Here is a 56,591-nt window from a genome sequence, read left to right on the forward strand (position 1 = left end):
CTGGTCACGGTGCGCGCGGGAACTCCGGATGCTGCCGGGTAGGCGACGCTCGTGACGCGGCCTCGATCATCGAGGGTGACGCAGATCCAGGCGCTATCAGAGGTGCGCTCTTCTCAGTCTTCACGAAACCGCCCTGGCTCGATCCGACAGGCACTCCGCAGGCCGACGCGCTGAGCGTGTCGCCGATCGCGAAGTACGTGATCGATAGTCCGTTCGTGGTCGGCGAGAGGTTGGAGGCGGTCGCCGCGGGGAGCGTCTTCCCGGTGCGGCGCCAGCCCTGGTCCGCGCCGGCGTACTGCGTCGCGGTCGTGAGGCTGAGCCCCGTGGGGTCGATCGAGGTAGCTGCGACGATGCCGAGCCACTGCTGGTCGGATCGAGCCGTCACATTGTCTTAATCTCTCACAATCGCTTTAATCCGCTGCAGACGCTCGTCCCGATCAGCATCGTTGAGGACTTCCTCCCCGCGTCGACGGATCACTTGTCCTGAATTTCCATCGACTTCCGGAAAATTCAAGAACCCTGAACTGCTTGTTGTATATCCCGCCGAAAGCTCTGCAGTCATCACGGCCTCAGACTTCCGATAGAGAGAATAGTGCCGAAAATAGGCGTAGGGTGCATACAAGAGCACGACGAAACCCAACAACCTCCAAGGCGATGCGAGAAAATTTATAAGTAATGCCGCGGCAAGTACGGAGGCGATCATTGCACGGAGATAATAGCGCAGACGACGCAAGTACGATTCTAGCGTGGGACCTTGCACCATATTTACTTGCTCAAAAAGCTCAAAGTTGCCCGGCCGGTCCCCAGCAGTGTCTCGTATCATCACCAACCGAACACCTCCTCGCCTGTCCGCTAATCACCGATGGCGCCAGCGCCAACACCGACTGCATTATAGCTGCGGTACATCTGCGTGGCCTGCTTTACGATAGTTATTTCTCCCGCTCTGACTGCTCCTCGCACCGCCGCAGCTCCTACACCGGGAGCTGCAGCACTGACTAACCCAAGACCGCAATTGATCCAACCGCCACGTCCAGATATCGCTTGGCCACAGTCGATGGCCGCTGCGGCAATACTTGTTGCCGCAGCGACTACGAGCAGCGCCTGGCCGACTATTGGCACCCATGATAACGCGACGCTGACGATACTGATCACACTTAGCACGGTGCTAACTTGACCCCAATCGACCGTCGCTGGCGCTGGCGAAGCAGAACTGACGTCAACGACGGTGGCCCCTAGTACGACAGCAAGCGACGCTGCCAAGACCGACACAACAGAACGAATACGGCGACGAGACACGCCACTCCCCCAAGGCTGAAACGACCTCCGCGAAGTGGGAGACAGCTCAGAGAACCCGACGAGGAAGCACAGAATCAAAGCGACACGCCGAGTTTACGCTTGACTCACCCCAATAGGGCACACGCGATGATTGCTCGTTTCATCAGCACACAGCTTGTCCCCGGCAGGCGCGGAGTCGGTTTGCAGCGCGGGTGGGTTCAGCATGCGGCGCGTCCGCAGCCTCGTCCACGTCGACACACTAGCGCGGCCAGGGCCGGGCGACCCTTGGCGGCAACGCCTCTGGGCGCAGGGCACATCGAGCTGCTCGACCACAATCGACGCGTCGGAGGACACCACGGCAACGTCCGCGATCCTCGGCGCTGCCATCCCCGCGCTGGTCGGCGCCGCGGCCCTGCCCTTTCGCGCGACTCGTCCGCCGATGTCAAGCTGCGGTGCTCACCGCGCGCCGGAAGACAAGACCATGCCGGACACAGCTGGCTCCGCCAGCATCCCGTGCGGGCCGGCATGAACAGCCCGCCCTAAGCGCGGTCCGCGAGGCCGCCCAAGGGGGAGCAACACAAAAAGGCGCCGGAGAAAAACTCCGACGCCTCCACCAAGACCAGCCTCAGCCAACATCCCGATGTCATTTGTTCGAGTACACATGTCTTGGTAGGCCCTACTGGTAACTACTCCAATAATTCGGCCAACCTGCCACCGGCGCGCTCGGAGCTCCTCAAGCTGGCCGCGCTCAAACCGACGCGGACTTCCACTCCTCTGCCAGCCGGAGACGCGGTCCGCTCCCTGAACCGTCGACTCGGACAGGCGGTGACTCAAGAGCTGGCCAAACGGTACCGGTCTGGCGAACACACCACTGACCTCGCCAAGGAGTACGGCCTCTCGGCAAACGGGGTCATCTCCGTCCTCGCAGCTCAGGGAGTCAGTCTTCGGCGTCGACCCCTGACGATCGAGCAACAGGCAGACGCCGAACGCCTCTACCTCGCCGGCACATCGGTCCAAAATATCGCGGACCGTATGACCGTCAGCTACAACTGCGTACGCCAGCACCTCGTCCGAGCCGACATCCCGCGACGACCACGCGGGGCGCGACACTGATTCGGCAACTACGCGGTATAGTCTGCGCCGCAGCTCTGCTCCCGGTCCACCTGCAGTGCAAGTTGCGATGGAACCATTGTGAGCCGTTTGTAGCCGATGACAGGACGATCATCCTCGCTGGCAACCCGCAGATCTTCGCGCCCACTTGTCTCTCTGACGAGCGCTCGTCTCTCCAACCCGCGGCTGAAACAGTACTTCCCCCAGAACCACGATCGAATCGGCCGCTCGGAGGCATGCGAGACTCAACCCATGAAGAAGTCCCACATCATGAGCACACAGGTATCGGGTCTGGTGGTCGCCGCGCTCCTCTTCTCTGGTTGCGCAACCAGCGACCTCCCAGGCGATCAGCAGTCAGTCGACCTAAGTGAGATAAGCAAGGAAATCGACACACTTTCGGGCATCAGCGTTTCAAGCATCTCTACCGTCCCGACGTCGGCACTTGAGAGAGGGACTCGCATTCGAGTGGCCGCGACCGTCGATTCACCGCTATCTATTGATGCGATCACGGCGCTAACAGACTATGGCGAGACGGTTGCGGCGGGCAACGATACGATCCTCCAGATCACCGTGTCAGACGGCACCTCTCTAATCGACCTGTCTACTGACGAGCAGTCGAACATCACGAGATTTCAGCTGGTAAGCGAATTAGAAGGCATCCACTCAGGCCCGATCTGGATCCGCTCCCCCTGGCAGGTCAGTCCTTTCGCCTCCGACTCAGACAACCAGGCACTTAATATATTGACGCAGCTGTCATTGAAGGACTTCAGTTCCGACCTTCCTGCGATATTGCTCGGCAAGGTGCAGAAACGGGACTTCCTAAACGCATCCCTCACTCTGACTGACGGGGAGCTTTCGACCTACTCAGACACTGATCATCCGCGCGATGCACACCAAGCTCTACTTGCGATCTCCTCTCCCATTGAAATGACCGATTTAAGCTGCCTGGGGACGCTGAGCGCAACGTCGAGCGTCTCTGGGTTCTTCCTCACAATACCACCAACTGCAAAAACTTCTGACGACGGAAGGTTCATTAGCAGCGATCCGGAGACTGCGAGCAACTTTGCAACGAGTGCTGAATGTGCACCCCTACTGACGAACGTGCCCCTTATTCCCGTGAGGAAGTAAGGGGCACGTTCGCTGGGTTAGATTTTTGAAACGAGTACGTCCACCCAGGCATAGGCAAGGGCAGTAAGCTGCAGCACTGAGAACTCGCTCACCGACGTAGCCGCGCCGTTCGACTCGGGATGCTGGAGAAGATACGTCCTGGAGCCGTTGAACAGCGTCGTGTCGACATTCGTGGCTCCCTGCGAGAACACCTGGTTTGCACACGTTCGAGCGTTTGCCTGCGAACCAAACCGAAGGCGAAGGAACGTTGCGTAACGATTCTCACCGGACACCAGGGTATCAGTGACTGCCCTGACCGTTAAGTCAGCAATCGATCCCATGCCGCCCTGGCCATGCCAGCGAGTGGCGACGTTGTAGCCATCGACATCCTGAATAAAGTCCAGAAGTCCATAGCTCAACTTGTTCGCTCCGGTTCCGCCGATAACTCTCCGACCAAAAGTATCAATCGACTCGCCGAGCGGCTGACCACTTTTCTTGTAATCACCGAGAGTGGTGATGAGGTCTCCAGCCCACCCGCCGATGTCGACAAACTCGGGACCAGTCTGTCGCGTGGTACGGGGTCGGTGCAGATAACCGTTCATCGTTGCGAAGAAGTGGTCAACTGCGACAGCAGATAGCCCCGGCAGGTTGTAGGTCGTTACGATCGGGCGCCGCGCCGCCGTCGCTCGCCGTTCGACGAAGCTAACCCAATCCCCATATCGAGGTCCAGCGAGAAGAGTCCAGTCTAGGCCCACGTAAACATCGTCCCGGAGGTACTGCGCAATGAGTTCGGGCACATTCGGCCCATCGTTATGCGAAGTAAACCAGTCCTCTGCCTGCGCTTCGAGCCAATACAGGAACTCAAAGAAAGCCGAGTTACTTACTCCGGAAGACGGAACGGGCGTCGGGTTGGTGGGGAACGGAGTTGCAGTCGCGGCGCCTGCAACGAGAAGCGCCGCCAGCCCGGCATAGGTTCGCGGGCCGGGATCGCCATCAATAGGGCCATTGTAACCCCCTCGCGCGGCGAGAGCCTGAAGGCTCCGGTACGTGTTCGTACCGGGGACTCCGTCGATCGGTCCTGTATAGCCAACTCCGCTCAGGAGGGACTGGATACCCTTCCAGGTGTTGGGGCCAGGAACACCGTCACTAGGTCCGGTGTAGCCGCCGATCTTGGCGAGTGCCTGAAGCGCGACGTAGGTGTCCGTGCCCGGTGCTCCGTCGATCGGCCCGGTATATCCGAAGCCACGAAGAACCGTCTGAACTCCCTTCCAGGAGTTCACACCCATCACGCCATCGACAGTGCCCGTGTAGCCACCCTTCGCGGCGAGACGCTGGAGCGCCTTCCAAGAGTTCGAACCCATTTCACCATCGACCGGCCCTACGTACCCGTACCCAGCGAGAACTTGCTGCATTCCTTTCCAGGTGTTTGTGCCCGGTGCTCCGTCTAGCGCTCCCGTGTAGCCACCAGCCTGGGCGATTCGCTGAATTGTCTGCCCGTCGCTGCCTGTCGCCGCACTGCCGCCAGCGCTATCGAGGTAGGCGCTGACCCCCGCATACGTGTTCGGACCCGGGTCCCCGTCGATCGGGCCGGTGTAACCGTAGGCTCGCGCGAGAAGCTGAACGCCCTTGTAGGTGTTGACTCCCGGTGATCCGTCAATCGGGCCGTCGTAGAAGCCGAGCGTTCGCAGCTGCTGCTGGACACCCTTCCAGGTGTTCGCACCCGGAGCACCGTCAAGCGGCCCCGTGTAGCCGCCCCGCTGCGCGAGACGCTGCAGGATCACCCCCTGCGACTGCGTCGAGGTGACGGGAGTTCCCGAACCACCGGAAACGATGCCGCCGGTCGGCGGAGCAGTTTCACCGTACGGAACGGGCGAAAGGCCGTCAAATGCACTCGCTCGCGCGATGTTCACGTCAACCGGAATGCCATTGATGCTCGCCGACGACGAGTACTGGTGGATCGCCCACGAGGGGAACGCGCTTCCGATGTTGGGCGAGGCGGGCGTCGTGTAGTGGGCGATCCAGAGCTTAGATCCGACTGCCTTCGTCTGAGTCCACGTGTTCGCGATGAGCATCGCGGAGTAGGTGTAGAGGAAAGGGGCTCGTCCGAGTCGGTTCTTGACGACCTGCATGAACGATGCGGTCTTCGCGTCGTCCCAGAAGATGCCGTCGTCGATTTTCTCGTTGTCCAGCGCAAGAATGTCGCCGTCTCGGTAGTCGTACAGATGGTCGACGAAGAAGTTGGCGTCACCGACTGGATCCGTTGACCCTGCCATCCAGTAGTGGCCAACGTTCAGGCCCGCACTGCGCGCGCGGGTAACCTGGTCGTGATAGTGAGGTGCCACATAGATGGGTGCAACATTCGTCCCGCCGGCCTTGACGATCGCGAACTGATATCCAGCGGCACGGACGGCATTGAAATCCAGATCCCGCTGCGTCGTTCCGGTGTCGATACCGTAAACGCCACGTGGACCAGTCGGAACTGACGGGGAAGTGGTGCCGTTGCCTGCGAGCCAGTTATTCAAACCGGTGTACGTATTGGTCCCAGGGACCCCGTCGATCGGACCGGTGTACCCACCTTCCTGGGCGAGCCTCTGCAGAGCCATCCAGGTGTTCACTCCTGGGGCGCCATCGATGGGCCCCGTGTACCCATAACCGCGCATGAAGGTCTGGATGCCAATCCACGTGTTGGTTCCGGGCACCCCGTCGAGAGGACCGGTGTAGCCGCCCTTCTGTGCCACCTTCTGCAAAGTCACGCCATCGACGTTGCTGATTCCGCCGCTCGGAGTTCCCGTCCCAGCAGCAGGAGTACCAACGTCAGCAAGCTTTTGCCCGACGAAGTCGAGCGACCAGCCTGCATAAGCAGCACCACCGTAGCCTGCCCAGGAGATCGTCCCGATTGCGGTGCCGTAGTTGCTAACTTTCGAACTCGCCATCAGCAGGCGGGTTCCGCCGCCATCCAGGTCGAGCGCTACGTGGCCTTCTGAGCCCATGCGCCACCAGTGGAAAGCACCGGCAGGGGCGGCCGAGGGGTTCGTCGAAATGATGCCGCTGTTGTACGAGCCCTCAGCAGCGGTGTCGCACGAACGGTCAAAGTTCCCTGCCCAGAACATAAGTGCTGCGCACCAGCCGGACCAGGAAGGTCCCCCCGCTCCAACATTCTTTGTTGGGTGCGCAATTGCCCAAGCATTCGCCTGGGAAACCGTGTTGAATGCCATGATCTTCTCCATGTGTTTAGTGCGCTTGCCGCGCAGAAGACAGACAAGCGGCAACCGATGGGGCGCGAACTCGACCATGTGGGACAAAGTTCCTACATACTGCGGGCCAGGTTCGGGTGGCGGGCGGCCGCGGTTCCGACGGATTTCGCGTGCCTGGCCTGGTAGTTTCCGTGCATGAGCATCCAAAAAATCACCGCCGTCGGTACTTGCGTCCTTATTGCTGGGTTGCTGCTGAGCGGATGCTCAGGTAGGACAGGCGCGCCCAATGGCGTGACCACGACGCCTGCTTCCTCCCCCGTGAACACCGTAGCCACCACCTCTACTCCCACACCGACGCCGTCAACCACCGCTTCAGCTTCGGTTTGTCAGGACGAGATAACGGTCCAGCTCGAGGAGACCCCGGAGGAGGTAGCGGGCTCCGGATACCTCGTCTTCAGCAACGGGGGCGAGCGCGTTTGTGACATCTCTGGGTTCCCCCTCGTCTCCTTCATCGATGACGCCGGTACTCCGTTCGGCACCCAGGACGAGGCTGACGCGAATGCCGTAGGTGGCCAGGTTGTGCACCTCGAGGCGGGAACGCAGGCCTACGCCTGGAAGCGGTGGATCCCTGCCGAATCAACGAACGGCGACTGCGGCAATCAGGTGCATGCTGCCGGGCTCCGCGTTCAAATCCCAGGCGCAACGCGTGCGACCTCGCTCCCCATTAATGTGACCCTCTGCTCCGCGACGTCGTACGCGCAGGAACTGTCCGTCGGGCCGATCGACGCCGAGCGGCGCACGGCGAGCAAGGGCTACTGAGCCGGAGCAGATGGCGAAGCGGTGAATCCGCTAGCGCTCCCCCACGCCTGACCGAGGATTGTTAGCCCAGGTCAGGAGCAGTTTTCCATGGAAAGGTGGGCCGAAGCGCCCATTGAAAGTGGCCTGATCGCCGGATCCTGAGGGATCCTCCTGCGCTCTACTCTGTCGAACGTATCTTCGAGTGTCGGTGGCATCGTTTACCGTCCCGACTGGGGAGATCACACACCAGCAGAGCGCGACCCGGGGGTACCCACCATGTCCATCCACGACCCACACCAGCCGAGCGACGGCGCAGGCCCTCGCGCGCCAGAAGCGGCGAGGGGCCTCAACCGGCGGCTCTTTGCACGGGCACTGGTGCAATTCGTACCGACCGTAAACGCGGTTCTCTTAGTGGTTCAAGCAGTCCTGGTGCAGCCTCCCTACGACACGCTTCTGCCAGCGTGGATCTATCTCGTCGTGAATGCCGCGGTCGTCTTGTGCGCCGCGCTTGTGCGCATCGTCGTCATCGTGACGAGCAACCCGGTGGTTCGTGCGTGGATCGGACTTGCAAACTCGACCGAGAACGAGCTCGGCTGATGATCGCAGCAATTTCTTTGGAGGAGACAGTTCACAATATTGAGGACAAAATGACCGCGGCAGTTGTTCTACGGCAGCGTCTATTCGCCGGCGCGCTCGCGTCATCCCTCCTGACAGGAACCGGACTAAACGTTGTCGGTGTCGGTTGTGACGGCAACGACGCCATCTTTCTAAGCCGGGTACATCGCCCACGAGTACTCGTGTTGGACGCGAACCTGAGTGGTCCGCCGAGGGCGCTGGTCATGGACTCAATCGCGCTTTACGCACCCGCAACCCGCATCTTGGAAATTAGCAGCGACCCCGCGCCCGCTAGCCGTAGTTCCCTATCGAAGCAGGTGTGGGACGTGCGAGGCTACCAAGAAGAACTCGATGAGCTTGTTCTGGCCGTTGAGTCTGTGGCCAAATCGTCCAAACGTAGCTCTATTCATGTGAGCACCGGCCCGCAACCGCTACACGTTCGTTCATCCGTACTGACGGGACGAGAGACGGAAGTGCTGACACAACTTGCAGAAGGATTGACGAATATTGAGATCGGAGTCGCACTGCACATTAGCGCAGGCACCGTCAAGCGTCATTTGGCGAATATCTACTCGAAGCTTGGGGTCAATTCTCGGGTCGAAGCACTTCGGCAGGCGTCCGCCCTCGGCGTAGTAAGGCTCTAACGTCCCAGCGAGCACCTCCAGCGACGTGACCGCCTGCACCGCCAGTAGAGATTTCATCCGCGCGGGGCCCGGGATCCAACACTGCGCCCTCGCCGATTGCCCCAATAATCCGGGACTGAAGCGCCCTGGTTTTGTTGGAGGCTGCTGACCTTGGAAACGAGGATGGAGTCGTGGTGTCGGATCAGGGATCTGGGAAACCAACAGCACGTTGGTATTCGCCAGAGGAGAAGGCTGCAGCGGTCCGGATGGTGCGCATGCTGCGGGCGGAGCTGGGGACCGAGCACGGGACGGTCGATCGGGTCGCGTCGCAACTCGGTTGCGGGGTCGAGTCGGTGCGAATGTGGGTCATGCAAGCCGATGTCGACGACGGCCACGTCGCGGGCGTGAGCATCGCGGAGGCGCGCCGGGTTCGGGAGCTTGAGCAGGAAGTGCGTGAGTTGCGTCGGGCGAACGAAATTTTGACGAGGGCCGCGTCTTTCTTCGGGGCGGAGCTCGACCGCCAACACCGGAAGTAGTCGCGGTCATCGACGCGAACAAGAACGACGTCGTCGAAGGTCGACCGCTCGGAGTCGAGCCCATCTGCAGCCTGTTGCAGGTGGCTCCGAGCACGTATTACGCCGCGAAGGACCGTGCCCCGTCAGCGCGGGCGCTCAGCGACGCGGTCCTCACCCCGGAGTTAGTGACGCTCTGGAAGACGAACTACTGCGTCTACGGGGTTCGCACACTCTGGAAGAGCGCCCGCCGCGCCGGGATCGACATCGGCCGGGACCAGACAGGCCGACTCATGCGCGCCGCGGGAATCGAAGGCGCGACCCGCTCAAGCGGGTCAAGACCACCCGGCCCGATCCGACCGCCGCACGGCACCCTGACCTGGTGAAGCGGGAGTTCACCGCGACGGGCCCGAACCGGCTCTGGGTGACCGATCTGACGTTCGTGCCGACGTGGGCCGGCGTCGCGTACGTCTGTTTCATCATCGACGTCTTCAGCAGGATGATCGTCGGCTGGCGGTGCGCGTCTCATATGCGCACCGAAATGGTCCTCGACGCAATCGAGATGGCCCGCTGGTCACGCGGTCGCCACCATGAGAATCTGCGCTGTCACAGCGACGCGGGATCTCAATTCACATCTATTCGCTACGGCGAACGACTGGCCGAGATCGGCGCCACCCCGTCGATCGGAACCGTCGGCGACAGCTATGACAATGCTCTCGCCGAGACCGTCAACGGCTATTACACGACCGAACTCGTCCGCGGACCCGCCCGCCCCGGCCCGGGGAAGACGGTCGAGGACCCCGAGCTCACGACCCTCGGGTGGGTGCACTGGCACAACACCAAGCGTCTCCACGGCTACCTCAGGGACATCCCACCCATGGAGTTCGAGCACGCGTTCTATGCTGTCCAAACCGACCGCGATCCGCTGGCGGGAATCAAAGAGCGCGAATCTCCAACGGACCCAGGGCGCTTCAACTACCGTTTCAGTTCCACGGCCAGCGTTCATTCGCCATGCTTCCACGCCAGGCGCACTCCCATAAGCCGGAGGAAGTGCACGTCCTCATCGAGCGCTGTAGCCCCGGCCCACGGCATCGAGCTCGCGATGGACGGCTCCGTCGACGTGCCTGCGCTGAAGGTCAAGCTCGAGCAGACCACGCTACAAAAAGATGCGCTCGCCGAGAAACTCAGCGAGGGAGATGAACGACTCGAGTACGGAGCGGAGAAGGCCGCAGCCTATGTAGAACTCCTAGCGGATCCGGGCGCACTGTACCGAGGAACCACCGATCCGGTCCGCCGCGACCTGCTTCTGGCGTTCTTCACCCGCATGATCGTCGAGATCGATGACGACCGCGCCCTCGAACTCAGCAGTGACCGCAACACGGCGAACGCCGCCGTCCACCGACTGGCCGGGCATATCACCGAACACCCATCCGAGACAGCGGAACAGACACAAAAAAGCCCCGGCACTCCTGCCGGGGCTCCCGAAATGTACGAACTTTGGTCTACTCGTTCTCTTGGTTCGAGTAAGACGCATCTGGCTGGGGTACCTGGACTCGAACCAAGAACAACTGAACCAGAATCAGCCGTGTTGCCAATTACACCATACCCCAATGGCCATCCGAAGGTGCCTTCGTGGCCCTGCGGCGAGCGGAACGAGTCCCGAGCGCCGAGGTACGACAGTACCCTATGGCCGCACGCTGCCCAAATCCGGCCCGTGGATCGCGAAGATCTCCGACTCAGGGGCCGCCTCGCCCAGGCGCGCGCGCACGAGATCGCGGTTGACAGCGGAGGCGACCTGGGCTCCCGACCCCGCCGCGACGATCAGCTGCTGCGGCCCGGGCGCGGTGACCTCGCCCGCTCCGTAGAGTCCGGGCACCGAGGTGCGTCCGCCGGCGTCGACGCGAAGGAACCCTTCGGCGTCGCGGGCGGGACCGGCCGCATCGAGGAAGTCGAGCACGGGCACCCACACGGGCCGCACGAAGGCTCCGGTGCGCGGGACGACATCGCCGTCGCTCAGCGCGACCCCGGTCATCTCGGCGAGCTCGCCGACGAGATCGGCGACCGGGCGGCGCTCGACGCGCACGCCGATCGAGCCGAGCAGGGACTCGTCGGCATCGCTGACGACTCCCGTGCCGTTCGTGAACACCACGAGGTCGGTCGACCACTGCGAGAGGAGCATCGCTCGCTCGGCGAGGTCGTCCGTCTCGCCGATGAGGGCGAGCGCCTCGCCCGCCTTCTCGTAACCGTCGCACTCCATGCAGCTGTGCACAGCAGTGCCGTAGTAGGCGCGGAGGCTCGGCAGGGCCGGGAGTCGCTCGGAAAGCCCGGCGGCGACCACCACGGCCGTCGCGACGACGGAGCGGTCGGCGGAACCGCGTACGCCGCGCGCGGAGACGACGAACTCGCCTCCCGAGCGCTCGACGCCGGTGACGAGGGCCATGCCGACCTCGGCGGCCTCGTAGCGCTCGAACTCCTCGCGACCGAGGCGCCGCAGTTCGAGGGGCGAGATGCCGTCGCGGGTGAGGAAGCCGTGCGAGTGCAGGGTCGCTGCGTTGCGCGGGCGGCTGCTGTCGAGGAGGAGGACGCTGCGGCGCGCGCGCACCAGGTTGAGGGCCGCCGAGAGCCCCGCGGGACCCGCGCCGATCACGACGACGTCGTAGCGGCCTCCGATCGCCTCCCCCACGCTCAGGCCTGTCGCGAGGCGGTGAGGTGGGCCGAGAGCTGGTCGAGGCGCGCGAGCGACTCGCGCTTGCCGAGGATCTCCATCGACTCGAACAGCGGAGGCGAGACGCGGCGCCCCGAGATCGCGGTGCGCAGCGGGCCGTAGGCGATGCGCGACTTCAGGCCCAGCCCTTCGATGAGCGCGGAGGCGAGCGCCTCCTGGACCGAGGCGGTCAGCCACTCCGACTCGGGCACGAGCTCGAGCGCGCCGACGGACGCGGCGAGAACCTCGCCGGCGTTCGCGGGCAGGCCCTTCAGCGCGTCCTCGTCGTAGCTGAGCGCATCGGCCGTGGTGAACAGGAACCCGAGCATGCCGGGAGCCTCGCCGAGCAGACCGATCCGCTCCTGCACGAGCGGCGCCGCGGCGTCGAGCACGGCGCGCTGCTCGGCGCCCGGCGCCCCCTCGAGCACCCCCGCTGCCACGAGGTAGGGGATGGTCCGCTCGGTGAAATCGTCGACCGCGAGGAGGCGGATGTGGTCGCCGTTGATCGACTCGGCCTTCTTGAGGTCGAAGCGCGCCGGGTTGGGGTTGACGTCGACGACGTCGAACGCCGCGACCATCTCGTCGATCGAGAAGACGTCGCGATCGTGGGTGAGCGACCAGCCCAGCAGGGCCAGGTAGTTGACCAGGCCCTCGGGGATGAAGCCCCGGTCACGGTGATGGAAGAGGTTCGAGGAGGGGTCGCGCTTGGAGAGCTTCTTGTTTCCGTCGCCCATCACGTAGGGCAGGTGGCCGAAGCGCGGCACGAAGGTGGTGACCCCGATGTCGATGAGCGCGTGGTAGAGCGCGATCTGGCGCGCGGTCGAGGGCAGGATGTCCTCGCCGCGGAGCACGTGCGTGATCTGCATGAGCGCGTCGTCGACCGGGTTCACGAGCGTGTAGAGCGGCTGCCCGTTGGGGCGGACGACGACGAAGTCGCTGAAGGAGCCGGCCGGGAAGGTGATCGGGCCGCGGACCAGGTCGTCGAACGAGAGATCGGCGTCGGGGACACGCAGGCGCAGAGCCGGCTGACGGCCCTCGGCGCGGAAGGCGGCGCGCTGCTCCTCGGTGAGCCCGCGGTCGTGGTTGTCGTAGCCGTGCTGCTTCGCGCGACCGGCAGCCTCATTGCGCGCGTCGATCTCCTCCGCCGTGGAGTAGCTCTCGTAGAGGTGCCCGGAGGCGAGCAGGCGCGCGATCACGTCGAGGTAGACGTCGGTGCGCTCGGACTGACGGTACGGGCCGTGCGGGCCGCCGACCCCGACGCCCTCGTCCCAGTCGAGTCGCAGCCAGCGCAGGGCGTCGAGGATCTGCTCGACACTCTCCTCGCTGTCGCGCGCGGCGTCGGTGTCCTCGATCCGGAACACGAAGGTGCCCCCCGTGTGCCGCGCATACGCCCAGTTGAACAGGGCGGTGCGGATGAGTCCGACGTGGGGGGTGCCGGTCGGCGACGGGCAGAAGCGGACGCGGACGTCGCTCCCGGTCGCGGTGGTGAACGGGTGCGCGTCCGGCGCGCGATCCAGGGGCGGAGTGAGCTCAGACATACGAGGGGAATCCTACCGGCGACGCCGAGCACGCGCCCCGGCGGGTGCCTCGCCGCATACCCCGGCGCACTGCTCCGAGTCAACCGACTCGACCACGAGAAGGAGCAGTGGTGCGCTGGGCCCGGGCCCGTCGAGTCGTCCGAGTCGCGCAGCACGCCGCACCGGAGACTCCCTTCGGCGTGCCCGGAAGGAGCACGCATCAGCATGATCGACCTCGACACCGCAACGGACCGACCCCTCGGGCTCAGCGAGAGCGCCCGGGAGGAGAAGGACGCGCGCACCCTCTCCCTGTTCCACGAAGCGGCCGGCGCAAGCGGTGCAGAGGGCGATCGGATCCGCGAGCGGATCGTGCTCGACCACCTCGGTCTGGCCGAGGCGATGGCCCGACGCGTGTCGCGAGGAGGAGGCGACTGGGCGGAGCTGCGCCAGGTCGCCTACGTGGGCTTGGTCAAGGCGGCATCACGATTCACTCCCGAGCGCGGTGCAAGCTTCGCGGCCTTCGCGGTGCCGACGATCACCGGCGAGCTCAAGCGGCACCTCCGCGATCTGGGCTGGACGATCCGTCCGCCGCGAGGAGTGCAGGACCTGCACCGGCGCTCGGTCGTGGTCGCGGACGAACTCGCGCAGGAGCTCGGGCGACAGCCCGGCGACCACGAGATCGCGCGACGCCTCGGAGTGAGCGCCGCGGAGGTCGCCGACGCGCGCAGCGCCGGGCACCCGCTCTCGCTCGATGAGACCGTGGGCGCGGGTGAGAGCGGTGTGCGGCTCGGCGACACGCTCGGCGGGGAGGACGAGCGCCTCCTCGAGATCGACCGGCGGCACGGGCTCGCCGAGGCCCTCGCCGAGCTCGACGACGGGCAGCGCGAGCTGCTGAGCATGCGTTTCGTCGAGGAACGGACGCAGCAGCAGATCGCGGACGCCCTCGGGATCACCCAGATGCAGGTGTCGCGTCTCCAGCGCCGGATCCTCGCGCAGCTGGCCGAACGTCTCGGAGCGCCTTCGCGCCGGCATCAGCCCCGCGCACCGCGGGCGCGCGTCGCGACGGTCACGCCGGTGCAACCGGCCGCTCAGCTGCGCTCGGCCTGACCCTGGGTACCCCTCCCGCGCGCGAGCGAGCCCCCTCCCGCGCGGGCAGGGAGGCGAGGGCCGCGAGCACGTCGTCGACCTGCACGGCCAGCAGTGCCGGATCGGGTTCCGCCGAGAAGACATCGCCGCGGCGCAGCGACGCGTCGGTGAGCACGACGTGCGGCCCGGAGGCGGGCGGTCCCCACGCCTCGGGCGAGGCCGGACCGAAGATCACGACCGAGGGGACGGCGTAGGCCGACGCGAGATGAGCGGCGCCGGTATCGACGGTAACGACGAGTTCGGCCGCAGCGACGACGGCCGCGAACTCGACGAGGTCGACGGCTCCCGCGAGCACCTCCCCCGTGCCGGCCAGCTCGGCGACGCGGGAGGCGCGAGCGGCCTCGTTAGCGCCTCCCGTGTAGACGACGCGGCGGCCCTCGGCGGCGAGCGCGCGGGAGACCTCGGCGAAACGCTCCTCCGGCCACTCCCGCGAACCGTAGAAGGCGCCGATGTGCACGACGGCTGCTCCCGCGACAGGCGCTGGCGCCTCCGGGATCCTGATCGCGACGTCGTCCGGGTCGGCGTCGAGGCCGATCGAGCCGACCAGGCGGGCCCAGCGTGCGCGTTCGAGTTCGCCGTCGATCCAAAGCGGACGCGGATCGCCGGGCCCAGCACCGGGGTCGAGGGCCGGCACACGGAACTCGAGCGTGCGCTGCGGGGCGATCTCGCGCAGCCGCCGCCGCGACTCCGGCCCGTTTCCGTGCAGGTTGACGGCGAGCTCGGTCCGCCCCTGGTCGATCGGGAGCGGGTCGTCGAGGCCGTGCAGAGTGGGCACGAGGGCGTCGACCCCCTCGACGAGGTCGACGATCGGCTCGAGCCAGGGCGTCGTGGCCAGGACCAGCCGATGCTCGGGAAAGCCGCGCCGCAGCGCCTTCAGAGCCGGGACGGCGACAAGCAGGTCGCCGAGCTTGAGGGCACGGAGGGCGAGAATCTCCGGGGTGCCGTCCGGAGCGGCGAGAGCGAGCAAGGCGCCTCCTTCCTGTCACGGTCCCGGTACCCCGCGGAGCGAGGCTCAGACGCGCCAGGAGGATCCGGCCGACGCCCTGCGCATCGACGCGCCCGAGCCGACGACTTCTCCTCCTCCGCGGTTTACAACCCCGCGCAGGGGGTACGAGAAGGAGGTGAGCCAGCCGATCCCCCGCACCGCGCCAAGCGACAACGACACGCGCCGGGCGAGCCCTCAGCTCCGGGGGATCCTCTTCGACCGCGACGCGACCCTCATCGTCGATGTGCCCTACAACGGCGACCCGGAGCGGGTCGAGCCGATGCCGACGGCCCTCGACGCGGTCGAGCGCGCTCGGGAAGCACAGCTCGCGGTGGGAGTCGTCACGAACCAGTCCGGCATCGCCCGCGGCATCATCGACCGCGCACAGGCCGAGGCGGTGAACCGTCGCGTCGACGAGCTCTTCGGCGGCTTCGACGTGTGGATGCTGTGCCCGCACGCTCCCGGAGACGGCTGCGCCTGCCGCAAGCCCGCGCCCGGGATGGTCCTCGGCGCCGCAGAGGCGCTCGGGCTGCCCGCCGACACCCTCGCCGTGATCGGCGACATCGGCGCCGACGTGGGCGCCGCGACGGCCGCCGGCGCCCGCGGCGTGCTGGTGCCGACTCCGATCACCCGCGCCGAGGAGGTCGCGGCGGCCGAGGTGTGCGCGCCCACCCTCCTCGAAGCGGTCGAGCTGCTGCTCGCCGCACAGCCGGAGGACACGGAGTGACCCGCCGGGTGCTCGTGGCGCGGCTCGACAGCGCCGGCGACGTGCTGCTGTGCGGGCCGGCGGTGCGCGCGATTGCCGACGACGCCGAGGTGCTGCTGCTCTGCGGCCCCCAGGGCGCGGCCGCCGCGGCGCTGCTCCCCGGCCCCTCCGTGGTGCGCACCTGGTGGTGCCCGTGGATCGGCGACGCCTCACGGCCGGCGGACGCGGGCCTCGTCGAGGAGCTGCGCGCCATCGTGGAGGAGTTCGCACCCGACGAGGCCGTGATCCTCACCTCCTTCCACCAGTCGCCGCTGCCGCTCGCACTTCTGCTGCGCGTGTTCGGAGTCGGCCGCGTCTCGGGCGCCTCCGTGGACTTCGCCGGCGCCCTGCTCGACGTGCGCCTCGTGCCGGGCGAGACCCTCGCGGACGATCAGCCGGAACCCGAGCGCGCGCTCCAGATCGCGGCCGCGGCCGGGTTCACGCTGCCGGACGGCGACGACGGACGCCTGCGGGTGCGGCGCGAGGGTCACCTCCCCGCCGCCCTCGACGGCATCGGGCCCTACGTCGTCCTGCATCCGGGAGCCGCCGTGCCCGCACGCACATGGCCCGCCGCGAGCGCCGCGCAGGCCGTCGAGCTGCTCGCCGACTCGGGCGTCGCGGTGGTCGTCACCGGCGGCCCAGGCGAGCGGGCGCTGACGGCCCAGGTCGCAGGGACGCGGGGCCTGGACCTGGGCGGCGCGACCGACTTCGCGGGGACCGCCGAGGTACTCGCGGGCGCCTCGGTGGCGATCTGCGGCAACACCGGCCCGGCCCACCTCGCCGCAGCGGTCGGCACACCCGTGGTCAGCCTCTTCGCCCCGGTCGTGCCGGCCGTGCGCTGGGCGCCCTACGGCGTGCCTGTCGCTCTGCTGGGCGATCAGCACGCGCCGTGCGCGGGCTCCCGGGCGCGCGTGTGCCCCGTGCCCGGGCATCCGTGCCTCGCGGGCGTGAGCGCCGAGGAGGCGGTGGCCGCGGCCCTGCGCCTCCGCCGCGCCGCCCGAGCGACCCCGGATCGAGAGGCGATCGCATGAGGATCCTGCTCTGGCATGTGCACGGAGGGTGGGCCGACGCGTTCGTCCGCGGCGCGCACGAGTACTTGCTGCCCACGACCGCCGCTCGCGACGGCTGGGGCCTGGGCGCGGGAGGGCGCGACTGGCCGAACGCCGTCGAGATCGCTCCCGACCGGGTGCGGGACACCGAGGTCGATGCGGTGCTCCTCCAGCGCCCGGAGGAGCTCGCTGAGGCGGAGCGCCTGCTCGGCCGGCGCCTGGGCCGCGAGATCCCGGCCGTGTACGTCGAGCACAACACCCCTCGCGGCGACGCTCCCACGACACGGCACCCCTTCGCCGACCGAGACGAGCTGCTGATCGTGCACGTCACGCACTTCAACGCTCTGATGTGGGACACGGGCTCCACGCCGACCACGGTGATCGAGCACGGCATCCGCGATCCCGGCCCCCTCTACACCGGCGAGCTCTCGCACTTCGGAGTCGTCGTGAACGAGCCCGTGCGCCGCGGCCGCGTCGCGGGCACCGACCTCCTCCCCCGCTTTGCCGCCGTCGCGCCGCTCGATGTCTTCGGGATGAAGGCCGAGCAGCTGACCGCACTGCCCGGTCTCGAGACGGCGACCGTGCTCGGCGACGTCCGCACGGAGGCGATGCACGCCGCGCTCGCCCGCCGCCGCGTGTACCTGCACCCGTTCCGCTGGACCTCCCTCGGCCTCGCCCTGCTCGAGGCGATGCACCTGGGCATGCCCGTCGTCGCGCTCGAGGTGACGGAGGCGGGCCGTGCCGTGCCTCCCGAGGCCGGCGCGATCTCGAACGACCTCGACACGCTGCTCGCCTCCGCTCGCCGGCTGGTCGAGGACCCGGAACGGGCCGCACGGGCCGGAGCGGTGGCCCGGGAAGCCGCACTCGAGCGCTACGGCCTCGCTCGGTTCCACCGCGACTGGGACGAGGTGCTCGGCGGCCTGCGCCCTCGAGTCCCCGCCACCATCCTCGAAGGGAGCACCCGATGAAGCAGCATCCCACCGCCCGTGCGCTGACGATCGCGCTGGTCTCGGAGCACGCGAGCCCTCTCGCGACGCTCGGCGGCGTCGACGCCGGGGGCCAGAACGTGCATGTCGCGGCGCTCGCCGACGCGCTCGCCCGCCGCGGTCACCGCGTGACGGTCTACACGCGTCGCGACGACCCCTCCCTCCCCCGCCGCGTGGCCTTCACGTCGGGAGTCGAGGTCGTGCACGTCGACGCCGGGCCCGCCGCTCCCGTCCCGAAGGACGAGCTGTTGCCCTTCATGGGCGACTTCGCCGTCGACCTCGCGCAGGACTGGCAGCGAGAGCGGCCCGACCTCGTGCACAGCCACTTCTGGATGTCCGGCGTCGCGGCGCTCGACGCGTCCGACAGGGTCGAGCGCGCGACCGGTGACCGCGTGCCGGTGTTCCACACCTTCCACGCCCTCGGCGTCGTCAAGCGCCGCCAGCAGGGCGCACTCGACACGAGTCCCGAGGAACGCGCCTGGCTGGAGCCGGGCGTCGGCCAGCGCGTCGACGGCGTGATCGCAACCTGCTCCGACGAGGCGTTCGAGCTCAAGGGCCTCGGCGTTCCGACGGCACGCATCTCGGTCGTGCCGTGCGGAGTCGACATCGACCGGTTCACGGTCGACGGCCCGGTCGCGCCGCGCGGGGAGCGCCGACGGCTGATGACCATCGGCCGGCTCGTGCCGCGCAAAGGTATGGGGATCTCCATCGAGGCGCTGTCCGGAGTGGTCGCAGCCGGCGTCGACGCCGAGCTGGTGATCGTCGGCGGCTCCGGCTCGGGAGATGCCCTCACCGCCGACCCCGAGTACCAGCGCCTGCACGCGGTCGCTGAGAGCCTCGGAGTCGCCGACCGAGTCGACTTCGTGGGGCAGCTCTCGCAGAACGAGATGCCGGCGATGCTGCGCTCGGCCGAGGTCGTGGTGTGCGCGCCCTGGTACGAGCCGTTCGGCATCACTCCGCTGGAGGCGATGGCCTGCGGAGTGCCGGTTGTCGCGACCTCCGTCGGCGGGCTGATCGACACGGTGGTCGAGGACGTCACCGGCGTGCACGTTCCGCCGCGCGACCCCGCGGCCCTCGCCGCGGCCCTCACCGCACTCCTCACCGACCCCGAACGGGCTCGCGCATACGGAGCCGCGGGCCGCGACCGGGTCGAGTCCCGCTACTCCTGGGAGCGCGTGGCCGCCGATACCGAACGCGCATACACCGCGACCCTCGCGGCGCTCGGCGAGGACCGGCCCCTGCTCACCGGCACCCCCTCATCCCCCAGCTCCCGGAAGGCGGCACCGCGACGATGACCCTCGACACCGTTCTCGACACTCCCACCGACGCCGCGCGACGACTGGTCGATGACCACGTCGCGCATGCGCTCGACGTCGTCGCACAACTCGGACGTCACTCCGACCGGATCGCCGCGTGGGGCGCGGAACTGGCCGACCGCCTGCATGCGGGCGCGCGTCTGCTCGCCGCCGGGAACGGCGGCTCGGCGGCGGAGGCCCAGCACCTGACGGCCGAGCTCGTCGGCCGCTTCGACGGCGACCGCATCCCTTTCTCGGCCCTCTCTCTGCACGCCGAGACCTCGAGCGTGACCGCGATCGGCAACGACTACGGCTTCGACCACGTCTTCGCACGGCAGGTCACCGCGCACGCGAGGTCCGGCGACATCGTCGTGCTGCTGTCCACGAGCGGGCGCAGCGCGAACCTCCTCCACGCTGCCGACGCCGCTCGCGCCGCGGGAGCCCGCTCGTGGGCGCTGACGGGCGCCGGTCCGAACCCCCTGACCGAGATCTGCGACGAGTCGATCGCCCTCGAGGGGCACGGGGCGAACGTGCAAGAGGCGCAGCTCGTGCTCGTGCACGCGCTCTGCCGCGCCTTCGAGCACCGCATCCGCGCCCGGACGGGGGCGACGGCGTGAGCCGGATCGCCGTCGTCGGCGACGTGATGCTCGACATCGACCTCGCCGGGCCGGCCGAACGACTGAGCCCCGACGCTCCAGTGCCCGTGGTCGATGTGACGGCCCGCAGCGTGCGGGCGGGAGGCGCCGGGCTCGTCGCGAGGATGCTCGCGCGCGACGGACACGAGGTGACGCTGGTGACGGCGCTCGCGGCCGACGACGATCCCGACGTCGCCGAGCTGCGCGCCGAGCTCGACGGGATCCGCGTCATCGCAGGACCCTCGGGGGCGCCCACGCCCGTGAAGACGCGCGTCGCCGCCTCCGGACAGGCCGTCGTGCGGATCGATCGCGGCTGCGAGACTCCGCCGATCCCCGGCATCACCGCCGAGATGCTCGCCGCGCTCGGCGAGGTCGACGCGGTGGTCGTCGCCGACTACGGCCGAAGGCTCACCGAGCACGCCGAGCTGCGCGCCGCGCTCGAGAGGCTCACCGTTCCTCTGGTCTGGGACCCGCATCCGCGCGGCTCGCGGCCGGTCGCCACGACCGCCCTCGCGACTCCGAACCTCGCCGAGGCGAGCGCATTCTCGGGAGCGACCGGGCGCGGAGTGGCGCGGGCCGAGTCGGCGGCGAGCACCCTTCTCGAGCGGTGGGGCTGCGCGGCCGTCGCCGTCACCATGGGCTCCTCCGGTGCGCTGCTGCGCGCGCGGGGCGCGAGCGTGCCCGTGGTGGTGCCCGCCGCCTCCGTGCCCGCGGGGGACCCGTGCGGGGCGGGCGACCGGTTCGCCGCCTCCGCAGCGGTCGCGCTCGCCCGCGGGGCCACGGCTGCCGAGGCCGTGGCCACGGCGGTCGCCGCCGCCGGCGCCTACCTGCTGGCGGGCGGAGTCGCCTCCCTCGCCATGCCCGCCGACCCGGCTCCTCTGCGCGGAGACGTCGACGCCCTGCGCGTCGCCGAGGCGGTGCGCAGCGCAGGAGGCACCGTGGTGGCCACGGGAGGCTGCTTCGACCTGCTGCACGCCGGCCATGCCCGCACGCTGTCGGCGGCCCGGTCGCTCGGCGACTGCCTCATCGTGTGCCTCAACTCGGACGACTCTGTGCGCCGCCTCAAGGGGGCGTCGCGGCCGATCATCCCCGAGGACGACCGCGTCGACCTGCTGCTCGCGCTCGAGTGCGTCGACGCCGTGGTCGTCTTCGGCGAGGACACGCCGGACGAGGCGCTGCGTCGCGTCCGGCCGGACGTCTGGGTGAAGGGCGGCGACTACTCCGCCGAGTCCCTGCCCGAGACGGCCACCGTCGCCGAGTGGGGCGGGCGCGTGCTGACCGTGCCCTACCACCCGGGCCGCTCGACCACCCATCTCGCCGCCGCACTCGCGCGCGTCGGCTGATCGATCCACCCCTCCGGAAGGACACCATGAGCACCACTCCCACTCCCCTCGGCCGCATCCTGATCACGGGAGGCGCCTCCGGCCTGGGTGCCGCCGTCGCTGCCGCGGTCACCGCCGCGGGAGGCACTCCGATCGTGCTCGACCGCGATGTGTCGACCGTGCACGACGGCGTCGCCGCCTACCGGGTCGACGTCGCCCAGACCCGAGAGGCCGAGAAGGCTGTCGCCGAGATCGCGCGTGAGCACGGCGGACTCGACGCGGTCGTGACCGCGGCGGGCATCGACCGCTGCGGTCGCCTGGTCGACGTCGAGCCGGAGGAGTGGGAACGTGTCATCGCGGTCAACCTCCTCGGCACTGCGGCCGTCGTCCGCGCGGCCCTGCCGTTCCTCACCGAGACCCACGGCCGCGTCGTGACGGTCGCGTCGTCGCTCGCGATCAAGGCCGTCTCGGACGCGACAGCGTATTGTGCGTCCAAGTTCGGGGTGCTCGGCTTCACCCGCGCCCTGGCGGCCGAGACCAAGGGGGAGATCGGTGTCACCACGCTGATCCCCTCCGGGATGAAGACGCGCTTCTTCGACGACCGCGACGAGCAGTACAAGCCCGGGCCGGACGCGCTGCTGAACGATCCGGAGAACGTTGCGAATGCCGTGCTGTTCGTCCTCGGCCAGCCCCGCGGGTGCGAGGTGCGCGAGCTCGTCATCACCCATGAGGAGGAGCCGTCCTGGCCGTGACCCGTTGACCCCCTCCGCCTCCTCCTCCTCCCCCGCGAGATGCCACTTATGAGCCCCCGCCTCGGCGTGTCGTGCGCATAAGTGGCATCTCGCGGCTCACCGGGTCAGCAGCTCGCGGACGTCGGCGAGAACGGAGGCGGGGAGCACGTCGTCGACGAAGCTCGGCTCGTGCTCGCAGCGAGGAGCCGTCCAGCCGACCTGGGTCGCGTCGCGACCGCAGACGGGGCAGTGCGTCGTCCAGCTGAGCTGCACCCGGTGGCGCCCCCGGCCCAACGGAGCCGCGTTGATCGCGTTGCCGACCCAGAAGACTCCCACCGTCGGCGTGCCGACCGCAGCAGCCAGGTGCCGAGGGCCGCTGTCGTTGCCCAGCACCACGTCGGCGAGCGAGAGCAGTGCCGGCAGATCGCCCAGTTCGACCACGTCGACCCAGGACACGGCTCCAGGCGCCTGCGCGACGATCTCGTCCGCGGCGACGGCATCGGAGGCGTCGCCGACCACGAGCACGCGCGCCCCGTCGGCGAGCAGTGCCCGGGCCACGTCGGCGAAGGAGGCGGCGGGCCAGCGCCGCCGCGGATCCGTCGCCCCGGGATGGACCATCACGAGCGGGCCGGCGCCGGGCAGCGCCGGGGCGAGCCGATCGCGCCGCCGCGGCTCCACCGGCACCTCGGGCTCGAGCCGCACCGCAGCGGCTCCCGCGAGACCGACGATCTCGAGCGCGCGCAGCATCTCGTGCTGGTAGTAGAGGTACGGGACGGTGCGCTCGAGCTCGGCCGCATCGGGGGTGCGGCTGCCGATCGTGTGCCGAGCGCCGAGCCGCGCGAGGAACGGGTTGGAGTAGCGGCCGCCTCCATGCAGCTGCACCGCGAGATCGAAGCGGCGGCCCCGCATCCGAGCGGTGAAGTCCTCGACGACCCGCTCGTCCTCCCCCTCGCCGTCCCGGACGCCCTGGGCCACCGGCAGTATCTCGACGTCGCCGATCGCGGAGCCGACTCCGCCGAGCAGCACCCGGTGAGCCGGCGTGCCGAGCAGCGTGATCTCAGCGCCCGGGTACGCCTGGGCGAGCGCGTCCACAGCGGGCAGCGCGAACAGCAGGTCGCCGAGTCCGCCGCCGCGCAGCACGGCGATTCTCTCGACTCCCTCGAAGCGGTCGTGGAGCGGGGCGATGGCGACCACGGCGGGTTCCTCTCGGTGGGGCGGAGCACGCGGCTCCGGGATGGTGCTCCCCTCCACTTCCCACCGGGGCCGATCCGAAACCGGATCGCTCGCATGTCTGAGCGGGCGAGCCGCGGGTACCGGAGGGGTGCACGCGCGTCCGCGACCTGAGCTGACGCCTCCGACCCGAGAGGTGACCGTGACCATCGACACCGCGACCCCCGCCGCCACCAGCAGCACCGCCGTCCACCGCGCGCGCGCCGCGTTCCCCTCCTGGGCCGCGACTCCCCCCGCCGAGCGAGGAGCCCTCCTCCGCGCCGCGGCTCACCGGGTGGCCGAGCACGAGCAAGAACTCGCCGCCCTCAACGCCGACGAGACCGGCAAGCCAGCGGGCGATGCCCTCGGCGGGGTCCGCGCGGGAGTCGACACCCTGCTCCAGTACGCCGAGCTCGGCCCCGTGCACCGAGGCCGCTCGCTCCGAGGAGGCGCCCTCCACGTCGACCTCGCCCTCCCGCATCCGCGCGGCGTCGTCCTCGCGCTGACCCCGTGGAACGACCCCGTCGCCGTCGCCGCAGGCCTGCTCGGCGCCGCGATCGTCTCGGGAGACGTCGTCGTGCATAAGCCGAGCGAGCGCAGCCCGCGCACGGGCGCGCTCTTCACGAGCATCCTCGCCGATGCTCTGCCCGAGGGCGTGCTGACGCTGGTCGAGGGAGGCGGCGCGGTCGGCGACGAGCTGGCCCGCACCGAGGGGGTCGATGTCCTCGCGCACGTCGGATCCACCGCCACCGGCCGCGCGCTCGCGCGGGTCGCTGCGGTCACCGGCGCCCACGTGATCCTCGAGAACGGCGGCAATGACGCCCTCGTGGTCGACCGGGACGTCGACCCGGTCTGGGCCGCCGAGCAGGCCGCGCTCGGCGCCTTCGCGAACGCGGGCCAGATCTGCACCTCCGTCGAGCGGGTTTACGTGCACCGCGAGATCGCCGAGGCCTTCACGGCCGCGCTGGTCGCCGAGGCCGAGCGCTGGAGCGCCGGTCCCCTCCCGCGCCTGGTCGACGGGCGGATGCGCGATGCCGTGCACGAGCACGTCGCCGAGGCTCTCGCCTCGGGCGCCAGGGCGCTGACCGGCGGCACCCCCGGCGACGGCACCTTCTACCCGGCCACCGTCCTCGCCGACTGCACCGACGAGATGCTGGTGATGACCGAGGAGACGTTCGGCCCGGTCGCTCCGATCCTCGTCGTCGACTCCTTCGACGAAGGCCTCGCCCGAGCCGCCGCCAGCCCCTACGGCCTCGCCGCGAGCGTCCTCACCGCCGACATGGAGCATGCGCACCGTGCCGCCGCGACCCTCCCCGTCGGCACCGTGAAGGTCAATGGCGTCTTCGGAGGCGCGCCGGGCGGCAGCGCGCAGCCTCGCGGCACCTCGGGCTCGGGCTTCGGCTACGGCCCGGAACTGCTCGACGAGATGACCACGACCACGGTCGTCCACTTCGGGCTTCCCGTCCTTCTCGGCGGCGCACGATGAGCCTCGAGGGCTCGGCCCTGCACCGGGCGAGCGCGCTGATGGCGCAGGTCCACCAGCGACCGCCGGTCGTCGCCGTCATCGGCGACCTCATCCTCGACTCCTGGTGGCTCGGCGAAACAGAGCGGGTCGCTCGGGAGGCGCCCGCGCCGGTCTTGCGCCTCGAGGACGTGGTCGACGTGGCCGGTGGCGCGGCGAACACCGCCGCGAACCTGCGCGCCCTCGGCGCCGTGGTCCGCGCGGTCGGAGTCGCCGGGCGCGACTCGGAGGGTGACCGCCTCGTGGGCGCGCTCGAGCGCGCCGGCCTGAGCGCCGACGCGATCGTGCGCACCACCGCCTCGACCACGGTCAAGACCCGCGTCGTCGGCGGGGACAGTGTCATGCTGCGGGTCGACTCCGGCCCGCACCGCCCGACGCCCGAGGAGCTCGAGCTGCTCACGGAGGCCGCCATGAACGCTGCCGCCGATGCCGATGCCGTGCTCATCTGCGACTACGGCTCGGGGATCCTCCGCTCGGCCGTCGAGCGGCTGCTCGCCGTCACGCGCCCCGGGCTGCTCGTCGTCGACGCGCACGATCTCGCCGGCTGGGCCTTCGCGCGGCCCGATCTGGTGACGCCCAACGCGAAGGAGGCGGAGCGGCTGCTCGGAGTCTCCCTCGGACGCGGCTCCGAGAGGGCTGTCGCGGTGCGCGATGCCGCCGAGCAGTTGCGCTCCCGCTCCGGCGCTCGCCACGTCGTCGTCACCCTCGACCGCGACGGCTCGGCCGCGCTCGACGAAGACGGCACGCTCAGCCGGACCTTCGCCCAGCCCGCCGAAGAGAAGCAGGCCTCGGGAGCCGGCGACACGTTCGCCGCGACCGCCACGCTCGCCCTCGCCGCCGGCCGCTCGCTCGCCACCGCCGTCGACCTCGCGCAGGCGGCCGCCGATGTCGTCGTGCAGCGGCCGGGCACCTCCGTCTGCTCAGCGGATGACCTGCTCGCCTCCCTCGCTGCCCCCGGCGCGGTCGTGCTCGGCGAGGAGGCGCTCGTCGAGGTCCTCGCGGAGCAGTCGCGGCGAGGCCGCCGGGTGGTCTTCACCAACGGCTGCTTCGACGTGCTGCACCGCGGCCACACCGCCTACCTGCGTCAGGCCCGCGAGCTGGGCGACGTGCTCGTCGTCGCGGTCAATGACGACGCCTCCGTGCGTCGGCTCAAAGGCGAGGGGCGCCCGATCAACCCCGAGGGCGATCGCGCCGGAGTCATCGCCGAGCTCGGCTGCGTCGACTACGTCACCCTCTTCGGCGGCGACACGCCGATCCCCCTGCTGGAGCGTGTGCGGCCCGACGTCTACGTGAAGGGCGGCGACTACAACCCCGACATGCTCGCGGAGGCGGCGGTGGTCCGCTCGTACGGCGGCACCGTCACCACGGTCGGCTACGTCTCCGAGCATTCGACGAGCGAGATGGTGCAGCGCATCCGATCGGTGGCGCCGTGACCAGCCGCCGTTGGTCGGGACGTTGGGGCACGCCCGCCGCTCCCGAGCCGCCCGTGGTCGACGTGCTCGTCCCCACCGCCGGCCGGCGCGCCGAGCTCGCTGCGACGCTGGCCGGTCTCGCAGCGCAGGACGATCCTCCGTTCCGCGTCATCATCAGCGATCAGTCCGACGAGGCCGTCACCGAGAGTGATCCGACCGTCCGGGCCCTGCTGCGGGTGCTGGAGGCGCAGGGGCGCGCGCCCCTCGTGCGCCGCCACCTCCCCCGCCGTGGCCTGGCGGAGCAGCGCCACTCTCTGCTCTCGTGGGCGAGCGCGCCCGCGGTGTTGTTCCTTGACGACGATGTGTGGCTGGAGCCGGGGACGCTCGCGCGACTGCATGAGGCGCTGGAGCGACTCGGCTGCGGCTTCGTCGGGTCGGCCGTGCAGGGGTTGTCGTACCTCGACGACATCCGACCGCACGAGACGGAGGCGTTCGAGACGTGGGAGGAGCGCGTGCGGCCTGAGCGGGTGCGCCGGGGGACTCCGGAGTTCGAGCGCTGGCCCCTGCACAATGCGGCCAACCTCACGCATGTCGCGGCGCGCCTGGATGTGCCGGAGGGCGGCTGGCGCGCCTACCGTGTCGCCTGGCTCGGCGCGTGCGTGCTCTACCGCCGAGATGCCCTTCTGGCCGTCGGCGGCTTCGACTTCTGGGAGCGGCTGCCCCCGGAGCACAGCGGCGAGGACGTCGCCGCGCAGTGGCGCGTCATGGAGCGCTTCGGCGGCGCGGGTCTCGTGCCCAGCGGCGCCGTGCACCTCGAGACGCCCACGACGGTCACCGACCGGCGCGTCGACGCCGTCGACCGGCTCTTCGCCGAAGAGCACAGTCAGTGAGACCACTGAAGGACAGCACGATGGATGCACCCAACCCGATCCAGATCCAGAAGTACCTCGCGGGCATCGACTACCCGGCGTCGAAGGACACGATCGTCGAGACGGCCGAGAAGGAGGGAGCCGACACGAACGTCCTCGACGCACTCCGCGCGATCCCTGAGGGCGACTACGCCAAGCCCACCGACGTGAGCTCCGCCGTGTCGAAGGCCTGACCCCTCCCCCACCGCGAGATGCCACTTATGAGCCCCGACACGCCGTGCGGGCCCCTCATAAGTGGCATCTCGCGCAAGGCACCGTCCGCTGAGGCATGCGTCACGTCGACGGAGGCATTCCCACGCGGCCCGCGTCAGGCGCGCACGACCACCGGATTGAAGAGCGTGCCGATCCCCTCGATGTCGATCGCGACCGTGTCCCCGTTGGCGATCGGCCCGACACCGGCGGGGGTCCCGGTGAGGATCACGTCGCCCGGGAGCAGCGTGAACACCCGCGAGACGTAGGCGACGATCTCGGGCACGCCGTGGATCATGTCGCCCGTGCTACCGGACTGCTGCACGCGCCCGTTGACGCGCGTCTCGAGCGCGCTCTCGTTCCAGATGAACTCGGTCTCGATCACCGGCCCGAGCGGGCAGAAGGTGTCGTAGCCCTTGGCGCGCGCCCACTGCCCGTCCGAGCGTTGCAGATCGCGTGCCGTCACGTCGTTGGCGATGGTGTAACCGAACACCACGTCCTCGTAATCCTCCGCGCGCACGTGGCGGGCGACCGCCCCGATCACGATCGCCAGTTCGCCCTCGAACTCGACCTGCTGGCTGTCCTCGGGGAGCACGATCGCCTCGTCCGGCCCGATCACGGCGGTGTTGGGCTTGAGGAACACCAGCGGCTCGGCGGGAGCCTCGCCACCCATCTCGGCCGCGTGGTCGGAGTAGTTCTTGCCGATGCCGATCACCTTCGAGCGCGGGATCACCGGTGCGAGGAGCTTCGCCTCCGCGAGCGGGATGCGCTCGCCCGTCGTCTCGAACCCGGCGAACATCGGGTCGCCGGCGAGCACGACGAGGTCGTCCTCGTCGAGGATCCCGAAATGGATCGCGCCGCCGTTGTCGCCTGCGCGCTGTGTGGAGAACCGTGCGATCTTCATGCGTCCAACCTCGTCATCCAGCCGTGCTTGTCCTCGCGACGTCCGTATTGGATGTCGGTGAGCTCCTCGCGCAGCGACATCGTGAGAGCGCCGGCCGGCGCACCCTCGTGGCCGATCGAGAAGCCCTCGCCCTTCAGCTCGGCGATGGGAGTGATCACGGCAGCGGTCCCGCACGCGAATACCTCGACCACGTCGCCCGAGGCCACTCCGTCACGCCACTCGTCGATCGAGACCTGTCGGCGCTCGATCCGATGTCCGCGGTCCTCTGCGAGCTGGAGCACGCTGTCCCGCGTGATCCCCTCGAGGATCGAGTCCGAGTCGGGCGTCACGAGCGTGCCGTCCTTCTTCACGAGCACCACGTTCATGCCCCCGAGCTCCTCGATCCAGCGCGACTCGGCCGAGTCGAGGAACAGCACCTGCGCGCAGCCGTGGCTGTACGCCTCCTGCTGCGGCAGGAGCGAGGAGGCGTAGTTACCGCCGGTCTTCGCCGCTCCCGTCCCGCCCTTCCCCGCGCGAGCATACGAGGTCGAGAGCCAGATCGACACCGGCGCGACGCCTCCCGAGAAGTAGGCCCCGGCCGGGCTCGCGATGACGTAGTAGCCCACCTTCTCGGCCGCGCGCACGCCGAGGAAAGCCTCCTTCGCGAACATGAAGGGGCGCAGGTAGAGGCTCGTCCCGGGCTCCGAGGGAACCCACGCGCCGTCGAGGGCGATCAGCTGGCGCAGCGACTCCACGAACAGGTCGCTCGGCAGCTCGGGCAGCGCGAGGCGCGCGGCAGAGCGCTGGAGGCGTCGCGCGTTCGCGTCGGGGCGGAACGTCCAGATCGACCCGTCCGCGTGGCGGTAGGCCTTCATCCCCTCGAAGATCTCTTGCGCGTAGTGCAGCACCGAGGCCGCGGGGTCGAGCGCGATCGGCCCGTACGGCTGGACGCGGGGACGATGCCAGCCTCCGGCGCGCGACCAGCAGATGTCGACCATGTGGTCGGTGAAGTGGAGGCCGAAGCCGGGATTCGCGAGGATCGTCGCGCGCTCCTCGACGGAGCGCGGCGAGCCGTTCGGGATGACCTCGAAGGCGAGGTCGGTGGAGGACTGCTTCGGGGTGAGGTCGAGGGTCATCGTCGTTCTTCTTTCGGGAGGGGTCAGCGGAGGCGGGCGACGATCGAGTCGCCGATCGCGGCGGTGGCGCGCCGGGTGCCGTCGCGCGCCTCGATGTCGGCGGTGACCGCAGCGGTGACGCGGGCGGCCTCGTCGCCGCGGCCGAGGTGGTCGAGCAGCATCGCCACCGAGAGGATCGCGGCGGTCGGGTCGGCGAGCTGCTTCCCGGCGATGTCCGGCGCGGATCCGTGGACCGGCTCGAACATGCTGGGGAACGCGCCCTCGGGGTTGATGTTGCCCGAGGCGGCGAGTCCGATGCCGCCGCTGATCGCGCCGGCCAGATCGGTCAGGATGTCGCCGAAGAGGTTGTCGGTGACGATGACGTCGAACCTAGCAGGATCGGTGACCAGGAAGATCGTCGCCGCATCGACGTGGAGGTAGTCGACGGCCACGTCCTCGTAGGTGGCCCCTACCTCGTCGACGACGCGCTTCCACAGCGAGCCGGCGAAGACGAGCACGTTGGTCTTGTGCACGAGGGTGAGGCGTGAGCGGCGCTTGCGGGCGAGCTCGAAGGCGTGCCGCACGACACGCTCGACGCCGTACGCCGTGTTCACCGAGACCTCGTTCGCGATCTCGTGTTCCGTGCCCTGGCGGATCGAGCCTCCGGTGCCGACGTAGGGCCCTTCCGTGCCCTCGCGGACGACGACGAAGTCGACCTCTCCTGGGTCTGCGAGGGGCGACGGCACCCCGGTGTAGAGACGAGTCGGGCGCAGGTTCACGTAGTGGTCGAGCGCGAACCGCAGTCGCAGGAGAAGGCCGCGCTCGATGGAGGCGTCCTTCAGTCGCGGGTCGCCGGGTGCGCCGCCGACCGCCCCGAGGAGGATCGCATCGTGACCGGCGATCGCCGCGAGATCCTCGTCGGTGAGCACGTCGCCCGTCTCGAGGTAGCGCGCGGCGCCGAGCGAGAATGTCGTCTTCTCGATCGCCAGCCCGGAGTCGGCGGTGACCGCGTCGAGGACCTTCACGGCCTCGGCGACCACCTCGGGACCGATCCCGTCTCCGGGAATGACGGCGAGCTTCACGGTGCGGGGCATGGGGATCCTCAGGCATGCGGGGGCAGGGTCCCGTCAAGCGTACTCTCGGGCGCGTCAGCCCTCCCGTCGAACGGGCGGCGCGCTGTCGTCGGCGACTGATCCTTCTCGTCAGGGGCGCCGCGGGCTCCGACCCGCTCGGCCGCGCACCGATCAGCTGCGCCGCAGTCGCACCGCCGCCACCACGCCCGCCGCGAGCACGAGCGCGACGCCGATCCACGCCGCTCCCGTCACTCCGGCGTCGAAGGCGGCGCCGGCCGAGGCGAGCAGGCTCGCGGCGGAGTCGGCGGGCAGCTCGTGCGCGACCGCGACCGCACCGCCGAGGGTCTCGCTTGCGCGCTGCGCTTGCGAGGCGTCGAGACCCGCGGGAACCACGACTCCCGCGCGGTACACCGCCGTCAGCACCGTGCCGAGCGTGGCCGTGCCGAGCACCGCGCCAAGCTCGTAGGCGGTCTCGGAGACGGCGGAGGCGGCTCCCGCCTTGTCGGCGGGCGCGTTCGCGAGGATCAGCTCGTTCGAGACCGTCTCGGCGGCGCCGATGCCCAGGCCGAGGAAGGCGAAGGCGACCGCGACGGTGAGCGCCGAGGCGCCTCCTGGAGCACCGCTCGCGACGGCCAGCACCAGGTAACCGACCGCCGAGACGGCGAGGCCCACGGGCACGACGATGCGCGGCGCCACCCGGCGTGCGATCGGCACGACCCCCAGACCCGCTGCGATCATCACCGCGAGCCCCGGCACCAGTACGAGCCCGGCCGCGAGCGGCGAGAGCCCCGTCACCAGCTGGAGGTGTTGCGAGACGAAGAAGAGGCCGCCCACGAGAGCCGTCACGCTCAGCAGGTTGACGATGATCGCCGCGCTGAAGGAGCCGCGGCGGAACAGCGTCAGGTCGAGCATCGGCACCTCGCGCCGCTGTTGACGGCGCACGAAGAGGACACCGCTCGTCGCCCCGACGAGCAGCGCGAGCACCGCGATCGCGTCGACTCCGTGTTCGGCCGCGGACTTCACGCCGTAGACGATCGGCGCCATCGTCGCGAGCGAGAGCACGATGCTGATCACGTCGACCGGCCCGGGGTGCGGGTCGCGCGACTCCGGGACGAGGATCGGCACGAGCACCACGAGCGGGAGCAGCACCGGCACCGCGAGGAGGAACACCGATCCCCAGGCGAAGTTCTCGAGCAGCACGCCGCCGACGAGCGGGCCGATCGCCGAGCCGACCGCGAATCCGGTCGCCCAGATCGCGATGGCCAGGCGCCGCTGGTCGCGGTTCGGGAACAGGCTCCGCAGGAGCGAGAGCGTCGAGGGCATGAGGGTCGCGCCGAAGAGCCCGAGTGCAGCTCGAGCCGCGATGAGGGCCCCCGCGCTGGGCGCGAAGGCGGCGGCGACCGAGACAGCGGCGAAGCCGACGGCACCCACCATCAGGAGGCGACGCCGCCCGATCCTGTCGCCCAGGCTTCCCATCGCCACGAGCAGCCCGGCGAGCACGAGCGGGTAGGCGTCGACGATCCAGAGCAGCTCGGTGCCGCTCGGGCCGAGGCTTTCGGCGATGAGGGGCAGCGCGAAGTTGAGGACCGTGTTGTCGACGGACACGAGCAGCACCGGCAGCATCAGCACGGCGAGAGCGAACCAGGCGCGTCGACCGACACGCTCGTCGGGACGAGGCGAGGAGACGGGCGGGGACGCGGTGTGCGACGGCACGGGGACGACCTTTCAGGGTGGGATCGCAGCGAGTATACCGTCCAGCCGGTACAGTTGTCTCTTCTCCGCCGTAGAATGGTTGCCGTGTCCTCCCCCGTCCCCGCGCGTGATCGCGTCCTCGATGCCTTCGAGAGCCTGCTCGACGAGCAAGGCGAGCGCGCCGCCACCCTCGACGCCGTCGCGCGCGCGGCCGGCGTCTCCAAGGGAGGCCTGCTCTACCACTTCCCGTCGAAGGAGGCGCTGGTCGGCGGCCTGCTCGCCCGCCTCGACGAGCGACTCGCCGAGGACATCGACCGCATCCGCACCTCGGAGGACGGCGTCGTCCCGTACCTGATCCGCACCTCCTTCGCGGCCGACACCCCCTTCGACCGCACGATCCTCGCCGTCTCGCGCATCGCACAGGGCAACGACGAGCGCGCGAGCGCGGGCCTCGCCCGCATCCACGACAGCTGGAACGCGGTGGTGACGGAGGCCGTCGGCGACCCGCTGATCGCGCGCGCGATCGTGCTCATGAGCGACGGCCTGTACTACAACTCTGCGCTTCTGTCCGCGGGCAGCACCTCGCGCGGGGAGGCGGAGGATGTCCTCGCGGTCATCGACCGCCTCCTCGCCGCGCCGTCCTCGACCGACACGGCCCAGCCGTAGCCGGCGCTCCGCCTCGTCCGAGATGAGCGACGGCGGGCCGGAGCCCGACGGCGACGCCTGCCCGCCGTGGAGCGACTACTGCTCGGTGATGTCGATCTCCTGCATGATGTCCGCGTCGATCGCGACGCGCACCGACTCGAGCAGTCCCGCCGGGGCAGGCGAGTCGATCGTGATGACCGAGAGCGCCTTGCCACCCGCCTCCGTGCGCGCAATCTGCATGCCCGCGATGTTGACCGAGGCCTCGCCGAACTCGCGACCGTAGACCGCGACGATGCCGGGGCGGTCGACGTAGCTCATCACGACGTGGTGCTTCGCAATGGGGACCTCGACGTCGTAGCCATTGATCGCGACGATCTTCTCGACCTGCTTCGTGCCCGTGAGAGTGCCCGACACCGAGATCTGCGAGCCGTCCGAGAGCGCGCCGCGCAGAGTGATGACGTTGCGGTACTCGTCCGAGACCGACTCCGTGATCAGGCGCACCTCGATGCCGCGCTGCTCGGCGAGGACAGGGGCGTTGACGTACGAGACCGTCTCGGAGACGACGTTCGTGAACACGCCCTTGAGCGCCGCGAGCTTGAGCACCTTGACGTCGTAGCCCGCGAGCTCGCCGCGCACCTCCACGTCGATCGAGGTGACGGGCGAGGCAGCGAGGCCCGAGAACACCTGGCCGAGCTTCTCGACCAGCGGGATGCCCGGCCGCACATACTCGTCGATGACGCCTCCGGCCACGTTGACCGCGTCCGGCACGAGCTCGCCCGAGAGCGCGAGGCGCACCGAGCGGGCCACCGAGACTCCAGCCTTCTCCTGCGCCTCGTCGGTCGAGGCACCCAGGTGCGGGGTGACGACCACGTTCTCGAGCGCGAGCAGCGGCGAGTCGGTCGGCGGCTCCTTCACGAACACGTCGAGACCGGCGCCGGCGATGGTCTTCGCGACCAGCGCACGGTGCAGAGCAGCCTCGTCGATCAGGCCGCCGCGCGCGACGTTCACAAGGAACGCCGTCGGCTTCATCAGCGCGAGCTGCTCATCCGAGATCATGCCCGTGGTCTCGGGGGTCTTCGGCATGTGGATCGTGATGAAGTCGCTCTGCGCGAGCAGCTCCTCGAGGCTCAGCAGCGTCACGCCGAGCTGCTGCGCGCGGGCACTCGTGACGTAGGGGTCGTAGGCGACCACGGTCACGCCGAAGGCCTGCAAGCGGGCCGTGATGAGCGCGCCGATGCGGCCGAGGCCGATGATGCCGACGGTCTTCTCGTAGAGCTCGACGCCCGTGTACTTCGAGCGCTTCCAGAGGCCCTGCGCGAGCGCGCTGTGCGCGGCGGGGATGTGGCGGGCAAGGCTCAGGATGTGGCCGACCGTCAGCTCGGCGGCCGAGATGATGTTGGAGGTGGGCGCGTTGACGACCATGACACCCGCGGCGGTCGCGGCCGTGATGTCGACGTTGTCGAGACCCACGCCGGCGCGTGCGATGACCTTGAGCCGCGGAGCGGCGGCGATCGCCTCCGCGTCGACCTGCGTCGCCGAGCGCACGAGGATCGCGTCGGCCGAGCCGAGCGCCTCGAGCAGCGCCGGGCGATCCGTGCCGTCGACCGAGCGGACCTCGAAGTCGGGGCCGAGGGCGTCGACGGTGGCGGGCGAGAGTTCTTCGGCGATCAGGACGACCGGCTTAGTCACGAGAGGCGCTTCCTTCAGGGAGGGGACGGAGCGGGCACCGGAGCGCGAGCCGCGGTGGAGCCCCCGCCACTGTAGCGGAGGGGGGCCACGCCTCCCCGCTGTGTGACGCCCGGTCGCGGTCGGTCTCAGTCGAGCGTGAGGAGGCTGCCGACTCCGAAGATCAGCTGCACGTCGAGCGAGAGCGCCGCCGAGACGCAGAGCGCCGCCACGAGCAGCCCGATCCGTATCCCGAGCCCACGACGCCGTCCGAGCACGAGCGCCAGCACGAAGCTGACCGGCGGCAGCACGAGGCCGAGCCCCAGAACGATCCAGCCGGTGGCGTTGAGGTCGGTGCCCAGGCTCGCCGCATAGCTGCGCAGGCCCACGAGGTTGCCGACCGCTTCCCAGACGTCCCACGCGAGGAGCAGCCCGACGACGACCGCCGCGAGCACCGAGGCGAGCAGTCGCCGCCCGGAGCGTTCCCTGGCGCCGCCGAGAGTGGCCCTGGTTCCGGTCATGCTCACGCGCCCTTCACGAACGGCAGCGGCGCAAGCAGCACCGCACCGACGATCAGCCACAGGACCCGCGTTCGCACCCGCGCCTCCCGTGTCGCGAGCAGCACGACGGCGAACCACACGATCGGAGCGGCGACTGCGAGCCACAGCCCGAGCGAGTACAGGGCGCCGCCGAGCGCGTCGCCCGCAAAGGAGGCGGCGACCACCGCGTTCTGCTTGGTCGCCGTGATCAGCCACGCGATCGCGGAGAGGAGGTAGAGGCCCGCGGCGACGCCCGCGGCGACGAGCAGCACCGAGGAGGAGGCCGTTGCGCCTTCGTCGGCGCGGCCCGCCTCCTCGTCGGGGCCGGGATCGCCGCCCGCCGCCGCCCGCGGAGATCGGCGTACCGGAGCCTCCCCCGCCGCGAGCGTCGGGTCGACTCCCTCGCCAGCCCAGGCGAGCGCGTCGTCGTCCGTCGCGTCGTCCAGGCCCTCGTCCTCCGGGGCGACGCCCGAACTGTCCCTGATCACCGCAACACCCTAACCGCGTCCGGCTCGCAGGAGGCTCGGAGCCGGTCGCCATCCGCCCGTCACCGCGCGGACACCGGCCGGCCTCCCCGGCGAGGCACGCTCTTCGGATGGGCGAACGCGATGCAGCGCGAGAGGGGCGCCGCTTCGTCGCGATCGGCGACTCCTTCACCGAGGGCGTCGGCGACCCGCACCCGCGCCTGCCCAACGGCGTGCGAGGGTGGGCCGACCGAGTCGCGGACCGCCTCGCCCGAGCCGAGCCCGGCTGGGAGTACGCGAACCTCGCCATCCGCTCGAAGCGTCTCGCGCAGATCGCCGCGGAGCAGCTCCCGCCCGCCCTCGCCCTGCGGCCGACGCTCATCACCCTCTATGCGGGCGGCAACGACATCCTCGATCTCCCGACCGATATGACCGAGCTGATCCGCCGCTACGAGGCCCTCGTCGACGCGCTCGCGACGACGGGCGCCTCCCTCGTGCTGTTCACGGGGTTCGACATCCCCGGGCTGCCCGCTCCGCGCATGTTCCTCCGCCGCAACCGGGTCTACAACGCCGCCGTTCGCCGGATCGCCCGCGAGCGGGGCGCGATCCTCGTCGACTACTGGCGGATGCAGGCGTTCCGCGAGCCGATGATGTGGTCGCCCGACCGGATGCACCTCTCCAAGCGCGGCCACCGCTACCTTGCCGCGCAGGTGCTCGACACCCTGGGCGTGCCGCACTCGATCTCGACCGGGCCGTGGGATCCGCCCGAGCCGCTGACCTCGCTCGAATGGCTGCACGACCAGCGCCGCTGGGCGGCCGACTGGGTGCTGCCCCTCGTCGGGCGGAAGCTGCGACGTGTCACTCTCGGCGACGCCCTCTCGCCGCGCTGGCCCGACCCCGTGCTCGTTCCGCCGAAGGGTGGCCTGCGTCGGCTCGCGCGCGAGTCGGGCTGAGCGTCACAACCTCAGCCAGGACGCGGTCTCGCGCACCATCGTCGATGAGCGGCCGTCTCAGCTGACGTTGTGCGATCGCGGCGATGCAGAGAGGACCCTGACCCCGCCGACCCGCGACCTGCGGGCGATCGACGGAACCGGGGTCCTCTCCAGCGGCGACTAGCGCGCGACGCTGCCGTCCGTGTAGTCCTCGTCGGTCTGCTTCCACGCGAACAGCTTGCGCAGCTCGCGGCCGGTCGCCTCGATCGGGTGCTGCTCGCCCTTGGCGCGCAGCTCCTGGAACTCGGGGGCTCCCGCGTCCTGGTCGGCGATGAAGCGCTTCGCGAAGGCGCCGCTCTGGATGTCGCCGAGGACGGCCTTCATGTTCTCCTTGACGCGCGGGTCGATGACGCGGGGGCCCGACACATAGTCCCCGTACTCCGCGGTGTCCGAGACACTCCAGCGCTGCTTGGCGATGCCGCCCTCCCACATGAGGTCGACGATGAGCTTGAGCTCGTGCAGCACCTCGAAGTACGCGATCTCGGGCTGGTAGCCGGCCTCGACGAGCGTCTCGAAGCCGTACTGGACGAGCTGCGAGGTGCCGCCGCAGAGCACGGCCTGCTCACCGAACAGGTCGGTCTCGGTCTCCTCCGTGAAGGTCGTCGTGATGACGCCGGCGCGGGTGCCTCCGATGGCCTTCGCGTACGACTTCGCGGTCTCCCACGCGGTGCCGGTCGCGTCGTTCTCGACGGCGATGATGTCCGGGATGCCGCGGCCGGCGACGAACTCGCGGCGCACCGTGTGCCCTGGGGCCTTCGGCGCGATGAGGATCACATCGACGCCGGCGGGCGCCTCGATGTACCCGAAACGGATGTTGAAGCCGTGCGCGAAGGCGAGCGTCTTGCCCTCGGACAGCTTGTCCGCGATCTGCTCCGAGTAGATCGCGCGCTGGTGCTGGTCGGGCGCGAGGATCATGATCAGGTCGGCCCACTCGGCCGCGTCGGAGACGCTCTTGACCTCGAAGCCGTCGTCCTGCGCCTTGGCGGTCGACTTCGAGCCGTCCTTGAGGGCGATGACGACCTGGACGCCCGAGTCGCGGAGGTTCTGCGCGTGTGCGTGGCCCTGCGAGCCGTAGCCGACGATCGCGACCTTCTTGGACTGGATGATGGAGAGATCGGCGTCGGCGTCGTAGATGAGCTCGGTCACGTGAGGCTTCCTTTTCTGTGGAGGGGTCTGCGGAGGGAGGGGAGGCGGCGCGGAGGCCGGTCAGTTCTTGAAGACGCGCTCGGTGATCGACTTCGAGCCGCGCCCGATGGCGAGCAGGCCCGACTGCGCGATCTCCTTGATCCCGTAGGGCTCGATGACCCGGAGGAACGCGGTGGTCTTGCCGGTGTCCCCCGTGACCTCGATGACGAGGGCGTCGGTCGCCACGTCGACCACGCGCGCGCGGAAGAGCGTGACGGCCTCGAGGACCTGCGAGCGGGTGACGTGGTCGACGCGCACCTTCACGAGCAGGTGCTCGCGCTGCACCGACTGGTCGGTGTCGAGCTCGACGATCTTGATCACGTTGACGAGCTTGTTGAGCTGCTTGGTGACCTGCTCGAGCGGCAGGTCCTCGACGTCGACGGCGACCGTGATGCGCGAGAGGCCTGGAAGCTCGGTCGGTCCGACGGCGAGCGACTCGATGTTGAAGCCGCGGCGCGCGAAGAGCCCGGCGACACGGGTGAGCAGTCCGGGCTTGTCTTCGACGAGCAGGGAGAGAACGTGGTGCGTCATGGTCTACTCCTCGTCGTCCCAGCTCGGGCTGTGGTCTCTCGCGTACTGGACGTAACTGTTCGAGACTCCCTGGGGGACCATCGGCCAGACCATGGAGTCTCGGCTCACCACGAAGTCGATGACCACGGGCCGGTCGTTGGTGGCGATGGCGAGCTCGATCGCCGCGTCGATCTCTTCCACCTTCGTGACGCGGATGCCGAGGGCGCCGTACGCCTCCGCGAGCTTCACGAAGTCGGGCACGCGGACGGTGTCGTGACCCGTGTTGAGGTCGGTGTTCGAGTAGCGGCCCTCATAGAAGAGGGTCTGCCACTGGCGCACCATGCCCAGCGAGGAGTTGTTGATGATCGCGACCTTGATCGGGATGTCGTTGATCGTGCAGGTGGCGAGCTCTTGATTGGTCATCTGGAAGCAGCCGTCGCCGTCGATCGCCCACACCGTGCGGTCGGGCTCGCCGACCTTGGCGCCCATCGCGGCGGGCACCGAGTAGCCCATCGTGCCGGCACCGCCGGAGTTGAGCCACGAGTTGGGGCGTTCGTACTGGATGAACTGCGCCGCCCACATCTGGTGCTGGCCGACTCCGGAGGCGAACACGCCCTCCGGTCCGGTGATCTCGCCGATGCGCTTGATGACGTACTGCGGCGAGAGCAGGCCGTCGGCGGGCTCGGTGTAGCCGAGCGGGAACTCCTCCTGGAGCCCCTTGAGGTAGCTCCACCAGGCGTCCGTCTCGGCGCGGCCCCCGGCCGCGGCTGCGACGAACGCCTCCGTGAGGTCGGGCAGGACGTCTTTGAGGTCGCCCACGATCGGCACGTCGGCGGTGCGGATCTTGGAGATCTCGGCGGGGTCGATGTCGACGTGCACGACCTTCGCGTGCGGCGCGAAGAGCGCCGCCTTGCCGGTCACACGGTCGTCGAAGCGCGAGCCGAGCGCGAGGATCAGGTCGGCCTCCTGGAGTGCGAGCACCGCGGGGACGGTGCCGTGCATTCCGGGCATACCCAGGTGCTGCTCGTGCGAGTCGGGAAACGCGCCGCGCGCCATCAGCGTCGTGACGACGGGGGCGCCGCTCGCCTCGGCGAACGCGCGCAGCTCCTTGGAGGCGCGGGCGCGGATGATGCCGCCTCCCACGTAGAGCACGGGCTTCTTCGACTCGGTCAGCAGCTGCGCCGCGGCCTGGATTTGCTTGCCGTGCGCCTTCGTGACGGGGCGGTAGCCGGGCAGGTCGATCTTGGGCGGCCAGAGGAACGGGGCCTGGTCCTGCTGCGCGTCCTTCGTGATGTCGACGAGCACCGGTCCGGGGCGGCCGGTCGTCGCGATCAGCGCGGCGGAGGCGAGCGCCGAGGGGATGTCTTCGGGGCGGGTCACGAGGATGGAGTGCTTCGTGATCGGCATCGTGATGCCGACGATGTCCGCCTCCTGGAACGCGTCGGTGCCCATGAGCGTCGAGAACACCTGGCCGGTGATCGCGAGCATCGGCACCGAGTCCATGTAGGCGTCCGCGATCGCGGTGACGAGGTTGGTCGCGCCCGGGCCGGATGTCGCGATGCAGACGCCGAGCTTGCCCGTCGCCGAGGCGTAGCCCTCGGCGGCGTGTCCGGCGCCCTGCTCGTGGCGGACGAGGATGTGGCGGATGGTGGAGGAGTCCATCAGCGGGTCGTAGACCGGGAGGATCGCGCCGCCGGGCAGACCGAAGACGTCCTCGATGCCGAGCATCTCGAGCGAGCGGACGACCGCCTGCGCTCCGGTGAGGACCTCGACCGCGGGGGCTGTGCCCTGGCTCGCGGAGGGACGGGGTGGGTGGGGTGTCGGTGCGGCTGGCGCGGCGGACTGGTCCGGGGTCATGCGGGTGTCTATTCCTTCGGAACGTGGTGCGGCGACGAGCGGGGGTCGATGACCACCCGTGCTCGGGAGGCGCGAGTGCGCGGCCGGCCGGGGAGGGCCGGGCTCACCCGGTGGTGGCGCCCTCGGCGGCCGAGCGGACGAGCTTGGCGTACTTGGCGAGGACACCGCGGGTGTAGCGCGGAGGGAGGGGTGCCCAGCCTTCTCGGCGGGCGGCGAGCTCAGAGTCGTCGACGAGTAGGTCGATCGAGCGAGCGGCGATGTCGACCCGAATCGGGTCTCCGTCGCGAACGAATGCGATGGGACCTGCGTCCACCGATTCGGGAGCTATGTGTCCGATGCAGAGGCCGGTTGTGCCGCCCGAGAATCGTCCGTCCGTCAACAGTAGTACATCCTTGCCGAGCCCGGCGCCCTTGATGGCGGCGGTGATGGCGAGCATCTCGCGCATCCCAGGCCCGCCCTTTGGCCCCTCGTAGCGGATGACGACCACGTCGCCCTTCTCGATCTCGCCGTTCGTCAGGGCGTCCATCGCGGCTCGCTCGCGCTCGAACACGCGGGCCGGGCCCTCGAAGACGGAGGCGTCGAAGCCCGCGGTCTTGACCACCGCGCCCTCGGGGGCGAGGGAGCCCTTGAGGATCGTCAGGCCGCCTGTCGCGTGGATCGGATTGTCGAGCGTGCGGATGACTTCGCCGTCCAACGGCGCGATGTCCATCGCGGCAAGGTTCTCGGCGACGGTCGCGCCGGTGACCGTGAGGCAGTCGCCGTGCAGGAGGCCTGCGTCGAGCAGCGCCTTCATGACGGCCGGCACGCCGCCGTGGCGGTCGACGTCGTTCATGACGTACTTGCCGAAGGGCTTGAGGTCGCCGATGTGCGGGATGGTGTCGCCGATGCGGTTGAAGTCGTCGATCGTGAGATCGACCTCGGCCTCATTGGCGATCGCGAGCAGGTGCAGGATGACGTTCGTGGAGCCTCCGAAGGCCATCGCCACCGCGATCGCGTTCTCGAACGCCTTCTTCGTGAGGATGTCGCGCGCCGTGATGCCCTGGCGCAGCAGCCCGACGACCGCCTCCCCCGACTTGCGCGCGAAGTAGTCGCGGCGGCGGTCGGCGGCGGCGGGTGACGCCGAGCCGGGGAGGCTCATGCCGAGCGCCTCCGCGACGCTCGCCATCGTGTTGGCGGTGTACATGCCTCCGCAGGAGCCCTCGCCCGGGGCGAAGGCGCACTCGATCCGCTTGGCGTCCTCCTCGGACATGATCCCGGCCTTGACGCCGCCGACCGCCTCGAAGGAGTCGATGATCGTGATGTCCTTCTCGGTGCCGTCCGAGAGTTTGACCCAGCCCGGGGCGATCGAGCCGGCGTAGACGAAGACGGCGGCGAGGTCGAGGCGCGCAGCGGCCATGAGCATTCCGGGCAGGGACTTGTCGCAGCCGGCGAGCATGACGGTGCCGTCGAGGCGCTCCGCCATCATCACAGTCTCGACGGAGTCGGCGATGACCTCGCGCGAGACGAGCGAGAAGTGCATGCCCTCGTGGCCCATCGAGATGCCGTCCGACACCGAGATCGTGCCGAACTGCAACGGGTAGCCGCCGCCCGAGTGCACGCCTTCTTTCGCGGAGCGCGCGAGGCGCTCGAGGGAGAGGTTGCAGGGGGTGATCTCGTTCCAGGAGGACGCGATGCCGATCTGGGGCTTCTCCCAGTCGTCGTCGCCCATCCCGACGGCTCGAAGCATCCCGCGCGACGTCGTGGCCTCGATGCCGTCCGTGACGGTACGCGAGCGGGGTTTCCAATCGATTTCCGGCATGTGACGAGGCTACCGCCTCGCGCAAACGTCCTAGCGCATACACCGGCCACGCTGAGGGGGGCGCCTCAGCGCTCTCGACAGGGAGGCACCGAGACGCCGGCCCACCTCAGCGGCCGGCGCCCCTCAGCTCCGCGAGCAGCCGCAGCGCGTGCGCCACCTGCTGCGGCCCGCGCACGCGGTAGGCCGCCGTCGTCGTCCCCTCGCCGCTCTTGATGCCGACGTCGCCCTCGCCGAGCACCGCGAAGGCGTCCTCGTCGGTGACGTCGTCGCCCGCGTAGAGCACGGCGGTCGCTCCCGTGTAGCGGCGGAGGTGCTGAACGGCCTCGCCCTTGGTGGTCGAGCGCACGGAGAACTCGAGCACGTTCTTGCCCTCGCGGATGGTCACGCCCTGCACCTCGGCGCGCGCCTCCGAGAGGGCGACGACGTGGGCGACCCGGCTGTGGCGCTCGGTCGCCAGACGTGTGTGCAGGGCGAAGCCGGCCGGCTTGTCCTCGATCCAGACGTTGTCGATGCCGCGCGCGATGCCCTTCAGCACGTCCTCGAGCACTCCGACGCGCACCAGCTCGTCGTCGTCGAGCTGCACCGCATCCTCGGAGGGGTCGAGACGGATCTCGATGCCGTGCGAGCCGACGAGCAACGCCTCGTCGGGCAGCTGCGCCACCTCCTCGAGACTCCCGAGCGCACGCCCGGAGACAAGCGCGACGCGCGTGGCCGGCAGGGCGAGCAGCCGCAGCACCGCGTCTCGCGCCTCCGGGAGCGCGCGGGCACGCGCGGGGTCGTCGACCTCGGGTGCGAGGGTGCCGTCGAAGTCGAGGGCGACAAGGAGGCGATCGGTCGCGGCGAGCTCGCGCAGCGCCGTCCGGAGGCGATCGGGCACGCCGTCGCTCATCGCCCCTCCGCCTCCTGCGTCTCGATCTCCCGCGCCTGGGCCTCCTGGCCGCGGTCGGCGTCCGCGCGGTGCTCCGCCTCCTGGCCCCGTGGCGCCTCCGCGCCTCGCGCGGCCGGGTGCACATCGAGCTGCTGCCCGGCGGCGTGCTCGGTGAGCGACGCGAGGAAGGCTTCTGACCAGCGGGTGACGTCGCTCTCGAGCACGCGACGGCGCAGTGCCCGCATCCTGCGCGCGCGCTCGGGGCGGGGCATCCGCACGGAGGCCTCGATCGCGTCCTTGAGGCCGGCGATGTCGTGCGGGTTGACCTGCACGGCCTGCTTGAGCTCGTCGGCCGCGCCCGTGAACTCGCTCAACACGAGCACGCCGTCGTTGTCGAAGCGGGAGGCGACATACTCCTTGGCGACGAGGTTCATCCCGTCGCGGAGCGCCGTCACGAGCATGACGTCGGCCGCGAGGTAGAGGGCGACCATCTCTTCTCGTGGATAGCCGTGGTGCAGGTAGCTGATCGCGGGGTGCCCGAGGGTCGAATAGTCGCCGTTGATGCGCCCGACCTGCAGCTCGATGTCGTCTCGCAGTTGCCGATACGTGTCGACGCGTTCACGGCTGGGGCTCGCGACCTGCACCAGCACGGCGTCCTCGGAGGAGAGGCGGCCGTCGGCGAGCAGCTCGCCGAACGCCTTCAAACGGTGGCCGATGCCCTTGGTGTAGTCGAGGCGGTCGACGCCGAGCATCACCGTCTCGGGGTCGCCGAGCTCGGCACGGATCTGACGTGCCCGCGCCTGGATCTCTGGCGTGCGCGCCATTGCCTCGAACGCGGAGGAGTCGATCGAGATCGGGAAGTGGCGGGCGACCACGGGGCGCACGCTCGCCCCGCGCCGCGAGCGGTTGACCCTCCTCGTGCCACCCACCGCGTCGTCCTCGACCGGCACCTCCACCACGGTGCTGCGAGTGTCGTAGCCGAGCAGCCGCCGGACGGCGCGCAGGAAGCTGCCCGCGTCTCCTTGACGCTGGAAGCCGATGACGTCGGCGCCGAGCAGGCCCTCGACGATCTGCTTGCGCCACGGGAGCTGCGCGAAGATCCCGTACGGCGGGAACGGGATGTGGTTGAAGAAGCCGATCGTGATGTCGGGCCGGAGCTCGCGCAGCATCTTCGGCACGAGCTGCAACTGGTAGTCCTGCACCCAGACCACGCCGTTCTCCTCCGTGACCTCGGCGGCGGTCTCGGCGAAGCGCCGGTTGACGCGCACGTACGCCTCCCACCAGTCGCGGTGGTACGTGGGAGGCGCGATCACGTCGTGGTAGAGCGGCCAGAGGGTGTCGTTCGAGAAGCCCTCGTAGTAGTCCTCGAGCTCCTGGGCGCTGAGCCTGACCGGCACGATGAGGACGCCGTCGTTCTCGAACGGCGCCACCTCCTCGTCGGCGACGCCGGGCCAGCCCACCCAGGCGCCCTCGTTCGCCCGCATGACGGGCTCGAGCGCGGTCACGAGGCCACCGGGCGAGGTCTTCCACAGGGCGGTGCCGTCGGCGGCCACGACGCGGTCGACCGGGAGGCGGTTCGAGACCACCACGAAGGCATTGCGCGCCTGCGTCGACGGGTTCGGGTCGGAGGCGTTCGGAGCGTCGGAGGAACGGGAAGCGGAGTGGGCGGAAATGGTCGTCCCCATCGTCGGTCGAGCCGTCTTCTTACGCCGCGAGGCTACCAGCCGACCCCGAACGGGAGGTGCGCGTCAGCCGTGCACGAGGGCGAGCGCGAGGGTCGCGCCTCCCACCGTCGGCACCACGGCGACGAGCCCGAGGAGCGCGTACTGGCGCCACGAGATGTGCACGCCGAGCGCGGTGAGGCGCTGGTGCCAGAGGAGCGTCGCGAGCGAGGCCCACGGAGTGATCAGGGGGCCGGCGTTGACACCGATCAGCAACGCGACGTGCCGCAACGGATCGGCAGCGACGGGCTCGAGCGCAAGATATGCGGGCAGGTTGTCGACGAGGTTCGCCGCGATCGCGCCCGAGCCCGAGAGGCGCAGCAGATCGCCGACTCCGCTGCCCTCGCCCGCGACCACGGCGAGCGCCGCACCCAGGCCCAGCTGATGTGCCGCCTCCATGGCCACGAAGAGCCCTGCCGCGAAGACGACGAGCTGCCATGGCAGGAGGGAGGGCCGCAGCGCGGACGGCCGGCGGACGGCGAAGAGCACGACGAGCGCGAGGGCGGCGACGGTGGCCGGGATCCACACCTCGAGCCCCGAGACCAGGGCGGGCAGCAGGAGCGCCACCACGACGCCCGCGCCGAGGAGGAGCACGCGATCTTCGACGGGAGTCCGCTCGCCCGGAGTGTAGCGGCCGGTCAGCTCGCGGCGATATCGCACCGCGAGCACGATCACGGGGACGGCGGCGGCGATCAGCGCGGGCAGTGCGGTCAGGGCCGCGAAGGCGAGGGGTCCGTCGACGCCGAGGCTCCGCTCCGCGAGCAGATTGGTGAGGTTCGAGACAGGGAGCAGCAGGGAGGCGCAGTTCGCCAGCCACACGGTCGCCATCGCGAAAGGCAGCGGCGAGACGCGCACGTGGGCGGCGAGCAACACGACGACGGGGGTGAGCAGCACCGCGGTCGTGTCGAGCGAGAGGAACACGGTGCTCACGACGGCCATCGCGACCACGAGGAGCCACAGAACGGCGGTCCGTCCGCGCCCCCACGTGGCAGCGCGCTCGGCGACGACCGTGAACACCCCCGCCTCCGACGCGAGCTCGGCGACCACGGTCACGGCGACGACGAACGCGAGGATCGGTGCCGTGCGCTCCACGAGCTCGCCCAGCGCCTCCAGAGGAAGCACGCCCAGGGCCACGGCAATCGCACCGACGACGAGCAGCGCCGCTCCGATCACAGCCGTGCGCATGTCGTTCCCGTCCTTCTCGGATCGTCGCCCCCAGAGCGGTGGCGGTTCACCGTAGCGGGGAAACGCGGCCGTCGTGTCAACCGTTGCCGCGCGGCCGGCCGCACCCGCTAGCGTCGGAGCAACCACGGGAGGCATTCGCATGCGCAAGTTCATCCTCAACTCCAGCGTCATCAGCGCGATCGTCGGAGGCTGGTCCATCCTCCAGACGACGCGCAAGGGGCCGCGCGACTGGCGCCTGGCGCTGCAGTGGGTCAGCTGGGCGATCTCGGTGACCGTCGCCCTCGGCTCGGTATCGTACGACTCGAAGCAGCTCGACCAGCGGGGCGCGAAGCGCTGATCGCGCCTCGTGTGACCTCGCCCGCGGCGTGTCAGAGCGACGGCACGAGCCCGTGCAGCGACACTGGTCATCGCAGCTCATCGCGCGGGAAACGGGGATCGACATGAGGTTTCGTCTGAGGCGCCGTCAGCCGGCGCCCCAGGTGGTCACGGCTCCCGCTCTGACCCAGGACGAGCTCTTCGCGGTGGTGCACGAGCGTCTCGCCGCCTTCGTCGGCGCGGAGGGAGCGTGGGTCGTCACGCGTCGCAGCCACGACGACCGCGATCCGATCTTCCACGGGATGCTCGCCCGTTCGCTCGCGCACGAGCTCTCGGCCGCGATCCAGCAGGAGCAGCTCCGGGCAGGCGTCCCCGAGACGGCCGCTCCCGTGACCGACGCAATTCCGGCCATGCGGGCGTCGACTCCCCCGGTCGAGCCGGCGGCCCTCACTTGGGAGCCTCAGCCGATCGCCGTGTGGGCCGACCCGGCCGTACCCGAGTCGTCGGCTCCCGTCTCCCGCTGAGGAGCGGGCGCTCGAGACGCCCGGCGCCTCCGCGCGCTCAGGCCTTCGGCCATCCCTCCGGTCCCTCGCTGCCCGCGGGGTACTCGTCGAGCGGCACCCGGTCGGCATGCCACGCGTCGAGCGCCGGCTGCACGATGCGCCAGCATTCCTCGGCCGCGTCGCCGCGGACCGACAGGGACGGATCGTCGTCGAGGATGCCCGAGATGACCTCGCCGTAGGCTAGCAGCTCCCCCTCGCCGAAAGTCGCCTCGAGGGAGGCCCGCTCCAGCGAGTAGGGATCGCCGGGGCCGTTGATGTTCAGCTCGAGCGCCATCTCGTCGGGCGCCAGGAAGAGCCGCAGCACCGAGGGCTCCGCTGTGCCGTGGAAGCCGGCAGGCAGGTGCGGAACGGGCTTGAAACGGATGACGACCTCGCGCCTGCGCTCTTTGAGCGCCTTGCCCGAACGCAGCGTGAAGGGCACACCCGCCCAACGCCTGTTGTCGATCTCGACCGTCAGTTCGGCGAGGGTCTCGGTCTCGCGCGACGGATCGACACCCTTCTCGTCGGTGTACGACGGCAGCTCGCGTCCCTCGACCGTGCCCCGGGTGTAGCGCGCGCGGCGGGAGGAGGCGGTCGGGTCGTCGCCCCGCAGGCGGGTGGCTCGCAGCACGACAGCCTTGGCGTCGCGCAGATCGGCGGCGTCCAGTGTCGACGGCGGCTCCATCGCGATCACCGCGAGCACCTGGAGGAGGTGGCTCTGGATCATGTCGATGAGCGCCCCCGCGCCGTCGTAGTAGGAGGCGCGTCCCTCGAGTCCCAGCTGCTCGTCGTAGACGATCTCGACGCTGTCGACGTGCTCCGCGCTCCACAACGGCTCGAGGATCCGGTTGGCGAAGCGCAGCCCGAGCACGTTCATCACGGTCGCTCGGCCGAGGAAGTGGTCGACGCGGTGGATGCGGTCTTCGGGGACGAGTGTCGCGAGCTGCTCGTTGAGCGTGTGGGCGCTCGCCTCGTCGGTGCCGAACGGCTTCTCCAGGGCGAGCACGGTCCCATCGGGGAGGTCGTGGGGAGAGAGCGCGCTGCACGCCTTCGCAGCGATGGCGGGAGGCAGGGCGAAGTACACCGCGACGGGTCCCTCGCAACTCCGAAGCAGCGCGGCGAGCGCCTTCGGGTCGGTGACGTCGACCTGCTGGTAGCGGGTGCCCGACACGAGCGCCTCGACGGCGGCGCCGCTCGCGTCGACGGTGCCGAACGAGGAGGCGAGGACCTCGCGCCAGTGCTCCTGCGTCCAGTCCTCCCGTCCGGCGCCGACGAGAGCGACCCTGCGATCCGACTCCCGGCTCACCAGCTGACCCACCGCGGGCAGGAGCAGACGGGAGGAGAGATCCCCTGTCGCACCGAGGATGAGCAGGGTCGAGACCGTCTGTGACATGTCGCTCACCCTATGACCGAGCGTCGTATCGCCGCTCCGCCTTGACTGGGAGGCCACAGCCGCAGCTGAGAGGATCACCGCATGGTCTCCCCGATCGAGGACTACGCGGTCCTCTCCGACTGTCGCACCGCCGCTCTCGTCTCGAGGGACGGCGGCATCGACTGGCTCTGTCTGCCTCGCTTCGACTCCGCCTCCGTCTTCGGAGCGCTGCTGGGAGGCGACGACCAGGGGCGATGGTCGCTGCGGCCGGTAGACGCCGACGCAACGAGCGAGCGCCACTACCTCGACGACACGCTCGCGCTGGTCACACGTTGGACGACTCCGAGCGGTGTGGTCGAGGTGATCGACGTGATGCCGCTGCGCGACGAGCGCCCCGAGCTGGTGCGGCGGGTGCGCGGCGTCCACGGCGCGGTGCGGCTGCGGCAGGAGCTGCGGATCCGCTTCGACTACGCGCGCACGCTGCCGTGGGTCCGCCAGGAAGGGACGGACGAGGATCCGATGCTCGTCGCCGTCGCCGGTCCCGATGCCGTCGTGGTGCGGGGCATGCGGCTCACGGCGACCGACCACGTGCACTCGGCCGAGTTCGACGTCGCCGAGGGTGAGACAGTCGACCTCTCGATGACGTGGTTCCCGTCGCACCAGAAGGCGCCCAAAAAGCTCGACGTCGACCGGGCCCTCGAGCGCACCCTCGATTGGTGGCGCTCCTGGGCCTCGTCGATCAGCTACGACGGGCCGCATCGCGACGCCGTGGTCCGCTCGCTCCTCACCTTGCGCGCCCTGACCGACGACGAGACCGGCGGCATCGTGGCGGCGGCCACCACGTCCCTCCCCGAGCAGTTCGGCGGCTCCCGCAACTGGGACTACCGCTACGTGTGGTTGCGCGACGCGTCGCTGACCCTCCAGGCGCTCATGGCGCACGGCTTCGAGAAGGAGGCGCAGAAGTGGCGGTCGTGGTTGCTGCGAGCGGTCGCCGGTGCCCCGGAGGACGTGCAGATCATGTACGGCCTCGCCGGTGAGCGCGACCTTCCCGAGCGCACGATGGCGAGCCTGCCCGGCTACGACGGCGCCTCTCCTGTGCGGATCGGCAACGCCGCCGTCGACCAGTACCAGGCCGACGTGATCGGCGAAGTGATGGTGGCCCTGCACGAGGCGCGCCAGGGCGGAGTCGACGAGACTCAGTTCTCGTGGCCGCTCCAGCGCGCGCTGTTGGGCTTCGTGGAGGAGAACTGGCAGCGTCCGGACAACGGCATCTGGGAGATCCGCGGCGAACCCCGCCATTTCACGCACTCCCGGGTGATGGTGTGGGCGGCGCTCGATCGCGGTGTGCGCGCGGTGCGCGAGAACGGCCTTCCCGGCCCGGTCGAGACGTGGGAGCGGCTGCGCGAGGAGGTGCGTGCCGAGATCCAGGCGCAGGGCTTCGATGCCGACCGTGGGCACTTCGTGCAGTCGTACGGGTCGACCGAGGTCGACGCCTCCCTCCTCGTGCTGCCGATGGTCGGCTTCGTCGAGGCCGACGATCCTCGGATGCTCGGCACGGTCGCCGAGTTGGAGCGCGTCCTCCTGCAGGAGGGCCTCCTGCACCGCTATCGCACCGAGTCGTCGGTCGACGGCCTCGCCGGCTCGGAGCATCCGTTCCTCGCCTGCTCGTTCTGGCTCGTGCGCCAGTACGCCTACTCGGGGCGCCTCGACGACGCGACGACGCTCATGGAGCGCCTCGTCGGCCTCTGCAACGACGTCGGGCTGCTCTCGGAGGAGTACGACGTCGATGGTCACCGCCACGCCGGCAATACGCCGCAGGCCCTCTCGCACCTCGCCCTCGTCCAGGCGGCCGACGCTATCGCCGCCCACCTCTGACGCCTCCCCGCGAGATGCCACTTGTGCGCGCCTCCCTCGGCGTGTCGCGCGCACAAGTGGCATCTCGCGGAGGGGTCAGTCGCGCTGAGGAGGCTCGCGCAGATCGATCAGCCCCGTGAAGAGCGCACCGCGCTCGTCCGAGGCCTGATCGCCCGAGAAGAGATTGTCAGGGGCCGAGGAGGGGTGGCGGCGCGGAGGCGTCCGGGGCGGCTCCTGCTCCAGCTCGACGCGCTGGCGCGGCAGGGCCACAGGGTCGTTCTCGTGCAGCCACGACACGAGGCGCTCACGCACGTAGCACCGCAGGTCGAAGAGCGTCGGCGCGTCCTTGGCGGTCACGAGCACGCGGATGCGCACGAATCCTCCGGTCGCGTCCGTCACCTGGAGCACGCTCGTCCGCCCGTCCCACAGCTCGGTCTCCTCGAGCACATGGTGCAGTTCCTCGCGCATCTGCTCGGGACTCACCCGCCAGTCGAGGTCGAGCTCCACCGCGCCGAGCAGCTCGGAGCCCGTGCGAGTCCAGTTCTGGAACGGCTGGGTCGTGAAGTAGTTGGTGGGCAGGACCAGGCGGCGGTCGTCCCACAGGTGCACGACGACGTAGGTCAGCGTGATCTCCTCGATCCGACCCCACTCGTTCTCGACGATCACCACATCGTCGAGGCGGATCGCATCGCTGAAGGCGAGCTGCATCCCCGCGAAGATGTTCGTGAGGCTCGACTGTGCCGCGAGGCCCGCGACGATCGAGAGCACACCCGCCGAGGCGAGGACACTCGCCCCCGCTGTGCGCGCCTCCGGGAAGGTGAGGAGCGAGGCGCCGATCGCGATCACGACGACGGCGGCGACGGCCACGCGCCGGATGATCGTCATCTGCGTGCGGAGGCGTCTCGCGCGCCGGTTGTCGGCCGTGTCGGTGCGGTAGCGCTCGGCTCCCAGGTCCTCGACGAACACGAAGAGCGCGCCGACGACCCACGCGGCCGCGCCGATCGTCGCGATCTGGAACACGCGGTCGAGGAGGGTCGGCCAGGTGTCGCCGGAGGCGGTCACCGCCAGCGCCACCCATATCGCGATGGTCAGCAGCAGCACGCGGAACGGGATGCGCAGGCGCCGGATGAGCAGGCGCGCCCAGGTTCTGCGCTTGCCGATCGAGCGGAACGCAAGGGCGACCGCGGCGGTCGCCACGACGGCGATCACGACCGCGATGACGACGGCGAGCGCGACGGAGCCGATCTCGGGGAGGACGTCTTCGGGCACGGCGGTCCTTTCGGTAGAAGAGGAATCGGCGGGGATGCGGTAGCGAACAGACAGCGTTCCACGCGCTCCACGCGCAAGCGACGTTCTGCGCCGGACACCGTGCGGATGCCCAGGCGGCGTTCCCGCCGCACCGTCGACGGCCCGCCGGTGATCTCAGGCCTTCGCCGATCGACGATCCGCCGCGGCCGACGGGCTCGCCCGGAGCATCGCGATGTCGACCGTCGCCGATCACGGCGCCACGAGCGACACGAGCCGCACCGACGTCTCCACGTACGACAACAAAGCCCCGTACCTCGAGGAGGTGCGGGGCGGGTTGGTGCACCCCCTCGGACTTGAACCGAGAACCCACTGATTAAGAGTCAGTTGCTCTGCCGATTGAGCTAGAGGTGCGTTGGCGCCGGCGCGAAGTGCATGCCGAACCGAGGAGTCACATTACCAGCGACTCCCCCCGGTTCGTCAAATCGCCAGCGTGCGGCAGCCCGTCGGTATCGTGATCCCGTGATCCTCCGCTCCGACGACCCTCGCTTCGACGACGACCTCCGCCTCGCCCTCCGCCTCGCCGACGCGGCCGACGCGATCTCGAGCGAGCGCTTCGGCGCGATCGACCTCGTCGTCGACACCAAACTCGACCGCACTCCCGTCACCGACGCCGACCGTGCCGTCGAGGAGGCGATTCGCTCCCTCCTCGAGACGGAGCGCCCCGACGATGCGATCCTCGGCGAGGAGTTCGGCACGTCGGGCGACGCCTCGCGCCAATGGATCCTCGACCCGATCGACGGGACCGCACACTTCCTCCGCGGAGTGCCGATCTGGGCGACGCTGATCGCGCTCGCGGTCGACGGCGTGCCCGTGGTCGGCGTCGTGTCGGCCCCCGCCCTCGGTCAGCGGTGGTGGGCGGCGAAGGGGTCGGGTGCGTGGAGCACGGCGCTCCCCGCGACGGAGGAGCCTCGGCGCCTGCGTGTCTCGGGAGTGGCCGAGCTGGCCGACGCGACCTTCAGCTACAACAGCATCCAGCAGTGGGCGGGAGCGGGCCGCCTCGACCAGCTGCTCCTCCTCGCCGACTCGGTGTGGCGCGACCGCGCCTACGGCGACGCGTGGCCCTACATGCTCGTCGCCGAGGGGCTCCTCGATGGGGCGGGCGAGTTCGACGTCAAGCCGTACGACCTCGCCGCGCTCGTGCCCGTAGTCGAGGAGGCGGGCGGGCGTTTCACCTCGGCCGACGGGGAGCCCGGCCCCTGGCATGGCAGCTCCCTGGCGACCAACGGCGTGCTGCACGAGCAGGTGCTCTCCATCGTGGCCCGGCGATGATGCGTCGCGTCGTGCTGGTTCTGGTCGCGACGCTCGCGCTCCCGCTCGCCGGTTGCACCTCCCTCGCCGGCGCGGGCGCTCCGGAGGCGGTGCGCGACGAGGCGGGAGCCGTCGTCACCGCGGGCAGCAGCGACGCGTTCTCGTTGCGCCGCGGCGACTGCCTCCGCGACCCGGCCGAGGCTCGCGTGGCCGACGTCGAGCTCGTGCCCTGTGACCAGGAGCACGCCCTCGAGGTCTTCCACACCTTCGTGCAGTCGGGCGACGACTATACGAGCCGCAACACCCTCCTGGCGCAAGCCGATGCGGGGTGCGAGCCCGAATTCGGCGCGGTGATGGGAATCGCCTACGGGGACTCGGCGCTGGAGTATCGCGCGCTCGTCCCCTCGTCCGTCAGCTGGCGGCACGGCGACCGCACGATCGTGTGCGCCGTGCACGACCCTGCGCTCGACTCCACGAGAGGGAGCTTCGCGGGCGCCGCCCGGTGAGAGGGGCGGACGCCGCACGGGGCGCCCGTGGCCGAGACGACGTCAGTTGCGGTGCGCCCGCTCCCGCGAGGCGAGCCAGTAGGCAGGGACGGCGCACGCGACGACGACGAGGTGCATCAGCATCAGGGCGATGACGGCGGGCGCGTTCGTGCCGGGGACGAATCGCACCGCGAGCAGCAGGATGTCGGGAACGAACGACAGGAGCGTCACCAGCGGGACGAGAACCATCAGCGTTCGGCGCGGATTCCGCGAGCGGGACTGGACGAAGAGCCAGCCCACCCACCCGATCGCGAGACCAACGATGGTGAGGAGTGCGTTCGCGGGGACGGTCAGCGGCCCGTAGCCGCTGGGCGCGCCGAGCGTGATGGCGGCCGCTGCGATGGCGGCGTTGACCGCGATGGCGATCACCCCGGCGCCCGCAAGAAGAAGTGTGGTCCGCACTCGGGAGCGAGAGTCCTGGCGTGGCAGCGAAGCGGTCATCATGTGCCCTTCGATCAGCGCTCATGCGGAGCGCATCCTTTTACGGTTCCAATCGGTACCGTAATAGGACATACGGTACTGCAGAGAACCGGAAGTTACCATCGTTCCATGCCGATAGAGCAGAGCCCGGCCCCAGCAGGCCGACCCCGCGATCCCGGGGTCGAGCACAGCATCCTCACCGCGACGCAGGAGCTGCTCGTCGACCGCGGGTACGCAGGGACGACGATCGCCGCCGTCGCGAGCCGCGCCCGTTGCGGCAAGTCCGCGATCTACCGCCGCTGGACCACGAAGCCAGAGCTTGTCGTCGCCGCCGTCCGCGCCACCCAGCACGCGCAGGAGACCCCTGACACCGGAAACCTCCGCGAGGATCTCCTCGGCGCTGCCCTGCACTTCGCCGACTCGGGAGACCGCTCTGGCCTCGTCCTCGCGAGCGTCCTGAGCGAGATCGGTCGCGATCCTCAGCTCTTCGAGGCCGCCTACCGAGTGATCGGCGGACCTCCTGTGGATGCCCTGATCGCGGTGATCGAGCGGTGGCAGGCGAAAGGAGCGATCTCTCCCGAGGTCCACGTGCGGCTGATCGCCGACATCGTGCCGACTGCGGCCTTCGGCAGCGTGACGCTGCGCAAACGCGGTCTCGATCGCGACACCGTGGCCGAACTCGTCGACCACGTCGTACTGCCCGCCCTCGGCGTGCCCGCACAGCGCGCCTGACGCGCGCTTCGGAGACGAAGAAGACTTCACAGGTGCGACGACGACCGAGGGTGGAGATGGGGGGAATCGAACCCCCGTCCATCGCTGTGATTCTGCGCCTTCTACGGGTGTAGCCAGTGAGAGCGTTCTGCTCGGCCCCGACCGTTACCACTGGCGCATCGGTCGACGGGCCCAGCCCGAGTGCACGTCCCGCGTCGCCCTCAGGCGTAACGACGCAGCAAGTCCTCTTGATGACGCCAGGATCCGGGGCGAGGACACACCCACGGGCTGACGGACTATCTACTCTGGCTTAGGCAGCGAGAGCGAAGTCGGTGCGCTTGTGTTCGGCACCTATTGTTTTTCAGAGATCGTTAACGAGATAACCCTGAATCCTCGACCCGCTTCTCGCAGTTTCGCAGGCAATGTCGAAACCGATCATCCCCGCGATCACTCGCCGGCTCGGGAGCCGGAGGAGTGGGTCGTCGTCGCACACTATGGAGTTGCGACTTCAGTCTACCGCGCCTCGCGCGCCGAGACCCGACGACGACGTAGATCGAGCAGCCCGAGCACGAGCGCGAGGGCGATCAGGCCCAGGGTGACGAAGTAGCCGTGTCGGAACGCGTCGTGATACTGGGTGAGACCCTCTGCCATGCCCTGCTCACTCGCGAGTGTGGCGAAGAAGACGGCGGAGGCACATGCCGTTCCGACCGCGGTCCCCACCCGCTGGCCGAGCTGGCCCACCGAGCCGGCCACCCCGCCCTGCGCCGGCGGAATCTCGGCGAGCGTGAGCGTCTGGTTCGGTGACACGACGAAGCCGCCGCCCGCTCCGGCGACGAGCATCGCGGCTCCCATGCCGTAGGCGGCCGTGTCGGCGGGCAGAGTCTCGGCAGCGAGGAGGACGAGGCTGAAGCCCGCTACCACGAGCACGATTCCGAGGACGACCAGCGCCCGGCCGTAGCGCTGCACCAGCTTGCCGCCGTACCACGCCGAAATCGCCGAGGTCAGGGCGAACGGAATACTCACCATGCCCGCGAAGACGGGCGCGAGGCCTAACCCCTGTTGGAGAAACAGCGTCGTGAGCAGGAAGGTCGCCGGTATCGCCGCGAAGTAGGACGTGGCCACCAGAATGCCGTTGCGGTACGAGCTGGTGCGGAAGATGCGGAAGTCGATCATCGGAGTGCGCCCCCGGGCCGCGTAGCGCGCCTCCCACCGCACGAAGGCGGCCGCGGCGACCGCCGCGAGCGCGAGCCAGAACCAGCGGTAGGGAGAGTCGCTGGAGGAGCCGGTCGTGAGCAGGAACGGCAGCATGAACGCGAAGATCGCGACCGCGAGAAGGAGCAGTCCCACCGGGTCGAGCGAGGTGTCGCCGGTCGGTGCATTCTGCCGCTTGGGGAGGAGACGCCAGGCGAAGACGAAGGCCGCGATCCCGAGCGGGATGTTCATCCAGAACAACAAGCGCCAGCCGTCTTGCTCACCGCCCACGGCGATCAGCAGCCCGCCCAGAGTCGGCCCGAACGCGGTGGCGACGCCGACGGTGGCGCCGAAGACGCCGAAGGCGCGTGCCCGCGCGGCTCCCGTGAACAGCTGCTGCACCAGCCCGAGGACCTGCGGCATCTGAATGCCCGCGGCCACGCCCTGCAGGAAGCGCACCACCACGAGCACCTCGATGCTCGGCGCGAGCGCGCAGAGGAGGCTCGTGACCGTGAAGGCCGACAGACCGATGAGGAACAGCAGCCGCCGGGAGCGGAGATCGCCGAGTCGGCCCGACGGCACGAGCGCGAGCCCGAACGCCAGTGCGTAGCCCGCGACGATGAGCTGCAACTGGCTCGCATCCGCCGACAGAGACTTCTCGATCGAGGGCAATCCGACATTGACCTTCGACAGGTCGAGAATCGTGATGGCGGCGACGGACACCGCGACGGCGAAGGCACGCCAACGGGAGCGGTCGTCGATGCCGCTCGCGGGGGCAGGCTGTCGCGCGTCGGAGGAGGTCACACTCTCCAGTGTCGCAAAGAGCGACAGATGCCGGAGAGGCTTGCGCCGCAGCCGTCGGGCGACGTGCGCGCCGGCCCGACCGGGCACCTCCGCTGAAGACGGTGCGGCTCTACTCGCCCAGGCGCCGGCGTGTGGCCATCGCGCGGTCAGCCTCGCGACGGTCCTGACGTTCCCGCAGCACCTGGCGCTTGTCGTAATCCTTCTTGCCCTTCGCGACGGCCAGCTCGACCTTTGCCTTGCCGTCGCTGAAGTAGAGCGAGAGCGGGATCAACGTGTAGCCGCCCTCCTTGACCTTGTTGTGGATCTTGAGGATCTGCGCCTTGTGCAGCAGCAGCTTGCGCTTTCGGCGGGGCGGATGGTTGGTCCACGTCCCCTGCGCCCACTCGTTGATGTGCACGGCGTCGAGCCAGGCCTCGCCGCCATCGACGAAGGCGTAGCCGTCGACCAGGGAGGCACGGCCGGCGCGCAGCGACTTCACC

At 69.6% G+C, this 56,591-nt stretch carries 51 protein-coding genes, 2 tRNA genes, 1 other RNA gene, 1 pseudogene and 1 other annotated feature (1 of these 56 running past the window's edge); of the genes and pseudogenes, 25 read left to right on the forward strand and 30 right to left on the reverse strand.

Features of this window, described 5'->3' with window-relative positions; translation table 11 throughout:
• Window positions 1-4: 4 nt before the first annotated feature.
• Both ITJ45_RS08985 and ITJ45_RS08990 read right to left on the reverse strand, forming a co-directional pair.
• Entirely contained in the window at window positions 5-385 is a 381-nt protein-coding gene (locus tag ITJ45_RS08985) for a hypothetical protein (RefSeq protein ID WP_194609142.1), read from the reverse strand.
• 6 nt (window positions 386-391) lie between these two features.
• Complete coding sequence (locus ITJ45_RS08990; protein WP_194609144.1) at window positions 392-703, reverse strand: hypothetical protein; 312 nt, start codon at window positions 701-703, stop codon at window positions 392-394.
• Window positions 704-2,637: 1,934 nt separating this feature from the next.
• Here ITJ45_RS08990 and ITJ45_RS08995 point away from each other — a divergent pair.
• Entirely contained in the window at window positions 2,638-3,513 is an 876-nt protein-coding gene (locus tag ITJ45_RS08995; RefSeq protein ID WP_194609146.1) for a hypothetical protein, read from the forward strand.
• A gap of 17 nt (window positions 3,514-3,530) precedes the next feature.
• Here the strand turns inward: ITJ45_RS08995 and ITJ45_RS09000 are convergent, their stop codons facing one another.
• Window positions 3,531-6,785 (reverse strand): GH25 family lysozyme, encoded by a 3,255-nt coding sequence (locus tag ITJ45_RS09000; protein ID WP_194609148.1) that lies wholly within the window; start codon window positions 6,783-6,785, stop codon window positions 3,531-3,533.
• Between the two features lie 96 nt (window positions 6,786-6,881).
• On the opposite strand from ITJ45_RS09000, the gene ITJ45_RS09005 reads away from it, so the two are divergent.
• From ITJ45_RS09005 to ITJ45_RS09020, 4 genes and pseudogenes are all read left to right on the forward strand, one after another.
• Entirely contained in the window at window positions 6,882-7,505 is a 624-nt protein-coding gene (locus ITJ45_RS09005) for a DUF4232 domain-containing protein (RefSeq protein ID WP_194609149.1), read from the forward strand.
• A gap of 408 nt (window positions 7,506-7,913) precedes the next feature.
• Window positions 7,914-8,081, forward strand: coding sequence for a hypothetical protein (locus tag ITJ45_RS09010; protein WP_194609151.1), 168 nt, complete (start codon window positions 7,914-7,916; stop codon window positions 8,079-8,081).
• Window positions 8,081-8,743, forward strand: a complete 663-nt coding sequence (locus tag ITJ45_RS09015) for a response regulator transcription factor (protein WP_194609153.1) — start codon at window positions 8,081-8,083, stop codon at window positions 8,741-8,743. The genes ITJ45_RS09010 and ITJ45_RS09015 overlap by 1 nt, the downstream gene beginning before the upstream one ends.
• Before the next feature lie 170 nt (window positions 8,744-8,913).
• Window positions 8,914-10,174, forward strand: a pseudogene (locus ITJ45_RS09020) (IS3 family transposase); the annotation flags it as partial.
• Window positions 9,213-9,347 (forward strand) — a sequence feature (AL1L pseudoknot). Its footprint overlaps the pseudogene before it by 135 nt.
• Before the next feature lie 306 nt (window positions 10,175-10,480).
• Here ITJ45_RS09020 and ITJ45_RS09025 read toward each other — a convergent pair.
• The 4 genes from ITJ45_RS09025 to gltX all read right to left on the reverse strand — a co-directional run bounded on the left by ITJ45_RS09025 (window position 10,481) and on the right by gltX (window position 13,476).
• Window positions 10,481-10,660 (reverse strand): hypothetical protein, encoded by a 180-nt coding sequence (locus ITJ45_RS09025; protein ID WP_194609154.1) that lies wholly within the window; start codon window positions 10,658-10,660, stop codon window positions 10,481-10,483.
• Window positions 10,661-10,769: 109 nt separating this feature from the next.
• Window positions 10,770-10,844, reverse strand: a tRNA-Gln gene (locus ITJ45_RS09030).
• Window positions 10,845-10,918: 74 nt separating this feature from the next.
• On the reverse strand, window positions 10,919-11,917 hold the full coding sequence (locus ITJ45_RS09035) for an NAD(P)/FAD-dependent oxidoreductase (protein WP_323742954.1): 999 nt from the start codon (window positions 11,915-11,917) through the stop codon (window positions 10,919-10,921).
• A 2-nt stretch (window positions 11,918-11,919) separates the two neighbouring features.
• The gene (gene gltX / locus ITJ45_RS09040; RefSeq protein ID WP_194609156.1) at window positions 11,920-13,476 is read right to left on the reverse strand and encodes a glutamate--tRNA ligase; all 1,557 of its coding nucleotides are present in this window, start codon (window positions 13,474-13,476) and stop codon (window positions 11,920-11,922) included.
• Between the two features lie 204 nt (window positions 13,477-13,680).
• Between gltX and ITJ45_RS09045 the strand changes: the two genes are divergently transcribed.
• Complete coding sequence (locus tag ITJ45_RS09045; RefSeq protein WP_194609158.1) at window positions 13,681-14,562, forward strand: sigma-70 family RNA polymerase sigma factor; 882 nt, start codon at window positions 13,681-13,683, stop codon at window positions 14,560-14,562.
• Here the strand turns inward: ITJ45_RS09045 and ITJ45_RS09050 are convergent.
• Window positions 14,522-15,568, reverse strand: coding sequence for a glycosyltransferase family 9 protein (locus tag ITJ45_RS09050; RefSeq protein ID WP_194609160.1), 1,047 nt, complete (start codon window positions 15,566-15,568; stop codon window positions 14,522-14,524). The two genes, ITJ45_RS09045 and ITJ45_RS09050, sit on opposite strands and share 41 nt — an antisense overlap.
• A 154-nt stretch (window positions 15,569-15,722) precedes the next feature.
• Between ITJ45_RS09050 and ITJ45_RS09055 the strand changes: the two genes are divergently transcribed.
• The 7 genes from ITJ45_RS09055 to ITJ45_RS09085 are packed head-to-tail and all read left to right on the forward strand — an operon-like array spanning window position 15,723 to window position 22,370.
• Window positions 15,723-16,313 (forward strand): HAD-IIIA family hydrolase, encoded by a 591-nt coding sequence (locus tag ITJ45_RS09055; RefSeq protein WP_194609848.1) that lies wholly within the window; start codon window positions 15,723-15,725, stop codon window positions 16,311-16,313.
• A complete protein-coding gene (locus ITJ45_RS09060; protein WP_194609851.1) occupies window positions 16,310-17,362 on the forward strand; it encodes a glycosyltransferase family 9 protein in 1,053 nt (350 codons plus the stop codon). Before ITJ45_RS09055 ends, ITJ45_RS09060 begins: the two co-directional genes overlap by 4 nt.
• Entirely contained in the window at window positions 17,359-18,348 is a 990-nt protein-coding gene (locus ITJ45_RS09065; protein ID WP_194609162.1) for a glycosyltransferase, read from the forward strand. Before ITJ45_RS09060 ends, ITJ45_RS09065 begins: the two co-directional genes overlap by 4 nt.
• Window positions 18,349-18,371: 23 nt before the next feature.
• Window positions 18,372-19,661 carry a glycosyltransferase gene (locus tag ITJ45_RS09070; RefSeq protein WP_194609769.1) on the forward strand — a complete coding sequence of 430 codons (1,290 nt, stop codon included), beginning with the start codon at window positions 18,372-18,374 and terminating at the stop codon, window positions 19,659-19,661.
• Entirely contained in the window at window positions 19,658-20,278 is a 621-nt protein-coding gene (locus ITJ45_RS09075; RefSeq protein WP_194609164.1) for a D-sedoheptulose-7-phosphate isomerase, read from the forward strand. The genes ITJ45_RS09070 and ITJ45_RS09075 overlap by 4 nt, the downstream gene beginning before the upstream one ends.
• The gene (gene rfaE2 / locus ITJ45_RS09080; protein ID WP_323742955.1) at window positions 20,275-21,639 is read left to right on the forward strand and encodes a D-glycero-beta-D-manno-heptose 1-phosphate adenylyltransferase; all 1,365 of its coding nucleotides are present in this window, start codon (window positions 20,275-20,277) and stop codon (window positions 21,637-21,639) included. Before ITJ45_RS09075 ends, rfaE2 (ITJ45_RS09080) begins: the two co-directional genes overlap by 4 nt.
• A gap of 26 nt (window positions 21,640-21,665) precedes the next feature.
• Window positions 21,666-22,370 (forward strand): SDR family oxidoreductase, encoded by a 705-nt coding sequence (locus tag ITJ45_RS09085; protein WP_194609166.1) that lies wholly within the window; start codon window positions 21,666-21,668, stop codon window positions 22,368-22,370.
• A gap of 96 nt (window positions 22,371-22,466) precedes the next feature.
• Here the strand turns inward: ITJ45_RS09085 and ITJ45_RS09090 are convergent, their stop codons facing one another.
• A complete protein-coding gene (locus ITJ45_RS09090; protein ID WP_323742956.1) occupies window positions 22,467-23,543 on the reverse strand; it encodes a glycosyltransferase family 9 protein in 1,077 nt (358 codons plus the stop codon).
• A 127-nt stretch (window positions 23,544-23,670) separates the two neighbouring features.
• On the opposite strand from ITJ45_RS09090, the gene ITJ45_RS09095 reads away from it, so the two are divergent.
• From ITJ45_RS09095 to ITJ45_RS09110, 4 genes are read left to right on the forward strand one after another with little or no spacing between them, the layout of a single operon-like run.
• Entirely contained in the window at window positions 23,671-25,044 is a 1,374-nt protein-coding gene (locus ITJ45_RS09095) for an aldehyde dehydrogenase family protein (protein WP_416365291.1), read from the forward strand.
• On the forward strand, window positions 25,041-26,513 hold the full coding sequence (gene rfaE2 / locus ITJ45_RS09100) for a D-glycero-beta-D-manno-heptose 1-phosphate adenylyltransferase (protein ID WP_194609170.1): 1,473 nt from the start codon (window positions 25,041-25,043) through the stop codon (window positions 26,511-26,513). The genes ITJ45_RS09095 and rfaE2 (ITJ45_RS09100) overlap by 4 nt, the downstream gene beginning before the upstream one ends.
• A complete protein-coding gene (locus ITJ45_RS09105) occupies window positions 26,510-27,382 on the forward strand; it encodes a glycosyltransferase family 2 protein (protein WP_194609172.1) in 873 nt (290 codons plus the stop codon). The genes rfaE2 (ITJ45_RS09100) and ITJ45_RS09105 overlap by 4 nt, the downstream gene beginning before the upstream one ends.
• A gap of 20 nt (window positions 27,383-27,402) precedes the next feature.
• A complete protein-coding gene (locus ITJ45_RS09110) occupies window positions 27,403-27,594 on the forward strand; it encodes a DUF2795 domain-containing protein (protein WP_194609174.1) in 192 nt (63 codons plus the stop codon).
• Between the two features lie 134 nt (window positions 27,595-27,728).
• On the opposite strand, the gene ITJ45_RS09115 is transcribed toward ITJ45_RS09110, so the two are convergent.
• The 4 genes from ITJ45_RS09115 to ITJ45_RS09130 all read right to left on the reverse strand — a co-directional run bounded on the left by ITJ45_RS09115 (window position 27,729) and on the right by ITJ45_RS09130 (window position 32,394).
• Window positions 27,729-28,514: a fumarylacetoacetate hydrolase family protein gene (locus ITJ45_RS09115; RefSeq protein WP_194609176.1), complete on the reverse strand. Its 786-nt coding sequence runs from the start codon at window positions 28,512-28,514 to the stop codon at window positions 27,729-27,731.
• The gene (locus tag ITJ45_RS09120; RefSeq protein WP_194609178.1) at window positions 28,511-29,629 is read right to left on the reverse strand and encodes a branched-chain amino acid aminotransferase; all 1,119 of its coding nucleotides are present in this window, start codon (window positions 29,627-29,629) and stop codon (window positions 28,511-28,513) included. Before ITJ45_RS09120 ends, ITJ45_RS09115 begins: the two co-directional genes overlap by 4 nt.
• 23 nt (window positions 29,630-29,652) lie before the next feature.
• Entirely contained in the window at window positions 29,653-30,702 is a 1,050-nt protein-coding gene (locus ITJ45_RS09125) for a 3-isopropylmalate dehydrogenase (protein ID WP_194609180.1), read from the reverse strand.
• Between the two features lie 150 nt (window positions 30,703-30,852).
• The gene (locus ITJ45_RS09130; RefSeq protein WP_323742957.1) at window positions 30,853-32,394 is read right to left on the reverse strand and encodes an MFS transporter; all 1,542 of its coding nucleotides are present in this window, start codon (window positions 32,392-32,394) and stop codon (window positions 30,853-30,855) included.
• An 84-nt stretch (window positions 32,395-32,478) separates the two neighbouring features.
• Here ITJ45_RS09130 and ITJ45_RS09135 point away from each other — a divergent pair, with 84 nt between their 5' ends.
• Window positions 32,479-33,039 (forward strand): TetR/AcrR family transcriptional regulator, encoded by a 561-nt coding sequence (locus ITJ45_RS09135; protein WP_323742958.1) that lies wholly within the window; start codon window positions 32,479-32,481, stop codon window positions 33,037-33,039.
• Between the two features lie 75 nt (window positions 33,040-33,114).
• On the opposite strand, the gene serA is transcribed toward ITJ45_RS09135, so the two are convergent.
• The 3 genes from serA to ITJ45_RS09150 all read right to left on the reverse strand — a co-directional run bounded on the left by serA (window position 33,115) and on the right by ITJ45_RS09150 (window position 35,710).
• Entirely contained in the window at window positions 33,115-34,707 is a 1,593-nt protein-coding gene (gene serA, locus ITJ45_RS09140) for a phosphoglycerate dehydrogenase (protein WP_194609184.1), read from the reverse strand.
• A 125-nt stretch (window positions 34,708-34,832) separates the two neighbouring features.
• Window positions 34,833-35,204, reverse strand: a complete 372-nt coding sequence (locus ITJ45_RS09145) for a hypothetical protein (protein WP_194609186.1) — start codon at window positions 35,202-35,204, stop codon at window positions 34,833-34,835.
• Between the two features lie 2 nt (window positions 35,205-35,206).
• A complete protein-coding gene (locus ITJ45_RS09150; protein ID WP_194609188.1) occupies window positions 35,207-35,710 on the reverse strand; it encodes a hypothetical protein in 504 nt (167 codons plus the stop codon).
• Window positions 35,711-35,817: 107 nt separating this feature from the next.
• On the opposite strand from ITJ45_RS09150, the gene ITJ45_RS09155 reads away from it, so the two are divergent.
• Window positions 35,818-36,639 (forward strand): SGNH/GDSL hydrolase family protein, encoded by an 822-nt coding sequence (locus ITJ45_RS09155; protein ID WP_194609190.1) that lies wholly within the window; start codon window positions 35,818-35,820, stop codon window positions 36,637-36,639.
• 159 nt (window positions 36,640-36,798) lie between these two features.
• On the opposite strand, the gene ilvC is transcribed toward ITJ45_RS09155, so the two are convergent.
• From ilvC to ITJ45_RS09190, 7 genes are all read right to left on the reverse strand, one after another.
• Window positions 36,799-37,824, reverse strand: a complete 1,026-nt coding sequence (gene ilvC / locus ITJ45_RS09160) for a ketol-acid reductoisomerase (RefSeq protein ID WP_194609191.1) — start codon at window positions 37,822-37,824, stop codon at window positions 36,799-36,801.
• Between the two features lie 60 nt (window positions 37,825-37,884).
• Window positions 37,885-38,394: an acetolactate synthase small subunit gene (ilvN, locus tag ITJ45_RS09165; protein WP_194609201.1), complete on the reverse strand. Its 510-nt coding sequence runs from the start codon at window positions 38,392-38,394 to the stop codon at window positions 37,885-37,887.
• A gap of 3 nt (window positions 38,395-38,397) precedes the next feature.
• Window positions 38,398-40,230, reverse strand: coding sequence for an acetolactate synthase large subunit (locus ITJ45_RS09170; protein ID WP_194609203.1), 1,833 nt, complete (start codon window positions 40,228-40,230; stop codon window positions 38,398-38,400).
• Between the two features lie 103 nt (window positions 40,231-40,333).
• Complete coding sequence (gene ilvD, locus ITJ45_RS09175; protein ID WP_194609205.1) at window positions 40,334-42,028, reverse strand: dihydroxy-acid dehydratase; 1,695 nt, start codon at window positions 42,026-42,028, stop codon at window positions 40,334-40,336.
• A gap of 106 nt (window positions 42,029-42,134) precedes the next feature.
• Window positions 42,135-42,917, reverse strand: a complete 783-nt coding sequence (otsB, locus tag ITJ45_RS09180) for a trehalose-phosphatase (RefSeq protein WP_194609213.1) — start codon at window positions 42,915-42,917, stop codon at window positions 42,135-42,137.
• Window positions 42,914-44,581, reverse strand: a complete 1,668-nt coding sequence (locus ITJ45_RS09185) for an alpha,alpha-trehalose-phosphate synthase (UDP-forming) (RefSeq protein WP_194609215.1) — start codon at window positions 44,579-44,581, stop codon at window positions 42,914-42,916. The genes otsB and ITJ45_RS09185 overlap by 4 nt, the downstream gene beginning before the upstream one ends.
• A 63-nt stretch (window positions 44,582-44,644) precedes the next feature.
• Window positions 44,645-45,802 carry an SLC13 family permease gene (locus tag ITJ45_RS09190; protein WP_194609217.1) on the reverse strand — a complete coding sequence of 386 codons (1,158 nt, stop codon included), beginning with the start codon at window positions 45,800-45,802 and terminating at the stop codon, window positions 44,645-44,647.
• Window positions 45,803-45,941: 139 nt separating this feature from the next.
• Here ITJ45_RS09190 and ITJ45_RS09195 point away from each other — a divergent pair, with 139 nt between their 5' ends.
• Together ITJ45_RS09195 and ITJ45_RS09200 are read left to right on the forward strand one after the other, a co-directional pair.
• On the forward strand, window positions 45,942-46,139 hold the full coding sequence (locus tag ITJ45_RS09195; RefSeq protein ID WP_194609219.1) for a hypothetical protein: 198 nt from the start codon (window positions 45,942-45,944) through the stop codon (window positions 46,137-46,139).
• A 103-nt stretch (window positions 46,140-46,242) separates the two neighbouring features.
• Window positions 46,243-46,641, forward strand: a complete 399-nt coding sequence (locus ITJ45_RS09200) for a hypothetical protein (RefSeq protein WP_194609221.1) — start codon at window positions 46,243-46,245, stop codon at window positions 46,639-46,641.
• Window positions 46,642-46,678: 37 nt separating this feature from the next.
• Here ITJ45_RS09200 and ITJ45_RS09205 read toward each other — a convergent pair whose 3' ends face one another.
• Window positions 46,679-48,052, reverse strand: a complete 1,374-nt coding sequence (locus ITJ45_RS09205) for a glucose-6-phosphate dehydrogenase (RefSeq protein ID WP_194609223.1) — start codon at window positions 48,050-48,052, stop codon at window positions 46,679-46,681.
• An 81-nt stretch (window positions 48,053-48,133) separates the two neighbouring features.
• Between ITJ45_RS09205 and ITJ45_RS09210 the strand changes: the two genes are divergently transcribed.
• Entirely contained in the window at window positions 48,134-49,906 is a 1,773-nt protein-coding gene (locus ITJ45_RS09210; protein WP_194609225.1) for a glycoside hydrolase family 15 protein, read from the forward strand.
• A 75-nt stretch (window positions 49,907-49,981) separates the two neighbouring features.
• Here ITJ45_RS09210 and ITJ45_RS09215 read toward each other — a convergent pair whose 3' ends face one another.
• Together ITJ45_RS09215 and ITJ45_RS09220 are read right to left on the reverse strand one after the other, a co-directional pair.
• Window positions 49,982-51,154 carry a mechanosensitive ion channel family protein gene (locus ITJ45_RS09215; RefSeq protein ID WP_194609227.1) on the reverse strand — a complete coding sequence of 391 codons (1,173 nt, stop codon included), beginning with the start codon at window positions 51,152-51,154 and terminating at the stop codon, window positions 49,982-49,984.
• Window positions 51,155-51,468: 314 nt separating this feature from the next.
• A tRNA-Lys gene (locus ITJ45_RS09220) sits at window positions 51,469-51,544 on the reverse strand.
• A 111-nt stretch (window positions 51,545-51,655) separates the two neighbouring features.
• On the opposite strand from ITJ45_RS09220, the gene ITJ45_RS09225 reads away from it, so the two are divergent.
• Window positions 51,656-52,462 carry an inositol monophosphatase family protein gene (locus tag ITJ45_RS09225; RefSeq protein WP_323742991.1) on the forward strand — a complete coding sequence of 269 codons (807 nt, stop codon included), beginning with the start codon at window positions 51,656-51,658 and terminating at the stop codon, window positions 52,460-52,462.
• On the forward strand, window positions 52,459-52,947 hold the full coding sequence (locus ITJ45_RS09230; RefSeq protein ID WP_194609231.1) for a septum formation family protein: 489 nt from the start codon (window positions 52,459-52,461) through the stop codon (window positions 52,945-52,947). The genes ITJ45_RS09225 and ITJ45_RS09230 overlap by 4 nt, the downstream gene beginning before the upstream one ends.
• Window positions 52,948-52,989: 42 nt before the next feature.
• Here ITJ45_RS09230 and ITJ45_RS09235 read toward each other — a convergent pair whose 3' ends face one another.
• Window positions 52,990-53,388, reverse strand: coding sequence for a DUF6069 family protein (locus ITJ45_RS09235; protein ID WP_323742962.1), 399 nt, complete (start codon window positions 53,386-53,388; stop codon window positions 52,990-52,992).
• Between the two features lie 147 nt (window positions 53,389-53,535).
• Here ITJ45_RS09235 and ITJ45_RS09240 point away from each other — a divergent pair, with 147 nt between their 5' ends.
• A complete protein-coding gene (locus tag ITJ45_RS09240) occupies window positions 53,536-54,138 on the forward strand; it encodes a TetR/AcrR family transcriptional regulator (RefSeq protein WP_194609235.1) in 603 nt (200 codons plus the stop codon).
• 48 nt (window positions 54,139-54,186) lie between these two features.
• On the opposite strand, the gene ssrA is transcribed toward ITJ45_RS09240, so the two are convergent.
• The 3 genes from ssrA to smpB form a co-directional block, all read right to left on the reverse strand.
• Window positions 54,187-54,560, reverse strand: a transfer-messenger RNA (tmRNA) gene (ssrA, locus tag ITJ45_RS09245).
• A gap of 70 nt (window positions 54,561-54,630) precedes the next feature.
• Window positions 54,631-56,112, reverse strand: coding sequence for an MFS transporter (locus ITJ45_RS09250; protein ID WP_323742963.1), 1,482 nt, complete (start codon window positions 56,110-56,112; stop codon window positions 54,631-54,633).
• A gap of 109 nt (window positions 56,113-56,221) precedes the next feature.
• On the reverse strand, window positions 56,222-56,591 hold the 3' portion of the coding sequence (gene smpB, locus ITJ45_RS09255; protein ID WP_055793597.1) for an SsrA-binding protein SmpB. Its footprint extends 107 nt past the window's final position; the window shows 370 of its 477 coding nt (coding positions 108-477); the start codon falls outside the window, past its right edge — the gene reads right to left on this strand; the stop codon is at window positions 56,222-56,224.

The organism is Rathayibacter sp. VKM Ac-2879 (genome assembly GCF_015351245.1).
Classification (GTDB): domain Bacteria; phylum Actinomycetota; class Actinomycetes; order Actinomycetales; family Microbacteriaceae; genus Rathayibacter.

What these genes read in the sequence shown, in the direction of transcription:
- ITJ45_RS08990 (WP_194609144.1), bottom strand. Translation starts at nt 703, where the DNA reads ATGATCGCCTCCGTACTTGCCGCGGCATTACTTATAAATTTTCTCGCA.
- ITJ45_RS08995 (WP_194609146.1), top strand. Translation starts at nt 2,638, where the DNA reads ATGAAGAAGTCCCACATCATGAGCACACAGGTATCGGGTCTGGTGGTC.
- ITJ45_RS09000 (WP_194609148.1), bottom strand. Translation starts at nt 6,785, where the DNA reads ATGGTCGAGTTCGCGCCCCATCGGTTGCCGCTTGTCTGTCTTCTGCGC.
- ITJ45_RS09005 (WP_194609149.1), top strand. Translation starts at nt 6,882, where the DNA reads ATGAGCATCCAAAAAATCACCGCCGTCGGTACTTGCGTCCTTATTGCT.
- ITJ45_RS09015 (WP_194609153.1), top strand. Translation starts at nt 8,081, where the DNA reads ATGATCGCAGCAATTTCTTTGGAGGAGACAGTTCACAATATTGAGGAC.
- gltX (WP_194609156.1), bottom strand. Translation starts at nt 13,476, where the DNA reads ATGTCTGAGCTCACTCCGCCCCTGGATCGCGCGCCGGACGCGCACCCG.
- ITJ45_RS09045 (WP_194609158.1), top strand. Translation starts at nt 13,681, where the DNA reads ATGATCGACCTCGACACCGCAACGGACCGACCCCTCGGGCTCAGCGAG.
- ITJ45_RS09065 (WP_194609162.1), top strand. Translation starts at nt 17,359, where the DNA reads ATGAGGATCCTGCTCTGGCATGTGCACGGAGGGTGGGCCGACGCGTTC.
- ITJ45_RS09075 (WP_194609164.1), top strand. Translation starts at nt 19,658, where the DNA reads ATGACCCTCGACACCGTTCTCGACACTCCCACCGACGCCGCGCGACGA.
- ITJ45_RS09085 (WP_194609166.1), top strand. Translation starts at nt 21,666, where the DNA reads ATGAGCACCACTCCCACTCCCCTCGGCCGCATCCTGATCACGGGAGGC.
- rfaE2 (WP_194609170.1), top strand. Translation starts at nt 25,041, where the DNA reads ATGAGCCTCGAGGGCTCGGCCCTGCACCGGGCGAGCGCGCTGATGGCG.
- ITJ45_RS09110 (WP_194609174.1), top strand. Translation starts at nt 27,403, where the DNA reads ATGGATGCACCCAACCCGATCCAGATCCAGAAGTACCTCGCGGGCATC.
- ITJ45_RS09115 (WP_194609176.1), bottom strand. Translation starts at nt 28,514, where the DNA reads ATGAAGATCGCACGGTTCTCCACACAGCGCGCAGGCGACAACGGCGGC.
- ITJ45_RS09120 (WP_194609178.1), bottom strand. Translation starts at nt 29,629, where the DNA reads ATGACCCTCGACCTCACCCCGAAGCAGTCCTCCACCGACCTCGCCTTC.
- ITJ45_RS09125 (WP_194609180.1), bottom strand. Translation starts at nt 30,702, where the DNA reads ATGCCCCGCACCGTGAAGCTCGCCGTCATTCCCGGAGACGGGATCGGT.
- ITJ45_RS09145 (WP_194609186.1), bottom strand. Translation starts at nt 35,204, where the DNA reads ATGACCGGAACCAGGGCCACTCTCGGCGGCGCCAGGGAACGCTCCGGG.
- ITJ45_RS09155 (WP_194609190.1), top strand. Translation starts at nt 35,818, where the DNA reads ATGGGCGAACGCGATGCAGCGCGAGAGGGGCGCCGCTTCGTCGCGATC.
- ilvN (WP_194609201.1), bottom strand. Translation starts at nt 38,394, where the DNA reads ATGACGCACCACGTTCTCTCCCTGCTCGTCGAAGACAAGCCCGGACTG.
- ITJ45_RS09170 (WP_194609203.1), bottom strand. Translation starts at nt 40,230, where the DNA reads ATGACCCCGGACCAGTCCGCCGCGCCAGCCGCACCGACACCCCACCCA.
- ilvD (WP_194609205.1), bottom strand. Translation starts at nt 42,028, where the DNA reads ATGCCGGAAATCGATTGGAAACCCCGCTCGCGTACCGTCACGGACGGC.
- otsB (WP_194609213.1), bottom strand. Translation starts at nt 42,917, where the DNA reads ATGAGCGACGGCGTGCCCGATCGCCTCCGGACGGCGCTGCGCGAGCTC.
- ITJ45_RS09185 (WP_194609215.1), bottom strand. Translation starts at nt 44,581, where the DNA reads ATGGGGACGACCATTTCCGCCCACTCCGCTTCCCGTTCCTCCGACGCT.
- ITJ45_RS09190 (WP_194609217.1), bottom strand. Translation starts at nt 45,802, where the DNA reads ATGCGCACGGCTGTGATCGGAGCGGCGCTGCTCGTCGTCGGTGCGATT.
- ITJ45_RS09195 (WP_194609219.1), top strand. Translation starts at nt 45,942, where the DNA reads ATGCGCAAGTTCATCCTCAACTCCAGCGTCATCAGCGCGATCGTCGGA.
- ITJ45_RS09200 (WP_194609221.1), top strand. Translation starts at nt 46,243, where the DNA reads ATGAGGTTTCGTCTGAGGCGCCGTCAGCCGGCGCCCCAGGTGGTCACG.
- ITJ45_RS09205 (WP_194609223.1), bottom strand. Translation starts at nt 48,052, where the DNA reads ATGTCACAGACGGTCTCGACCCTGCTCATCCTCGGTGCGACAGGGGAT.
- ITJ45_RS09210 (WP_194609225.1), top strand. Translation starts at nt 48,134, where the DNA reads ATGGTCTCCCCGATCGAGGACTACGCGGTCCTCTCCGACTGTCGCACC.
- ITJ45_RS09230 (WP_194609231.1), top strand. Translation starts at nt 52,459, where the DNA reads ATGATGCGTCGCGTCGTGCTGGTTCTGGTCGCGACGCTCGCGCTCCCG.
- ITJ45_RS09240 (WP_194609235.1), top strand. Translation starts at nt 53,536, where the DNA reads ATGCCGATAGAGCAGAGCCCGGCCCCAGCAGGCCGACCCCGCGATCCC.